Origin of the sequence: Aciditerrimonas ferrireducens (assembly GCF_023130475.1) — a bacterium.
GTDB lineage: Bacteria > Actinomycetota > Acidimicrobiia > Acidimicrobiales > UBA8190 > Aciditerrimonas > Aciditerrimonas ferrireducens.
In genome coordinates this window covers 1-42,727 of the sequence record NZ_JAKHEX010000020.1, presented here as the reverse complement: position 1 = coordinate 42,727, position 42,727 = coordinate 1, and the positions used below count along the sequence as shown (strand labels likewise).

Sequence of the window (42,727 nt, the reverse complement as noted above, 5' to 3'; positions counted from 1 at the left end):
CTCGCCTACCAGCGCTTCCTCCGCACCTTCAGCGGGCCCCGCTGGGCCGCACTGGCGGCCCGTGGCGCCACGGTCCAGCGGCCCCTGTGGGCCTCGACCTCCACCAAGAACCCGGCCTACCCCGACCTCCTCTACGTCGACCAGCTCATCGGGCCCGACACCGTCAACACCATGCCCGACGAGACCCTGGCGGCGTTCCTCGACCACGGGACCCCGGCCCGCACCGTCGATCGGGATCCCCAGGCAGCCGAGACGGCCCTCGAGACCGTCGGGGAGCTCGGCATCGACCTGGCCGACGTGGCGCGGGTCCTCGAGGCCCAGGGGGTGGCCGCATTCGGGGCCTCCTTCGACGATCTCCTTGCCGAGCTCCGCCGCAAGGCGGCCGCCCTCGCCCCCGGTCGCCAGTCCTAGGGAACGGACGCTCGGACGCTCGGAGGCTCGGAGGCTCGGAGGCTCGGACCGGCTCGGGAGTGCTGACACCTCCCGCCGGTGCCACGACCGATGCCTCCGTGGGCGTTGTGGAGTTTGTGTGACATGTTGTGATTCGGGGTGACGCTGGCACGGATCCCCCTCGCCCAGGGGCCCACCACTAAGGTGGCGCCATGGCCGTCGTCGACCCCTCCGAGCTGCTCAGCCGCCCGCTCGCCGACCTTCTGGAGGCCGCCGCCAGCGTCCGGGACCAGGCGCACGGGCGACGGGTCACGTACTCCCCGAAGGTCTTCATCCCCCTGACCCAGCTCTGCCGGGACCGCTGCGGCTACTGCACCTTCTCCCAGCCGCCGGCCCGCCTGCCGGCCCCCTTCCTCGAACCTGAGGAGGTCCTGGCCATCGCCCGAGCCGGCCAGGAAGCCGGCTGCTCCGAAGCGCTCTTCACCCTCGGCGAGGCCCCCGAGGAGCGCTACCCGGTCGCCGCCCGCTGGCTGGCCGAGCGGGGGTACGACTCGACGGTGGACTACCTGGTCGCCATGTGTGCCCTGGTCCGGGACGAGACCGGCCTGCTGCCCCACACGAACGCCGGGGCGCTCAGCGACGGGGACCTTGCACGGCTCCGCCCGGTGAGCGCCAGCCAGGGCATGATGATCGAGACCTTGGCTGCGCTTCCCTGCCACGCGCAGGCCCCGGACAAGGTGCCCGCTCGTCGCCTGGCCACGCTGGAGGCCGCCGGTCGCCTGGCGGTGCCCTTCACGAGCGGCATCCTCGTCGGGATCGGGGAGACCCGGGCCGACCGGGTCGAGGCCCTGGCGGCGCTGGCGGAGGTCCACGCCCGACACGGGCATCTCCAGGAGGTCATCGTCCAGCCCTTCTTGCCGAAGCCGGGCACGGCCATGCACCGGCACCCAGCGTGTCCGCCGGAAGAACTGTGGTGGTCGGTGGCCGTTGCTCGGCTGGTGCTGCCCCCCGAGGTGCACGTCCAGGCCCCGCCGAACCTGGCCGACGACCTCGGGGCCCTGCTGGCAGCAGGCATCGACGACTGGGGCGGGGTGTCGCCGGTGACCGCGGACCACGTGAACCCCGAGCGGGCCTGGCCGGCGCTCGGGGTGCTGCGCCGGGCGACCGAGGCCGCCGGGTTCACGCTGGCCCCCCGCCTCCCGATCTACCCCAGCTTCGCCGCCGAGCCCGAGCGCTGGCTGGCCCCCGAGATGCGCTTCTTCGTGCTGGAGCGTGCCGACGCCGAGGGCCTGGCCCGGGACCACCCTTGGGTGGCCGGGGGCGAGCTGGCCCCGCCCCAGCTGCTTCCGACCCTCGAGCCGGGGGCCGCCGGAGCACGGTCCCGCCCGGCCCCGTGGCCCCAGCCGAGCACGAAGAGCCCCGTCGGGGAGGTCCTCGCCGCCCTGGCCGGCGGGGAGGAGCCCGACGAGGACGCCATCGTCACCCTCTTCGGGGCCCGGGGGCCGGAGGTGCGGGCGGTGTGCGAGCAGGCCGACGACCTGCGTGCCCGGCTGGTCGGGGACGCCGTGACCTTCGTGGCGAACCGCAACATCAACTACACGAACATCTGCACCTTCCGCTGCCGCTTCTGCGCCTTCTCGAAGGGGCCCCTCTCGTTGAACCTGCGGGGCACCCCGTACCTGCTCAGCCTGGAGGAGATCGCCGCACGGGTCCAAGAGGCCGCGGCGGCCGGGGCGACCGAGGTCTGCCTGCAAGGCGGTATCCACCCGAGCTTCGACGGCGAGTACTACCTGCAGGTGATCAAGGCAGTGAAAGAAGCCGTCCCAGGGATCCACGTGCACGGCTTCACCGCCCTCGAGGTCTACGAGGGGGCACGCCGCCTCGGCGAGCCCCTGGCCGACTATCTCACCCGGCTGAAGGAGGCCGGCCTGCGGACCCTGCCGGGCACCGCAGCGGAGATCCTCGACGACGAGGTCCGAGCGGTGCTCTGCCCGGACAAGATCACCACCGACCAGTGGCTCGAGGTCCACCGCACCGCTCACGAGGTCGGCCTGCGCTCGAACGTGACCATCATGTTCGGCGCAATCGAGCATCCCCGCTCGTGGGCTCGCCACCTGGTCCGGACCCGGGACCTCCAGCACCGGACCGGGGGGTTCACCGAGTTCGTCCCCCTGCCCTTCGTCCACATGGGTGCCCCCATCTACCTGCAGCGCCGGGCCCGCCGCGGCCCGACCTTCCGAGAGGCCCTCCTCATGCACGCCGTCGGCCGCCTGGCCTACGGCGCCGTCATCCCGAACGTCCAGGCGTCCTGGGTCAAGCTCGGTCCCGAAGGCGTCCAACAGGCCCTGCGGGCCGGGGCGAACGACCTGGGCGGCACCTTGATGGACGAGAACATCTCCCGGGCGGCGGGGGCCAGCCACGGCCAGCGGATGACCCCCGAGGAGCTCGCCGCGCTCGTCGAACCCCTCGGACGCACCCTTCGGCAGCGCACCACGCTCTACCAGCTGGTTCCCCAGGCGGCGTGAGACCCGGCGAGGACCACGGCGGCCTGGACCCGGCCGTCCAGGCGGCTGCCGGCCGGGCCGGGGAGGCCGTCTTGCCGCTCCTGCCCCCCGAGCGGGGCACCCGTCCCCTCCTCCAGGGGATCCTCGACACGGTCGCCCAGCTGGCCGCCCAGGATCCTGAGCCGCTGGACCTCAAGATCGCCAGCGCTGCCCTGGCCGAGATGACCGAGGCGTTCCGGGTCTTCCGACCCTACCGGGGCGTCCCGAAGGCGACCTTCTTCGGCTCGGCCCGCACCCGGCCCGACGATCCCCTCTACCGCCAGGCGAAACAGCTGGCGGGCCGGTTGGCCGAGCGGGAGTGGATGGTGGTCACCGGGGCCGGGCCGGGCATCATGGCGGCGGCCATGGAAGGGGCCGGGCGGGAGCGGTCGCTCGGGGTGAACATCCGCCTGCCCTTCGAGCAGGGAGCCAACCCGTTCATCGCCCAGGACCCGAAGCTGGTGGAGATGCGCTACTTCTTCACCCGGAAGCTGATGCTCATCAAGGAGTCCTCGGCCTACGTGGTCCTGCCCGGGGGCTTCGGCACCCTCGACGAGGCCTTCGAGCTCCTCACCCTCCTCCAGACCGGCAAGGCCCTGCCCGCTCCGCTCGTCCTCCTCGACGTGCCGGGGGGCACCTACTGGGAGGGCTGGCGCCGCTTCCTCGACGAGCAGGTGGCCCGTGGGGGCCTGATCGACCCGCACGACCACCAGCTCTACCGCATCACGGCCGACGTCCCGACCGCCCTCGACGAGATCCTCGGCTTCTACCGCAACTACCACTCGCTGCGCTTCGTCGGGGATCTCCTGGTCGTCCGGGTCCGGCACCTCCCCAGTCGTCGGGAGCTCGCCGAGCTGAGCCGACGCTTCGCCGACATCCTCGTCGAGGGGCCGATCCGGCCCACCCGACCCCTGCCCCCGGAACGGGCCGACCAGGACCACGTCGAGCTGCCCCGGCTCTGCCTGCGCTTCGACCGTTTCCACTACGGCCGGCTCCGGCAGCTCATCGACGAGCTGAACCGCCTGGTCCCCGCCGAGCCCTGAACCGGCGGGGCCAGCCGGTCCGGGCCCCGAGCGACGCTGCACAACACCGAAAACGCTGCGTCGGGACGTTCGCTACCATCAGCGGTCGTGACCAGGGTGGCGGAGCCCCGGCAGCGGCGGAGCCGGCAGCGGCGGGCGCAGCTCCTCGAGGCTGCCCTTGCGCTGCTCGCCGAAGGTGGCGTCCGGGCCGTCACCCACCGGGCCGTGGCCCGGCGAGCCGGTCTCCCGGCCGCCGCCACCACCTACTACTTCAGCTCCATCCACGAGCTGGTCAGGGAAGCCCTCGAGCTGAACCTCGAGCAGCGCCTGACCGAGCTGCGGGCGGTGCTCGAGACCGCCGTGGCCCAGGAGCCGGATCCCCGGCGGGCGGTGGACCGCTTCGCCCAGACCCTCCTCGCCAGCCAGCCTCGGCGGGCCGTCACCCAGCTCGAGCTCTACCTCCAGGCCACCCGGGACCCCGAGCTGCGCTCCTCGGTGCGAGAGAGCCTGGCCGCCTTCGAGGACCTGGCCGCTGAGACCCTGGGCCGGGGCGGCCTCGGTGCGCCGAGCGCAGCCCGAACCCTCGTGGCCGTGGTCGACGGGGTCGTGCTGCACGAGCTGGCCACCCGGGAACCTGACGAGGAGGGACGGGCGGCAGCGGCCGAACGCTTGGCCGAGGCCCTCTGGGCGGTCCTCGGTCCTCTCCTGGCGGCCCGAGGCCCGACGGAGGCGCCGCCGGTCAGTCCGCCGGCTCGCCCCGCAAGAGTGCTGCCGCTCGGGCCACCGCTCGGCGGGCCCGGGTGAGGCGGCGTTCTTCGGCGAGCCAGTGGTCCCGCTCGTCCCGTGCCGCTGCCGCCTCGGCCTCGGCGGCCTGCCGGAGATGGTCGAGGGCCAGCTCGGCCAGGCGCTCCTCGAGCGCCTCCAGGGCGGTGCGAACCTCCTCGATCCCGTCCGTGGCCATCGTGGCCTCGGCCCGCCGCGTCCGGCTCCTGCGGCGTCTCGCTCAGCGGCCGGCGGTCTCGGCCCGCTCCGGGAGCGGCACGTCGACGATGGTCAGCTCGCCGGCCAGGGCCTTGGCCCGGAGGACCTTCTTGTCGAACTTGCCGACCGAGGTCTTCGGCACCTCGGGCACCGCCGCCCAGCGCTCCGGCAGCCACCAGCGGGCCACCCGGTCCTGGAGGAAGGCCAGCACCTCGGCCGGGTCGACCTGGTGCCCGGGGGCCGGCACGTAGCAGACCAGGGGCCGTTCCCCCCACTTGGGGTCCGGCACCCCGACGACCGCCGCCTCGAAGACCGCCGGGTGGGCCATGACTTGGTTCTCCAGGTCCACCGAGGAGATCCACTCGCCGCCCGACTTGATGACGTCCTTGGTCCGGTCCGAGATGACCATGACGTTGTGCTCGTCCAAGGTCCCCACGTCGCCGGTCCGAAGCCAGCCGTCGTGGAAGCGGTCGCTGGAGGGGTCCTTGTAGTAGGCGCCGGTGATCCAGGGTCCTCGGACCTCGAACTCCCCGACCGAACGGCCGTCGTTGGGCAGGACCGTGCCGTCCTCGGCCACCACCCGGACCTCGACCCCGGCCACCACCCGGCCGGTCTTCGCCCGCCAGGTCAGCTCCTCCTCGGCTGGCACGCCCCGGGGCGGCCAGCTCACGGCGCAGACCGGGCTGGTCTCGGTCATCCCCCAGCCCTGCAGCAGGGTCACCCCGAAACGCTCCTGGTAGGCGGCCATGAGCGAGCGGGGCACGGCCGACCCCCCGCCGACCAGCAGCCGGACCGAGGACAGGTCGACGGGGTGCTCCTCGGCGTAGCGCAGCAGGTCGTTCCAGATGGTCGGCACCCCGAGGGAGAGTGTGGGCCGCTGGGTGGCGAAGATCTCGGCCAAGGGGGCGGCCTGGAGGAACCGCTCGGGCATCACCAGGTCGGCCCCGGCCAGGAACGCCGTGTAGGGCGCGCCCCAGGCGTTCACGTGGAACATCGGGACCACCACCAGCACCCGGTCGTTCTGGCCCATGCCGGTGGTGTTCGCCGTCATCCCCGAGAAGGCGTGGAGCCACATGGAGCGGTGGCTGTAGACCACCCCCTTGGGGTCGCCGGTCGTGCCGCTCGTGTAGCACATCGAAGCGGCCTGCCGCTCGTCGAGCTCCGGCCAGGCGAAGCCCGGCCGCTGGCTGGCCAGGAGCTCCTCGTAGTCGATGGTCTCGCCCAGGCCCTCGACGCTCTCCCCGGCAGGGTGGTCCACCACGACGATCCGCTCCACCGTGGTCAGCCGGTCCCGGACCCGGGCGAGCAGGGGCGCCACGGAGGCGTCGACCAGCAGCACCCGGTCCTCGGCGTGGTTGATCACGAAGGCCAGCTGCTCGGGGAAGAGCCGAATGTTCACCGTGTGCAGGACGGCCCCCATGGACGGCACTGCGAGGTAGGCCTCGAGGTGCTCCTGGGTGTTCCACATGAAGGTCCCGACCCGGTCGTCGGGCCCCACCCCCAGGGCGGCCAGGGCCCCGGCCAGCCGGTCGGCTCGTTCGGCGACCTCGGCGAAGCTGGCCTGTCGGTAGCCGTCGGGACGACGGGTCACGCAGACGCTGTCCCCGTAGGTGGCGACCCCGTGCCGCATGATCCCCTGGACGGTGAGCGGCACGTCCTGCATCGTGCTCTGCATGCCTGGAGCCTACCGATTCCCCCCTCGCCCCGGCCGGGTCGACACGGGAGGGACAGCGCCCGGGGACGTCGCGAGACGGTCGGCGCAGTAGGGTCCGAGCATGGCTCTCCAGCGCCTCCCTGAGCCCGACCCCCTGGCCTTTGCCGCCACCCATCACCGGGGCGTCCTCTACACCCAGCGGCACGACGGGGGTCCCCAGCTCTCGCCCGTGGTCGCCGCGCCCCTCGACGGCGTGCTCGTGGTCAGCAGTCGGGAGCAGGCGGTGAAGACCCGCAACGTCCGGCGCACCGGCCGGGCGGCCATCTGCCTTTTCGAGGACGGGTTCTTCGGCCGCTGGTGCCAGGCCGAGGGCCCCTGCGACGTCCTCTCCCTGCCGGAGGCCCTCGAACCCCTCGTCGCCTACTACCGGGCGGTCGCCGGCGAGCACCCCGACTGGGACGCCTATCGGGCAGCCATGGTGGCCGAGCAGCGGGTCCTCCTGCGCCTTCGCGTCGAGCGTGCCGGCCCGCGCCTTGCTGGCTGAGGGACCGGCGACCGTTCGAGCCGGCCCAGGACCGCCAGCCCCGACCCTTGACCGAGGCGCCCCTGACCGAGGCCCCCTGACCGAGGCCCCCTGACCGAGGCCCCCTGACCGAGGCGCCCCCGACCGAGGCGCCGGCGCGGCAGGCCCTTGACAGGTCCGTCGCCGGCTGCTGCAGTTGACGCTCGGCCCCGTGCCCTCGGTCCGCCGGCTCGCCGGAGCGGACCCCACAGCACCAGCGGGCGGGAGCGCCCCAGTCCCGCTGCTGTCTTCCGGAGGGGCTGGTGGCCCGTTCCCGTCGTCCCCGCCTCGCTGCGGCGGGCTGCGCCTGGGCCGGTGGGCTCGGGCTCGCTTCGGTGGTCCTCGTGGCCTTGACGGCGCTCGTCGCCCTTGTGTCGCTGCCGGGGATCGGGAGCGCTGCCGACCCCGGTTCGGCGCTGACCGGTGATCCACCCGACCTGGTCGCCGGTGCCCACGCTGCCGCCGGCCCGCCCCCGGCGCTGCCGTCGGCCATGGCCGCGCTCTACCGGGCGGCTGCCGGTTCCTGTCCGGGCCTCCCCTGGCAGGTCCTGGCGGCGGTCGGCACGGTGGAGTCCGACAACGGGCAGAGCACCCTCCCCGGGGTCCACCAGGGCGCGAACCCCGCCGGAGCCGAGGGGCCCATGCAGTTCGAGCCGGCCACCTTCGCCGAGTACGCCCGGCCCGTGCCCCCGGGCGGGGTCGTCCCCCCCTCGCCCTACGACCCGGTCGACGCCGTCTGGGCCGCGGCCCGCCTGCTGTGCGCCAACGGCGCCCGGGGCGGCCAGGACCTCCCGGGGGCCCTATGGGCCTACAACCATGCCACCAGCTACGTCGTCGAGGTCCTCGAGGTGGCGTCCTCGCTCGGCTGGCGGCCTGGCCCCATGCAGCTGCGGTCCTGACTCGGCCCCTGGCCGCCGCCCAGGAGGTGCGACGCCAGGAACGCCTCGGCCCCGTCGAGCTCCTCGGCCGGGACCGCCCCGTGCGCCCCCGGGTGGGCGTGCAGCCGCTTGTCGGGCGTGCCGAGAGCGGCGAAGAGCGCGAAGGCGCTGTCCCGGGGGAACAGCTCGTCGTCCCACTGCACCACGAAGAGGGTCGGCACGGTGACGCGCGGGGCGTCGGCCGCCAGGCGGTCCCTGGTCGGGCCGGTCAGACCGCAGAGCCCGAGCACCGCCGCCCGCATGCGGGGTTCGGCGGCCACCAGGGGCAAGCCGAGGATGGTCCCCATCGACAGCCCCCAGTAGCCGAGGCGCTCGGGGTCGAACTCGCCCAGCTCGGCCAGGGCGTTCAGGACGGCCCGCCAGTCGGCCACCATCTGGTCCGTCATCGCCTCTCCCTCGGCCGCCCAGCGCTGGGCGAACTCCAAGAAGACCACCTGGGGCACCGGGTGGGCTTCGCCCCGCCGCTCACCGTGCACCGGCCCGTCGATGGCCAGCGCCGCCATGCCGTGGTGCCGGACCAGCCGGCGGGCCAGGGCCACGACCACGTCCTGGCCCTTGTCCCGCGAGGCCCCGTGACCCAGAGCCACGAGCGGCACGGGACCCTTGGGTGCGGCCGGTGTCCACAGCAGGCCGGGCACCGCCCGACCCTCGACGCTGAGGCGCAGGTGCCGGGTCCGGACGCCTCGTTCCTGACCCAGCTCGACCAGCTCCATCGGTCCCGAGGGTACCGAGCGGTCAGAAGGCAGCGCCCGGCACCGCGCCCCTCAGCGCAGGGCCAGCTGGCCGGGGACCAGAGGCGCCGGCAAGGCGGTCTCGCCCATGAGAGCCCGGTCGACCGCCGCGGCGCACGAGCGCCCCTCGGCGATGGCCCAGACGATCAGGCTCTGCCCCCGGGCCATGTCCCCGCAGGCGAAGACCCCAGGCCGGCTGGTCTGCCAGTCGGGTCCGATCGCCACCGTGCCCCGAGGGTCGAGGACCAGGCCCAGTTCGCCGACCACCCCGCTGCGCTCGGCGCCCACGAACCCCATGGCCAGGAGGACCAGCTGGCAGGGCACCTCCCGCTCGCTGCCCGGCACCGGGTCGAAGGTCACCCGGCCGTCCACCACCCGCCGGGCCACCTCCTGGAGGACCAGCCCCCGGACCCGACCGTCCTCGTCCCCCAGGAAGGCCGTGGCGGTCACCGCGTAGCGCCGCTCGCCCCCCTCCTCGTGGGCCGAGGAGATCCGCAGGATGGTCGGCCAGGTCGGCCAGGGGTCCTCGGGGGACCGCTCCCGGGGTGGCTCGGGCAGGATCTCGAGCTGGAGCACCGAGGAGGCCCCTTGGCGGTGGGCGGTGCCCAGGCAGTCCGCCCCGGTGTCGCCCCCGCCGACGATGACCACGTCCCGGCCGGCCGCCGAGATCGGCGACTCTGCCAGGGCCCCTTCCCGGACGAGGTTCGCCGGCTTCAAGTACTCCATGGCGAAGTGGATGCCGGCCAGCTCCCGACCCGGGACCGCCAGGTCCCGGGGGACGGTGGACCCCCCCGCCAGGACCAGGGCGTCGAACTCCTCCAGCAGGGCGGCCGCCGGCACCACCTCCACCCCCGGGGCGGCCGCCGCCCCGACGCCCCGGGCCAGGCCCGGCTCGACCGGTGCCACCCCGGAGCCGTCGGCGGGGCCGGTCCCGACCTGGACCCCGCACCGGAACACCACGCCCTCGGCCCGCAGCTGGGCCAGGCGCCGCTCGAGGACCGCCTTCTCCATCTTGAACTCGGGGATCCCGTAGCGCAGCAGCCCGCCGGGTCGCTCGGCCCGCTCGAAGACCGTCACCGCGTGGCCGGCCCGGGCCAGCTGCTGGGCGCAGGCCAGGCCGGCCGGGCCCGAGCCGACGACGGCCACCGCCTTGCCGGTCGGTGCGCTGGCCCGCACCGGCCGGACCCAGCCCTCGGCGAAGGCCCGCTCGGCGATCTCGTACTCGGTCCGCTCGATGCTGACCGGCGGCTGGTTGATGCCGAGCACGCAGGCCGCCTCGCAGGGCGCAGGGCAGAGCCGCCCGGTGAACTCCGGGAAGTTGTTCGTGGCGTGGAGCCGCTCCGCCGCCTCGGACCAGTTCCCGCGGTAGACCAGGTCGTTCCATTCGGGGATGAGGTTCCCGAGAGGGCAGCCCTCGTGGCAGAAGGGGATCCCGCAGTCCATGCAGCGGGCCGCCTGCCGGCGGGCCTCGTCCTCGGGGAAGGGCTCGTAGACCTCCCGCCAGTCCCGGACCCGGACCGCCACCGGCCGCCGGGCCGGCAGCTTCCGCTCGTACTCCAAGAACCCCGTGACCTTGCCCATCGCCGTCCTCGCCCTCGTTGCTCAGGCCCGCACCAGGGCCATGACCGCCTCGGCGGGGTCCTGGCCCTTGGCCTCGGCCTCCCGGGTGGCCTCCAGGACCCGGCGGTAGTCCCGGGGCATGACCTTCACGAACCGGCCCCAGACCCCCGGGGCCTTCTCGAGCAGCCGCGCCGCCAGCGGCGACCCGGTCTCCTCCTGGTGCCGGCGGACCACGGTGGCCAGGAAGGCCTCGTCCTCCTCGTCCAGGGGTTCCAGGTCGACCAGTTCGGGGTTCAGCCGCTCGGCCAGCGTCGCCTCGGGGTCGTGGACGTACGCGATCCCCCCGGACATGCCGGCGGCGAAGTTCCGACCGACCGGGCCGAGCACCACCACCCGGCCCCCGGTCATGTACTCGCAGCCGTGGTCCCCCACCCCCTCGACCACCGCCAGGGCCCCCGAGTTCCGCACGCAGAACCGCTCCCCGGCCAGGCCCGAGACGAAGACCTCGCCCCCGGTCGCCCCGTAGAGGACCACGTTGCCCACGATGACCTGCTCCTCGGGGGCGAACGGCGAGCCCTCGGGGGGCCGGACCACGATCCGACCTCCCGAGAGGCCCTTCGCCAGGTAGTCGTTGGCGTCCCCTTCGAGCCGGAACGTCACGCCCCGCGGCAGGAACGCCCCGAAGCTCTGGCCGGCCGAGCCCCGGAACGTGATGCTGATGGTCCCCTCGGGCAGGCCGGCGCCGCCGTGGCGACGGGCGATCTCCGACGCCAGCAGGGTCCCGACCGTTCGGTCGACGTTCCGCACCGGCAGCGCCAGGCTGACCGGCTGGCCGTCCTCGATGGCTGGCCGGCAGGCCGCCAGGAACTGCTGGTCCAGGGCCCGCTCCAGGCCGTGGTCCTGGGGACGCCGCCAGCGGCGCTCCGTCGGCGGGCCCGGCTCGGGTTCGGCCAGGACCGGGGAGAGGTCCAGGCCCTTGGCCTTCCAGTGGTCGATGGCGGCCACCGTGTCCAGCAGGTCAACCCGGCCCACCGCCTCGTCCAGGGAACGCAGCCCCAAGGAGGCCAGCAGCTCCCGGACCTCCTCGGCCACGAACTCGAAGAAGTGCTCCACGAACTCCGGCCGGCCGCTGAATCGCTTGCGCAGCTCGGGGTTCTGGGTGGCGATGCCCACCGGGCAGGTGTCCAGGTGGCAGACCCGCATCATCACGCAGCCCGACACGACCAGCGGGGCGGTGGCGAAGCCGAACTCCTCGGCCCCGAGGAGGGCCGCCACCACGACGTCCCGCCCGGTCTTCATCTGGCCGTCCACCTGCACCACGATCCGGTCCCGCAGGCCGTTTCGGACCAGGGTCTGCTGGGTCTCGGCCAGGCCCAGCTCCCAGGGAATGCCGGCGTGCTTGATGGAGGTCAGGGGACTGGCCCCCGTGCCACCGTCGTGGCCCGAGATCAGCACCACGTCGGCCTTCGCCTTGGCCACCCCGGCGGCCACCGTGCCCACCCCCACCTCGGCCACCAGCTTCACGTGCACCCGGGCCCGAGGGTTCGCCGACTTCAGGTCGTGGATCAGCTGGGCGATGTCCTCGATGGAGTAGATGTCGTGGTGCGGCGGCGGCGAGATCAGCCCCACGCCCGGGGTCGAGTACCGGGTCCGAGCGATCCAGGGGTAGACCTTGTGGCCCGGCAGCTGGCCGCCCTCCCCGGGCTTGGCCCCCTGGGCGATCTTGATCTGGATGTCGTCGGCGTTCACCAGGTACTCGATGGTGACGCCGAAGCGCCCCGAGGCCACCTGCTTGATGGCGCTGCGCCGCGAGTCCCCGTTCGGGTCGGGCACGAACCGCTCGGGGTCCTCGCCCCCCTCCCCGGTGTTCGACTTGCCCCCCAGGCGGTTCATGGCGATGGCCAGGGTCTCGTGGGCCTCGGCCGAGATCGAGCCGTAGGACATGGCACCGGTGGAGAAGCGCTTCACGATCGCCGAGACCGGCTCGACCTCCTCGAGCGGCACCGGCGGCAATACCCCCGTCCGCAGGCCCAGGAGGCCGCGCAGCGTCGCCCCCTTGCGGGAGAGCCCGTCGACCGCGCTCGTGTACTCCTTGAAGATGTCATAGCGCTTCGCCCGGGTGGCGTGCTGGAGCTTGAAGACCGTCCGGGGGTTGAAGAGGTGCAGCTCCCCCTCCCGGCGCCACTGGTACTCCCCGCCGACCTCCAGCTCCCGGTGCGCCCGGGACTCGGGCCGCCTCGGGTGGGCGGCCCGGTGCCGGGCGGCCACCTCCTCGGCCAGCACGTCCAGGCCCACCCCGCCGATCCGGCTGACCGTCCCGGTGAAGTACTCGTCCACCACCGCCCGGTCCAGGCCCACCGCCTCGAAGATCTGGGCGCCGGTGTAGGAGGCCACCGTCGAGACCCCCATCTTCGACATGACCTTCACGATGCCCTTCACCACCGCCTTCACGTAGTTCCGCCGGGCCTGGCGGGGCGTGACCCCGGTGAGCTGGCCGGTGGCGATCAGGTCGTCGATGGTCTCGAAGGCCAGGTAGGGGTTGACCGCCGAGGCCCCGTAGCCCAGCAAGAGGGCCATGTGGTGCACCTCCCGGGCGTCCCCCGCCTCCACCACCAGCCCGACCCGGGTCCTGGACTTCTCCCGCACCAGGTGCTCGTGGACCGCGGCGCACAGCAGCAGGGACGGGATGGGGGCCAGCTCGGCGTCCGAGTTGCGGTCCGAGAGGATGATGACGTTGGCCCCCTCGGCGATCGCCTCGCTGACCCGCCGCCGGACGTCCTCGATCGCCTGGGCCATGGCCGGCCCGCCCCCGGCCACCGGGTAGAGGCCGTCCACGGCGAAGGCCGAGAACCCCGGCACGTCCCCGTCCTCGTTCACGTAGCGCAGCTTCGCCAGCTCGTCGTTGTCGATGACCGGGCTCGGCAGGATGATCTGCCGGCAGGAGGCCGGCGTGGGCTCGAGCAGGTTCCCCTCCGGGCCCAGCTTCGAGCGGGTGGCGGTGACCAGCTCCTCCCGGATGGCGTCGAGCGCCGGGTTCGTCACCTGGGCGAAGAGCTGCGTGAAGTAGTCGTAGAGCAGCCGAGGCCGTTCCGAGAGGACCGCCAGGGCGGCGTCGTGGCCCATCGAGCCCACCGGCTCCGCGCCGGTCTGGGCCATGGGAGCGAGGATGACCCGCAGCTCCTCGGTCGTGTACCCGAAGAGCCGCTGGTGCCGGACCACCGACGCGTGCTGGGGGGTCAGCATGAGCCGGGGCGGCAGGTCCTCGAGGTCCACCTGCTGCTCCTCCAGCCACTGCCCGTAGGGTCGCTCGGCGGCCAGCTGCGCCTTGATCTCGTCGTCGTCGACGATCCGCCCCGCCGCCGTGTCCACCAGGAACATCCGCCCGGGCTGCAGCCGGCCCTTGCGCACGATCGTCCGCGGGTCGAGGTCCAGGACCCCGACCTCTGAGGCCAGCACCACCAAGCCGTCCTCGGTCACCCAGTAGCGGGCCGGCCGCAGGCCGTTGCGGTCCAGGACCCCGCCGGCCACCGTCCCGTCGGTGAAGACCACCGCCGCCGGGCCGTCCCAGGGCTCCATGAGGGAGGCGTGGAACCGGTAGAAGGCCCGCCGGTCCGGGTCCATGGTCGGGTGCCGCTCCCAGGCCTCGGGGATCATCATGAGCACGGCGTGGGGCAGCGACCGGCCACCGAGGTGCAGCAGCTCGAGCACCTCGTCGAAGGAGGCCGAGTCCGAGCCCTCCGGGTCGCAGATCGGGAAGAGCCGCTCCAGATCGCCCGGGATCAGGTCGCTGCGCAGCAGGGCTTCCCGGGCCCGCATCCAGTTCCGGTTGCCCCGCACCGTGTTGATCTCCCCGTTGTGGGCCACGTAGCGGTAGGGGTGGGCCAGGGGCCACGACGGGAAGGTGTTGGTCGAGAAGCGCGAGTGGACCAGGGCGATGGCCGAGACCAGCCGCTCGTCGGCCAGGTCCGGGTAGAAGGCCTCGAGCTGCTCGGGGGTCAGCATGCCCTTGTAGACGAAGGTCCGGGCCGACAGCGAGGGCAGGTGGACCCCCAGCTCGTGCTCGGCCCGCTTGCGCAGGCAGAACGCCAGCCGGTCGACCGCCAGGGCGTCGGGCCGCCCCGCGGCGCCCCGGGGCACCTCCTCGGTCGGGGCCACCCAGACCTGGCCGATCCGGGGCATGGCCCGTCGGGCGCCCTCCCCCAAGGGGGCCGGCTCCACCGGGACCTCCCGCCACGCCAGGACCTCGAGGTCCTCCTCGGCAGCGAGATCCTCGAAGCGCTGCTTGGCCTTGGCCGCGTCGTCGGCCTCCACCGGCAAGAACACCAGCCCCGAGGCGTAGGCCCCGGCCTCGGGCAAGGGAACCGGACAGACCTCGCGCCACAGGGCGTCGGGCTGCTGCACCAGGATGCCGGCCCCGTCCCCCGTCGCCGGCTCGGCCCCGGTCGCCCCTCGGTGCGCCAGGGCCCGCAGGGCGTCGAGGGCCTGGGCCACCAGGCGCCGACTCTTGCGCCCCTGCAGGTCGGCAAGCAGGGCGATCCCGCACGCGTCGTGCTCGAAGGCGGGGTCGTAGAGGCCGGCCCGACCCTCCTGGCCGCGCCGAGCGGTCGTCTGCCTGCTGGCCTGTCTGCTCGTCACCTGGGGGCTCCTCGGTCGAAGGACAACGGCTGCGACGGAGAACCTGCGACCCGGGACGACGCTGGCCCAGCTGCAGGACCCTTACGATACACGGCGATGCCCTCGTCCCCGACGCGGTCCGCCGTGACCCCGTCGGCGCCGCCCCTCGATCTCCTCGGCCCACCCCTCGACCCCGTGGGCTCGCTCCGCCGCACCGACGTCGTGGTCCTGGGGGGCGGGATCATCGGGCTGGCCGCGGCCTGGTCCCTGGCCGAGCAGGACCACCAGGTGGTCCTCGTCGACCCGGCTCCCCTGAGCGGTGCCTCCTGGGTGGCAGCCGGCATGCTCGCCCCGGTCAGCGAGCTCCACGCCGCCGAGGCCCCCTTGGTGGGCCTGGGCCTGGCCGCACTCGAGCACTGGCCGGCCTTTGCCCAGGCCCTCACCGAGGCCAGCGGCCTCGACCTGGGCCTGCGCACCGAGGGCACCGTCCTCGTGGCCGCCACCCCCGACGACCATCGCGCCCTCCTCGAGCTCCTCGACCTCCATCGGCGCCTCGGCCTGGCCAGCCAGCCTCTCACCCGTCGAGAGGCCCGGCAGCTCGAACCCGGCCTCGCCCCGGGCCTGGCCGGCGCGCTCTTGATCCCCGGGGACCACCACGTCGACCCCCGGCTCGTCGCCCGGGCCCTGGCCCTCGCCGCCCGCCGGGCCGGCGTCCGCTGGGTGGCCGCCGCGGGCAGCGCCCTGCGGTGCCGCCGGGGTGCCGTCGAGGGGCTGGTCCTCGACTCGGGGGTCCACCTCGACGCGCCCGCGGTGGTCCTGGCGGCCGGGTGGCGCAGCGCCGCGGTGGATGGCCTGCCGCCGACCCTTCGCCTGCCCCTCCGCCCGGTGAAAGGCCAGATCCTGCGGCTGGCGACCCGGACCGGCACCGTCGAGGGACCCCGGCACTGCATCCGGGCCCTCGTCGAGGGCGCGCCGGTCTACCTCGTGCCCCGCCGCTCCGGAGAAGTCGTCCTCGGCGCCACGAGCGAGGAGCAGGGAGCGGACCCGACGCCCACCGCCGGCGCCCTCTACGAGCTGCTCCGGGACGCCGTGGCCGTGGTGCCCGGGGTCCGGGAGCTCGAGCTCACCGAGGTCGGGGTCGGTCACCGACCGGCCACCCCTGATCACGGCCCCCTCGTCGGCCCCCTCCCCGCCGGCTCGGGCGCCGACGGCCTCGTGCTGGCCGTCGGACACCACCGCAACGGCGTCCTGCTCTGCCCCATCACCGCCGAGGCCGTCCGGGCGGCCGTCGAGGGCGATCCCCTGCCCGACGCCCTCGGCCCCTTCGGGCCGACCCGGTTCAGCCCCGACCTGGGGGGTGCCACACTGGAGGCATGGACGCCCCTCCCCGAGGGCCCAGCACCCCGGTGACGGCCAGCGTGAACGGCCAGCGCCGGGAGCTGCCCGCCGGGACCACCCTGGGTGCCCTGGTGGACCAGCTGGCCGGCCGGCGGGCCGGCGTCGCCGTGGCCCTGAACCGCCAGGTCGTGCCCCGAGCTGCCTGGGACGTCACCCTGGTCGGCCCGGACGACCAGGTGGAGCTGCTCAGCGCGGTGGCCGGCGGGTGAGCGGGTCCGACGCGCTCGCGCCCCTCGCCCTGGCCGGCCGCCAGTTCCGGTCCCGCCTGCTGCTCGGCACCGGCGGGATCCCCAACCTCGCCGTCTTGGAGCGGGTCCTCGAAGCGTCAGGAGCCGAGGTGGCCACCGTGGCCCTCCGGCGGGTCGATCCCGAGGCCCGGGGGTCCATCCTCGACGTCCTGGCCCGCCACCGGGTCGAGGTCCTGCCGAACACCGCCGGCTGCTACACCGCGGCCGAGGCGGTCCTCACCGCCCAGCTGGCCCGGGAAGCCCTCGGCACCGACTGGGTGAAGCTCGAGGTCGTCGCGGACGACCGGACCCTCCTGCCCGACCCCCTCGAGCTGCTCGAGGCCGCCGAGCAGCTCTGCGCGCTCGGCTTCCTCGTCCTGCCCTACACCACCGACGACCCCGTCCTGGCCCGCCACCTCGAGCAGGTCGGCTGCGCAGCGGTCATGCCCCTCGGGGCCCCCATCGGCAGCGGGCTCGGCATCCGCAACCCCCACAACATCGAGCTCATCGTGGAGCAGGCCCGGGTCCCCGTGGTGCTCGACGCCGGCATCGGCACCGCCTCCGACGCCGCCCTCGCCCTCGAGCTCGGCTGCGACGCGGTCCTCGTCGCCTCGGCCATCACCCGAGCCGAGGACCCCCCGGCCATGGCCGCCGCCATGCGCCGGGCGGTCGAGGCCGGCTACCTGGCCCGCCGGGCCGGCCGCATCCCGCCCCGGACCCTCGCCCGGGCCTCCTCCCCCCGAACCGGCCTGGCCCGGCTCGCCTGAACGGTGCCCGGCAACCCACCGCCCGTGGCGCTCACCATCGCCGGTTCGGACTCCGGCGGCGGCGCGGGCCTCCAAGCCGACCTGGCGGCCTTCGGGGCCTTCGGGGTCCACGGCACTACGGTCGTCACCGCCGTCACCGCGCAGCACACCCGGGGGGTCGAGGGGGTCTGGCCCCTGCCCCCCGAAGCGGTGGCGGCCCAGCTCGACGCCGTCCTCCGGGACCTGCCGGTGCGGGCCGCGAAGACCGGCATGCTCGGCGACCCGGCGGTCGTCGCCGTCGTGGCCGAGCGCTGCGCGGCAGGCGCCCTGCCCCGGCTCGTCGTGGACCCCGTCCTGGTCGCCACCAGCGGGGACGCCCTGGCCGAGGACCCGAGCACCCTCGCCAAGGCCATTCGGGACCAGCTCCTGCCCCACGCCACCGTCGTCACCCCCAACCTCCCCGAGGCGGCTGTCCTCTGCGACTTCCTCGTCCCCGAGACCCTCGACCGGCCGGCAGACGCCATCGAGGCCATGGCCGAGGCCGGCCGCCAGCTCGTGGCCGCCGGCGCCACCATGGCGGTGGTCAAGGGCGGCCACCTCCAGGGCCCAAGCGCCCCCGACGTGGTCGTCTCGGACACCCAGGTCCTCGTCCTCGACGGCCCCCGGGTCCCGACCAGCAACGACCACGGGACCGGGTGCACCCTTTCGGCAGCCATCGCCGCCGGCCTCGCCCAGGGGATGCCGGCCCTGGCGGCCGTCCAGCGGGCCAAGGCCTACGTGGCTGCCGCCCTCGAATCGGCCAAGGACTGGCGCCTCGGCGCCGGCCGCGGCCCGGTCGACCACCGCGTCTGGGGCTGAGCCGCGTCAACGAAGCGGGAGCAGCGGCGGCGGCCCCCCGGTGAACGCCGCCGCCTGCTCGACCGCCCCGCCGTCTCCCCCGAGACGGCGGTGGAGCTGGCCCGGCCGCACCCGGGATGCGGCCCGACCACGGTTCCCCCTCCTCGCAGTCGCCCCGGTGCGCTGCGTACCGGCACCGTATCCCGATCCCAACGGGTCGTCAACGTCCGGGCCGACTGCCGACCGGCAACCCCGGCACCGTGCCCGTTACGCTGGGGTCGTGGATGCTCCTGCTCCTGCCCGGGACCTCAGCCTGGTCCGGCCGTGAGCCGCACCGACCTCTCCGCGCCCGCCCCGCCCCACGGTGGTGGCGGCGTCCACCCGCCCGAGCCCGACGGCCAGCGCCCCGTCCGGCCGGCGGGCCCGAGCACGAAGTGGGCGGCGCTGGTCCTCGGCATCGTGGGGGTCATCTTCGTCGGCGGCCTGATCCTCCTCGGGATCGAACCGAACCAGGCCCCGACCTCGGCCCCCACGAGCATCACGACCGCCCCCGGCGCCCCCTTGCGGGCCGAGGTCTCGAGCAGCCTGCTCCGGCCCATGGTCCAAGGCGGCCAGCCCCCGGCCGACATCCTCCGGGCACTGGCCCTGCCGGCCGGCTCGACGGTCGTGCCCCACTCGCTCAAGGACCACGGCGTCGAGCTCTACGACTACTCCCTCGGCCTCACCGTGCCGGCCAGCCAGAGCCAGGTGGTCGCCTTCTTCAAGGACCAGCTGCGGGCGGACGGCTGGACCCAGATGAGCAGCGGCCACGTCTACCGCGGCTCGGGCATCGAGGTCCTCGGGCAACACGCCTCGGTGACCGGCACCATCTGGCAGCTCGGCATCGTCGTCGACCCCACCAGGCCGGCCACCACCTCGGGGCCGACCCGGGCCTTCGTCACCCCGTACACCGTCGAGCTCTACGTCCAGTCCCTCACGGACTAGCCGTCGGACGAGCCGTCGACGAGGGGGTCGGGGCCCCGGTCGTCTCGTCGACCCGGAGGACGGCCTCGGCGGCCGCCACCACCGAGCGGCCCTCGTCCGCCCGATGCTCCTCCCGCAGCAGCCAGGCCCAGACGAAGAAGTCGACCGGGTAGAGGGCGTAGCCGATCCGGGTGGCCGGGGCCAGGACGATGGCCACGAGCATGGCCCAGGCCAGCAGGCCGGTCAGCTGGTAGGGCGTGCGAGGGGTCCGGCGCACCAGGAGCCACAGGAGGACCACCCCGCCGACGAAGACCAGGGCGGCGGTCAGCACCCGGTGCAGCTTCGGGAAGGCCGTCACCAGCACGTGGCCGAGCAGCGGGGTGGCCGCCGGCGAGGTGATCCCGGCGAGACCAAGGGGGAACCGGACGACGTTCTCGAAGAACGCCGGCGGGTTCGCCACGATCGAGGGCAGGACGCTGGGGACCACCACCGCCAGGACCCCGCCCGCGACCCACCAACGCGCCCGCCGGTGGTCCCCCTGGCGGTCCAGGGCGACGAGCGGGGCGAGGAGCGCCAGGGGCCAGGCGGTCAGCTTCATCCCTGCGGCAACCCCCAGGGCCAGGCCGCCGAGCAGGGGTCGTCGTCGCTGGAGCAGGACCAGCCCGAGGAGCAGCAGCGCCACCACCGGGAGGTCGTCGCCCCCGGTGGCCAAGGGGAGGGCGGCCGTGGGCAGCACCGTCATGGCCTGGAGGGTCAAGACCTTCGGCCCGGTCGGCCCTCGGCACAGGGCCAGGGCCACCACCACCAAGAGGACCGTCAGGACCGAGAAGGCCACCCGGGCGTCGGTCAGACGGGGCGGCGCGTCGGTGCTGCGGGCCAGCCCGAAGATCGACATGAGCGGCAGGTAGGGGTCGAAGGCGTCGTAGGCCGGCTGGCCCTTCGGCACCGGCGGCAGGTGGTGGGGGTTCAGCAGCCGGTAGGGGTCCCGACCCTGGGCCACCCGCATCCCGGCCGCCTCGATGACCTCCACCTCGGGCTGCACATGAGCCGTCGAGGTCCGCACCCCCTCGTTCCGCCAGAGCACCTCCATCGACAGTGGACCCAAGGTGGCCCCCACCAGCACCACCCCGAAGACCACCAGGCGCGCCGCGGTCCAGTGCCCCCGGGGCGCCACCCGGCCGGCTCGGCGCCGACGGGCCACCCGCCAGGCAAGGAAGCCGGAGGCCAAGGTGCCGGCAAGGTAGGGGCCGAGCGCCAGCTCGGCCCACTGCCGGTAGAGGGCGATCCCCGAGGAGGCCCAGACCACCCCGGCGAAGATGGCCGAGGCGCCGTAGAGCAACGCGTCCCGGACGTCGGGCTCCAGGCCGGTCCAGGCGGTCGCCAGCCGACGCCCCGCCTTCCGCACCATGGCCGCCATCCTACGGGCAGCACGGCCCTGCGGCGGGGCACCGTCCCCGGCGGCGACGCCCGGGGCCCCCTAGGGCTCCTCGCCCCCGGCGTCGCCCGTCGGGCAGAGGCGCAGCACCCGCCGAAGGAACCGTTCCTCGGCGGCCATGGCTGCCTCGATGCTGGCGGCGGCCCGGAAGCCGTGGCCCTCCCCCGGGAGGAACCGCAGCTCGAAGCGTCCCCCGGCTCGGGCCATGGCCTCGGCCATGGCCACCGCCTGGCTGGGGGGCACGATCGGGTCCTCGGTGCCCTGGAGCAGCAGCACCGCGGCCCGCAGCCGCTCGGGGTGCCGAGCCGGCGACCGGGCCTCGTCGAGGGCCGCGGCCCCCGGCAGCGGCCCGACCAGCCGGTCCAGGTAGTGGGCCTCGAACCGGTGCGTGTCCTGGCGCAGGGCCGCCAGGTCCGTCACCCCGTAGGCGACCACTGCGGCGTGGAACAGCCCGCTCGTGGCCGCTTCCAGCGCGGTCAGGCCCCCGGCGCTCGCCCCGCGCACCGCCAGCCGATCCGGGTCGACGGCCCCGGCCTCCACCAGCTGGCGGGCCGCGGCCACCACGTCGGCGGCGTCGGCCTCCCCCCAGCGACCCGCGAGGGCCTGCTGATAGGCCCGACCGAAGCCGCTCGAGCCCCGGTAGTCGACCGCGCAGACCAGGAAGCCTCGGCTCGTCCAGAACTGGACCATCGGGTCGAAGCTCGCCTCAGCCGCCCCGGTCGGTCCCCCGTGGCAGAGGACCAGCAGCGGGGGCCGACCACCGGCCGGTCCCCTGGCCAGGTCCGACGCGGGCCGGAAGACCAGCAGGTGCCCGACGAAGCCGTCCTCGGCCTCGAAGGTGCCCGGTTCGGCCACCGAGAGGGCCGTCGTCGGCCAGCGGCTGCCCGCGCCGCCGTCCTCCCGACACCAGCGGGCCTCGCCGTGCCGCAGGAGCACCACCCCGGCGGGCTCCCTCGCCCCGGCCCCGATGGCCACCACGCCCCCTCCTCCCCAGGGGGCGACCTCGGCCACCTGCACCAGGGGTTGGGCCAGCCACTCGGCCTGGCCGGCCTCGGGGTCCAGCACCGCCAGCTGGTCCCCCCGTTCGGTCCGCACCGTCGTCAGCACCCGACCGTCCCCGAGGGCCGCCAGGGTCCGCTGCCCGAGGGACCAGGCCGGCCCCTGGCAGTCCGCCCGCAGCGGGACCGGCAGCTCCGGCTGCTCCTCCCCGGCCCGCAGACGCCACGGCTCGGCGAAGCCGGAGCGGTCGGAGATAAACCAGAGGTCCTCCCCGACCCACAGCGGCTGGCCCACCGCCTCCCCTGGGCCCCCGGCCACCCGGCGACCCGGCCCGCTCACCGCCCCCCCGGCCTCCAGGGCCAGCGGCCAGAGCCACAGTTCGCTCTCGTCCCATGGCATGGCCGGCGGGTCCCAGCAGACCAGGGCGAGCCACGCCCCGTCCGGCGAGGGTCGGGGCGCGCCGTAGAAGGCTCGGCCACGCACCGCCACGACCGGCTCGCCCCCCTCGATCGGGATGGCCACCACCTCGTCCGACCCTGCCGAGGGGTCGTCGAGGGCTACCCGCTCCCGGACGGCGACCAGCCAGCGACCCCCGGGCACCACCGCCAGGTCCCCGTGCGACCACCGCTCCCCGGCCGGTGCCGGGGGGGTCAGCCACCGGACCTCCTCCCCCCGCGGCCCGCCGAGGAGGGCCACCCGGCCACTCGACCGTTCCACCACGGCCAGGCCCCCCGGCCAGGCGCACAGCGCCCCGCCCCCGTAGCCGTGGACCCCCGAACGGCAGTCCAGGTCCGGCGGCCCGAGCCGCCCCACCGCGCTGTCCCGGCCCTCGGCGAACGCCGCCAGGTCCAGTCGACGGACCCCTTGGACCCCACCGGCCGAAGGATCCGAGGCCAGCCAGAACGCCTGGTTCCCGACGACCTGCAGGCCTGCCCGGCTCACCCGGGTGGCGCCGACCGACGCCGGGCCGACGGGCGAGGGCCAACAGCCGTAGGGGTGGACCGCCGGGCCCTTCTCGTCCCCCTCGACCGGCCCGCTGCTGCCCGCCCCCACGGCCCCGTAGGGTAGCGGCCATGGCCTCTTCGCACCCTGAGATCCCTCGCGCCGAGACCACCCCCACGCCGACCTCGGCTCCGCTCCCCCCCGAGACCCCCGTGGCCTGCTACCTGGTGACCCAAGCAGACGGCCAGCTCACCCAGGGCCCAACCACCCTGCCCCTCTCGGAGCTCGGACCCGGCGAGGTGCTCGTCGAGGTGGCCTGGTCGTCGGTCAACTACAAAGACGCCATGGTCACCCAGCCCGGGAACCGGGTGGCCCGGCGTTCCCCCCTCGTCCCCGGGGTCGACCTCGCCGGCAGGGTCCTTCAGAGCGACGACCCCGGCATCACCCCGGGCACCGCCGTCGTGGTCCACGGCTACGACCTCGGGGTGGCCCACCACGGGGGCTTCGCCGCCCTGGCGCGGGTGCCCGCTTCCTGGGTGGTGGCCTTGCCGGCGGGTCTCGACCCGCGGGCCGCCATGGTGGTCGGCACCGCGGGATTCACCGCCGCCATGTCGGTCGACGCCCTCGAACGGGTCGGCCTCGAACCGGCTCGGGGCCCCGTGCTGGTCACCGGGGCCTCGGGCGGCGTCGGGTCCATGGCCGTCGCCATGCTCGCCCGGCGCGGCTACCGCGTGGTGGCCTCCAGCGGCAAGACCCAGGAGCGGACCTGGCTCGAAGCCCTGGGGGCCAGCGAGGTGATCGGCCGGGACGACCTCGAGCCCAACCCTGGACGGGTGCTCGGCCCGGGCCGCTTTGCCGCCGCCGTGGACTGCGTGGGGGGCAGGACCCTCGCGCTCGTGCTCCGGGACCTCGCCTACGGGGGCGCCGTGGCCGCCAGCGGCCTGACCGGCGGGGCCGAGCTGGTCACCACCGTCTACCCCTTCATCACCCGCGGGGTCAGCCTGCTCGGCATCGACACCGTCGCCACCGACCGGACCCGCCGTCAGCAGGTCTGGGCCCGGATCGCCGACCCTGCCGACCTGCGGCCCGGGGACCTCGAACGCTTCGTCGACCGCGAGGTCGGCCTCGGCGGGCTCGGCGAGGCCCTCCAGGACGTCCTCGCCGCCCGGGTCCGGGGCCGGGTGCTCGTCCAGCCCTCCCGCTGAGGCCGGCCTCAGCTGCCAGGCACGGCGGTGGCGGCCGCCGGCGAGCCCGGGGAGAACAGGGCCGAGACGTGGACCGAGCCGCTGCTGCAGACCTGGAGGTCGCTCGGGATGCTCAGGGCCGCCACGTCACCGGGCGGCTCGACGCGCAGCGCTGTGGCCGTCGGGCAGGTGCTCGCCCCCGGCGCCGGGCTGTCGGGCAGCCCGATGTTGAACTCGACGCTCGCCCCCGGGGCGAGCACGAGGGCCGTGGGGGTCGGCGCCTCGAAGGGCACGCTCCCGCCTGGCACGACCGTCGCCGACAGGACGTTCTGGTCGCTGCCGAGGAACTGCACGCCCGGGTAGCCCTCCAGCCCGCAGGGCTGCCCCCCGGTGTTCGACAGCGCCACCGTCGCTTCCAGCAGGCCGCCGCCGCCCTGGACGCCCACCAGGTGGCCCGCCAGCTCGGCGGTCGGGCACGTCGGGGTCCCGCCGCCGGCGCTGGCCCCGACCGAGCCCAGGGCGCTCGGCACCCCGGCCGACCCGCTGGTGCCGCCCCGGCCGCCTCCCGCCGAGGACCCGCCCGCCCCGGTCGTCGAGCCACTGCTCCTGCTGGTCGAGCCCGCGGCGCCCTGTCCCGACGGGGCCTTCGCGCCCCGAGCCGTGGCCTCCCGCGACCGATGGACGCCGTGCGGGGCCGAGGAGCCGCAGGCCGCCAGCACGAGGGCCGCCAGCACCACGCCGGCTGGACCGCCCACCCAGCCCGTGCGGCGACCCCGCGACGCTCGACCCGCCACCCGCCGGGGCGCCGCCCGCTGGGGCGCTGGCGCCCCGTTCACGACGAGAAGTCCTCGGGGCGCACCTGGTCCAGGAACTGTCGGAACTGGCCCACGAGCTCCTCGGGGCTCAGGTCCTCCTCCTCGTCCTCGTCCTCCGTGGGCAGCACGATGGCCTCGGCGTCCATCAGCTCGTCGGCCACGAACAAGGGACTCCCCGTCCGGACCGCCAGGGCCACGGCGTCCGAGGGGCGGCTCGAGACGTGGACCGTCGTCCCGTTGCTGACCAGGTGCAGCTCGGCGTAGTAGGTGGCCGAGCGCAGCTCGGTGATCACCACCCGCTCCAGGCGCACCCCGAGCTCCTCGAGCACGTCCCGGAACAGGTCGTGCGTCATCGGCCGGGGGGTCGCCACTCCCTGGACGGCGAAGGCGATGGCCGTGGCCTCGGGGGCGCCGATGAAGATGGGAAGAGACCTCCCGGCGCCGCTGGTCTCGGTGAGCAGGAGGACCGGCGTGTTCGACTGCAGGTCGACCTTCACGGCGCTCAGCCGCACCTCCACCATGCCGCGAACTTACCGCCCCGCCCGGGCAGCCGTCTCGGCATCGCCGGCCAGCTCAGCGGAGGAGATCGCCGAGGGCTTCGGCCACCAGGGCCTGGTGGAGGGCCTGGCCCAAGGTGACCAGCTCCTCGGCCACGGCCCGGGCCCGCTGGCGGGCCTCGGGGTTCCGTTGCCGCAGCAAGGGCAGCACCACCTGCTCCACGAACCCGGCCTCCCGCTCGGCGGCGTGCTTGTAGCTCCGCAGATGCCGGGCCTCGAGGCCGAACCGAGCGAAGCCCGCCGCTGCCCTGGCCACCGCCAGGCCCGTCTCGTCGTAGACCGGTTCCCCGGCCACCCGCCGGGCTGGCCGCAGCAAGCCGTAGGCCTCGAGGGCCTCCACGGTCCCCGGCTCCAAGCCGCTCAGGGTCACCAGTTCGGCCGCGCTGTACCCCGCCTCGGAGAGGCCCGGGTCCTTGTGCCGAGGCGTCCCGGCCTCCCGGGCGGCCCCGTTCGTCCCCGCTCGTCCACGAATGCCTGCTCGTCCCGCCTCGCCGACCGGCGGGGGGAAGCCGGGGAGGACCCCGGGGTCAGCCGGCCCGACCGCAGGCGCATCCTCGCCGCCCGCCGGCTCGGCCGGCTGCCCGAGCGGCGCGTCCTCCTCGGCCAGCTCGGGCGGCCTCCCCCCGGCGGCCTCGAGGCGGCCCTTGATGACCTTGAGCGGGAGGAAGTGCTCCCGCTGCTGCCGCAGGATCCACCGGAGCCGGGCGACGTCCTCGTCGTAGAACTTCCGGTAGCCCGACGGGGTCCGCTCCGGGCTCACCAGGCCCTGGCTCTCGAGGAACCGGATCTTCGAGATCGTGACGTCGGGGAACTCTTCCTGCAGCAGGCTCAGCACGTCGCCGATCGACAGGTAGCTCCGGCCGCTCACCCTCGTCGACCCCCTTGCGCCCCCTCCGTGCTCATGCCTCGGGGCCGGCCACGAAGAGCAGCTTGAACTTGCCGATCTGGACCTCGTCCCCGCTTCGGAGCTTCGCCTCCTCGATCCGCTCGTGGTTCACGTAGGTCCCGTTCAAGGACCCGAGGTCCCGGATCCGGTAGCCGTCCTCGCCCCGGGCGATCTCGGCGTGGCGCCGCGAGACGGTGATGTCGTCGAGGAAGATGTCGCTCTCGGGGTGCCGGCCCACGGCGGTCGTCGGGGCGACCAGCACGAAACGAGTCCCGGCGCTCGGGCCGTGCCGCACCACCAGGACCCCGGTGTCCGAGGGGACCGGCAGCTCGAGCGCAGCCTCCTCTCCCCCCTGGTCGGCCAGGGCGTCCTCTAGCCGGATGGTCACCGTCGTGGTGTCCGCCCAAGCCGTCACCAAGGCCGCGCCGCACGAGGCGCAGAAGTTGGCGTCGGGGGGGTTCCGGTGCCCGCAGTTGGTGCAGAACGCCACGGGCCTACGCTAGCCGCTCGGCCCTTCCCGACCCCGAGGCGCGCGTCACCCACGGGCGAGGCGCGCCTCGGGTCAGCGCTCGACCAGCCGCCGGTAGGCGGCGGCGTCCAGCAGCTGCTCCAGCGCGCCCCGCTCGGCCGGCTCCACCTCGCAGAGCCAGCCCTCGCCGTAGGGGTCCTGGTTGATCCGCTCCGGGGCGTCGACCAGGGCCTCGTTCACCGCCACCACCCGTCCGGCCACGGGGGCGTAGACCTCCGAGACGGACTTCGTCGACTCCACCTCCCCCAGCACCCCCCCGGCCTCGACCTCGGTGCCAACGGCCGGCAGTTGCACGTAGACCACGTCACCCAGGGCGTCCTGGGCGTAGTCGGTGATGCCGATCCGGACCCGCTCGCCCCCCGCCGCCACCCACTCGTGCTCCTCCGTGTAGCGCAGCTCCTCGGGGACCCGCATGCCCTGGACCCTAGCCACTCGCCCGCCGCCCGGCCAGGTCGACGGCCCGGACCGCAGGGCCCCCGGCTGCCGGGCAGCCAGACCCGGTCAGACCAGCAGTTGGCGCACCCGAGCGGCCTGCTCCTCCACCCGGGCCCGGGCCGCCTCCTCGCTGGCCGCCTCGACCCAGACGTGGGTGACCGGCTCCTCGGGGTCGGGCACCACGAGGGTCCAGCCCTCCGCGTCGAGCACCTTGACCCCGTCGACCAGGACCAGGTCCCGGCCGGCAAGGCGCTCCACGAGGCTCCGCATCACCGTGCCCTTCTGCTCCCAGGGGGTCACCACCTCCTCGTGGGCGGTCCAGATCCGGGGGACCCGGGAGGACCAGCGCGAGAGCCGGTGCGTGCCCCCATCAGGCTCGGCCAGCAGGTCCAGGAGGTGGGCGACGGTGGCCACGGCGTCGAAGGCCGGCAGGAAGCGCGGGAAGATGAAGCCGCCTTCCAGGCTCCCGGCGAAGTCCGTCTCCCGGTCGCTGGCCACTTCCATGAGGTGCGCCGGGGCGGTCCGCTCGGCAGCCGACGGGGCGGCCACAGGCAACGCGACCCGGCGGGCCCGGCCCCGGCTGGTCACCAGGTCGACCAGCAGCACCAGGGCCTCGTGGTCGGCCAGGACCCGGCCCTCGTCGTCCACCAGGGTCAGGTGCTCCCCCCCCGGGTCGATGACCGCCCCGAGGTCGGCCCCCGAGGACCGCACCAGGTCGGCCACCCGGGCGGCCGCACCCTGGCGGTCCCCCCCGATCGAGCGGGCCGTGGCCGCGTAGGGATTGACGGCCAGGACGTCGGCCCCCAGCTTGGCCAGGACGTTGGGCATGACGAAGCTGGCCGTGCCGTAGGAGTAGTCCAGGACCAGCTTGAAGCCCGCCTTGGCCACTCGGTCGACGTCGATCCGGTCCATGAGGGCCGCCGTGTAGTACTCGAGGGTCCGGGCCGGGTAGCGCAGGTCGCCGATGTCCGAGGCGAAGGTCCGTCGGAACTCTTCCCGGGCGTAGAGCCGCTCGATCTTCCGCTGGGCCGCCTCGTCCAGGTCGATGCCGTCCCGGTCGAAGAACCGGATGACCACCGACTGGGTGTCCTGCTCGTCCAGGCGGACCGTGATCCCCCCCTGGCTCGGTCCCGAGCGGACCTGGAACCGGGTGACCGGCACCGTGGCCACCTCCAGGTCCTCCACGTCCACCCCGGCGGCGTTGCAGCCCACCATGATCGCCCGCTTCAGGACCCGGGCCGCCCGGCTCGTGTCCCTCGACGCGGTGACCGTCGAGCCCTTCTCCAGGGTCGAGGCCCAGGCCATGGCCAGCCGCAGAGCCAGCTCGGGACCGACGTCGACGTTCGCCAGGCCGGTCACGCCCTGGCGGCCGAAGAGGCTCCTGGCCCCCCGGGACTCCAGGACGATGGAGGTGTTGACCGTCGCCCCCATCTCCACCGTCTTGAACGGAAAGACCTTGATGCCGGCCTTCAAGACGGCGGCGGCCCCCACGAAGACCTCGTCGCCGAGCACCACCCCCTCCTCGAGGTGGCAGCCCTGGCGCAGGTCGCAGGCCCGCCCGACCACCGAACCCTCCACCCGCACGCCCGAGGCCAGGTGGCTGCCGTCGTGGACCACGCTCCGCTCGACCGCAGCGTTCTCCCCCACCCGGACGTTCGGTCCGAGGACCGTGTAGGGCCCGATGACCGATCCCGGGCCGACCGTGACGTTGTCGCCGATCAGGGCCGGGCCCCGCACCTCGGCGGCGGGGTCCACCGTGGCCCCCTTCCCCAGCCAGACCCCCTGGCGGAGCTCGAACCCCAGGTCCCCGACGGCCACCTTCCGGTCCAAGACGTCCTGGTGGGCCCGGAGATACGCCTCGAGGGTGCCCACGTCCTCCCAGTACCCCTCGGCCACCCAGCCGTACACCGGTCGGCCGGCGGCCAGGGCAGCGGGGAAGACCTCCCCGGAGAAGTCCACCGGGCGTCCGCTCGGGACCAGGTCGAGGATCTCGGGCTCGAGCACGTAGACCCCGGTGTTGATGGTGTCCGAGAACACCTGTCCCCAACTGGGCTTCTCCAGGAACCGTTCGATGGCCCCGTCGGGCCGAGTGATGACGATGCCGAACTCCAAGGGGTCCTCGACCGCCTTCAGGGCCAAGGTCGCCAGCGCCCCCCGCTCCTCGTGGAAGGCCACCAGGGCACTCAGGTCCAGGTCGGTCAGGACGTCCCCCGAGATGACCAGGAACCGCTCGCCGAGGAGGTCCCGGGCGTTGGCCACCGACCCGGCCGTCCCCAGGGGGGTCTCCTCCGCGGCGTAGCGGATCCGCACCCCGAGCTCCGAGCCGTCCCCGAAGTAGTTCCGGATGGCACTCGCCATGAACGCCACCGTCACCACCACGTCGTCGAAGCCGTGCCGCTTCAGCAACCCCAGGACGTGCTCCATCATCGGCCGGTTGGCCATCGGCAACATGGGCTTGGGCTGGTTCGAGGTCAGGGGGCGCAGCCGTGTCCCCTCGCCTCCGGCCATGATGACCGCCTTCATCGCCCTCCGCCCCGTCCGTGCTGCCTCCAGGGAGCCATCGTCTGGACCCTACCCGCCCGGCCCGCCGACGGCTGGCACCGCCGCTCAGGGCGCCGGGACCGGCTCCTCGTCCCCGAAGGGATCGGCCGCAGCTGAGCCGGGCCAGTCGATCACCGAGCCGCCCGCCCCGCTCGCCCGGCGACAAGAGCAGCCCGAGCCTCCGGCAGGTAGCGACCAGCCGCCACCCAGGCCAGGCACAGACCGCCAAGGCCGATCACCCAGGCCGCCGACCGGAGGTCGCCCTGCCAGGTAGCCGAGCCGTGGGCCAGCAAGAAGGCAGGGTACGCGGCCATGAGGGCGAAGGTGCCGGCCTTGCCGATGAAGAGCACGTCGATCCGTTTTGCCCCGAGGGCCGCAAGCAGGAGCACTGCGCCCGAAACGAGTGCTTCGCGAGCCACGGTCAGAGCAGCGAACCAGGGCGGCACCGCCCCGACGATCACCGTGCAGAGGACGGCCGTAGCCACCAGCAGCCGGTCGGCGGTGGGGTCCAGGACCTTGCCGAGGGTCGAGACCTGGTGAAAGTGTCGCGCCACGGTCCCGTCCACCCAGTCCGTCGCCCCTAGGCCGGCCAGCAACCCCGCAGCGGCACTCTGTTGGTGCGCACCGAAGAGCAACCACACGAACAGCGGCACACAGGCCAGCCGAACCGCCGTCACCAGGTTCGGGACGGTCAGTATCCGATCCTCCGTGCCTGCCGACGCCAGTTCCTGGGCGAGTGCCGGGCCATCGGCGTGCTGGGGAGCGGGAGCCGCCTGGACCATCACCTCAGTCTACGGAGCCGGCCTCACGCTGGACGTCGCCGCTTCGGCACCGACCAGCCCCCGCAGTCCGCTCGCCCCTGCGGCGACGCGCCTGTCGACTGCTTTGCGCCAACGCCATCGAGCACACCGGGGAGGCGACAACCACCAATAATCATCTTCGCGATTATGATTGTGGGCGGTTCGCGCCTGCGGACCATTGCGGGAAGAGGAGAGCGTTCAGAACCATGGGTGAGCGACGGGGACGTTCGGCGACCACGACCAAGAAGGCCGTCGGGACCCGCGACAGAGTCGTGGCCTGGCTCGCGACGGCTGGCCCGGTCGTCGACGCCTCGGGCATGGCGAGCACGGCACTTGCGAGTGCCGTGGAGTATCCGGGCAGCAGCATCGCCTTCGCCCAGCTCCTCTCGGGCATGGAGCGGGCCGGTCTCATTCGTCGGGAGATCCGGGGGAAGCGGACCTACCGCATCGAGCTCACCGACGAGGGCCAGGCTCGTGCCGGGCAGGCCCGCCGGGACCCCGATCCGGTGCCGGAGACGTCCGAGGCGCCACCCGCCCACAGGCCCGTCGCTCGAACCGCTCGGCGGGAACAGGTCTCGCGTGTCGCGGCGCCATTCGTCGGATCCCCGGACGGCGTCGACTACGACGAGCTCGCTCGCCGCTTGCTCGCCCAGGTTGCCGAGATCCTTGGTCGGCACGAGTCCCCGTCCGACACCGCGAGGAGTGCGGGCGAGGGTCGGACCTGGCTGAACCGGCGTCTGGTCGGCCTCGAACGCCAGGTCGGTGAGCTGCAACGGGAGCTTGCTCGGGTCCGCGCCGCTCGGGAAGCCCTCGAAGAGGAGAACGAGACGCTTCGCCAGCAACTCGAACGCACCCAACAGAACCTCGAAGCAGTGGAGGCTCGTCTCCGGGCCCCCCGTCGGCCGACGCCCGATGCCAGGGCAGCCGAGCTCGACGACGGTGAGCTGGCGCTCCTCCAACGTATGCTCGACCGGCCACGGGGCCGCCGGGCCGCGACCCGGGTGACCCGGATCAGCTGACCACCCGGAGCCCTCAGGCATCCTCGCCTGGGAAGCGGCTCGTGCCGCGCTCCTCTGGGCTCGGGAACACCGCGCCTCAGGGTGCTCCGAGCCCACCGGCCCGGCCCTCGGCCCGGCCCGGTACCCTGGCCCTCGGTGTCCGAACCCGGACGCCAGCCCTGCAAGCCCTGCCATGGCGACCCCTGCCCCGAGCCGTTCGACGACCACCCAGCCGGCGCGCGCCCCTCGCCGAAGGACGAGGGCCGACGGGCGCGCCGATGGTGGTCTGCGCCGAGCGACGGTGCTCACCATGGCGCTGGCCACCGGGGCGGCGGTGGCGAACAACTACTTCGCCCAGCCCCTCCTGCCGGTCATCGGCCGGGACCTCCACCTCTCGGCGGGTACCGCTGGCCTCATCGTGACCGTCGCCCAGTTGGCCTACGCCGCGTCCTTGTTCTTCGTGCTCCCCCTCGGCGACCTCCTGGAGCGCCGCCGCCTGGTGGTCACCTTGAGCCTGGCGACCGCCGTCGGCCTCGTCTGGTTCGGGCTGTCCCCCCGGGGGCCCCTGATCCTCGCAGCGGCAGCCGCCGTCGGGGGCACCACGGTCATGGCCCAGGTGCTCGTGCCCTTCGCTGCCTCCCTCGCCTCCGACGGGGAACGGGGCCGGGTGGTGGGGACGGTCATGAGCGGCCTGCTCGTCGGCGTGCTCCTGGCCCGCACCGTGGCCGGGGCCCTCGCGCAGCTCGGCACCTGGCGGACCGTCTACCTCGCCTCGGCCGGCGTCATGCTCCTCCAGGCCCTGGTGCTCAACCGGGCCCTGCCCCGCTGGCGGAACACCGAGCGCCTCCCCTACGGGCGCACCCTGGCCTCGACGCTGCGCCTGGCGCTCGAGGAGCCCCTGCTGCGCCTCCGGGCCGCCTACGGGTTCCTCTCCTTCGCCACCTTCTCGGTGCTCTGGACCTCCATGGCGTTCCTCCTCGCCCACCGCTACCACCTCGGCCCGGCCCTCATCGGCCTCTTCGGCCTGGCCGGGGCGGCCGGGGCCCTCACCGCCACCCGGGCCGGCCGCCGCTCGGACCGCGGGCTGCTGCGGTCGACCACCCTGGCCACCAGCGGGCTGCTGGTCCTGGCCTGGGCGCCCCTCTGGCTCGGCAGTCGCAGCCTCTGGCCCTTCGTCGTCGGCATCGTCCTGCTCGACATCGGGGCCCAGGGCCTCCACATCTCGAACCAGGGCGCCATCTACCTCATCCGGCCGGAGGCCCGCAGCCGCGTGACCAGCGTCTACATGGTGACCTACTTCTGCGGCGGGGCGCTGGGCTCAGCCCTCTCCACCCGGGTTTACGCCTCGGCCGGCTGGAACGGGGTCAGCCTCCTCGGCGCCGGCTTCGGCGCGGCCGCGGCCCTCCTCGCCCTGGTGGCAACCACCGTGCCGCGGCTCCGCCGGGTCGAAGACCCCGCCGCCGTGCCGGTGGTGCACGGCGCAGCGGCTGACACCTGAGGGGCCCAGCAGGAGGTCTCCGGCACGATCGGCACCGGCCCGGCACCGGGGGCGGCGTGCCCCTCGACCGTCGCCGCCCGGTGCCGGTCGACACCGGGGGTATCGGTCGAGCCGGACGATCCCTTGACCCGCGCCGGCCGGGGCATCGCCCGACCCGCCACTCAATGTGCGGGCCCCGGGACCTCCCACGTGCCGCCCGAGGCCAAGAGGGCAGCCAGGTCCCCGGGTCCCCGGCGCTCCTGGGCCTCGAGCAGCTGCCGGGTCATGGCCTCCCCGTACTCGGGTCGCTCCACGTCCCGGAACACCCCGATGGGGGTCGGCTCAAAGGGGCCGCGGGCCAGACGGGACAGGGCGAAAGCCAGGCCAGGGTCGTCGCGGTGCTCGTCGTGCACGAGGACCCGCTCCACCCCCACCTCGGCGACCGGGGCGATCCGCAGCTGCCCGTCCTCCCCCATGACCACGCCGTACTGGCCCTCGGCGCCGAAGACGATCGGCTGGCCGTGCACCAGCGGGATCAGCATGTCGGCCCGCTGGTCCCGGCCGGTGATCCGCTCGAAGGCACCGTCGTTGAAGACGTTGCAGTTCTGGTAGATCTCGACGAAGGCCGCCCCCCGGTGCTCGTGGGCCCGGCGGAAGGTCTCCTGCATGTGCTTGCGGTCCATGTCGTGGGTGCGGGCCACGAAGGTGGCCTCGGCACCAAGGGCCAGGCTGATCGGGTTGAAGGGGGTGTCCAAGGAGCCAAAGGGCGTGGACTTCGTGACCTTGCCCACCTCCGAGGTCGGCGAGTACTGGCCCTTGGTCAACCCGTAGATCTGGTTGTTGAACAACAGGATGGTGATGTTCACGTTCCGCCGAAGGGCGTGGATGAGGTGGTTGCCCCCGATGGAGAGGGCGTCCCCGTCCCCGGTCACCACCCACACGTCGAGGTCCGGCCGGGTGACCGCCAGGCCGGTGGCGATCGCCGGGGCCCGGCCGTGGATGGTGTGCATGCCGTAGGTCTGCATGTAGTAGGGGAACCGGGCCGCGCAGCCGATCCCCGAGACGAACACGGTGTTCTCCCGACGCACCCCCAGCTCGGGCAGGAGCATCTGGAGGGCGGCCAGGATCGAGTAGTCCCCGCACCCCGGGCACCAGCGGACCTCCTGGTCCGAGGCCCAGTCCTTCCGGGTGGTCGTCGGCACGGCCAGATCGGTCATTCCTGCTCCTCGCTCGTCGCGCTCCCAGCCGCCACCCCGAGGGTGTCGAGGACTGCTTCCTCGATCTCCCGGGCCCGGAACGGCTGGCCCTGCACCTTGGTGAGCGGCTGGGCGTCGACCAGGAACTCGGCCCGCACCAGCTTCACCAGCTGCCCCAGGTTCACCTCCGGCACCAGGACCTTCGGGTAGGCCCGCAGGACCTCGCCGAGGTTCGACGGGAAGGGGTTCAGGTGCACCAGGTGGGCGTGGGCGACCTTGAGGCCCCGGGCCCGGACCCGGCGGACCCCGGCGGCGATGGCCCCGTAGGTGGAGCCCCAGCCGAGCACCAGGACCGGCGCGCTCCCCAGGCCGTCGGGGTCGTCGACGGCGACCGGGGGGATGCTGGCCGCGACGGCCGCCAGCTTGGCCGCCCGCTCGTGGACCATCCGCTCGTGGTTCTCCCCGTCGTAGGAGACGTTGCCGCTCCCCGCCTGCTTCTCCAGGCCGCCGATGCGGTGCTCGAGCCCGGGCGTGCCCGGCACGGCCCAGGGCCGAGCCAGGGTCACCGGGTCCCGCAGGTACGGCCAGAACTCGGCCGTGCCGTCGGCCCGCTCGTGGTTCGGCTGGGTGGCGAAGTTCGCCTCGATGGTCGGCAGGTCCTCGACCGCCGGCAGCCGCCAGGGCTCCGCCCCGTTGGCCAGGTAGCCGTCGGAGAGCAGGATGACCGGGGTCCGGTACGTCACGGCGATCCGGGCCGCCTCGATGGCCACGTCGAAGCAGTGCGAGGGGGTCATGGCCGCCACCACCGGCACCGGCGCCTCCCCGTGCCGACCGTAGAGCGCCTGGAGCAGGTCGCCCTGCTCGGTCTTCGTCGGCATCCCCGTCGACGGCCCGGCCCGCTGGATGTCCACCACCACCAGCGGCAGCTCCAGGTTCACCGCCAGGCCCACGGCCTCGGCCTTGAGGTCCATGCCGGGCCCCGAGGTGGTCGTCACCCCGAGCGCACCGCCGAAGGCCGCCCCGATGGCCGCCCCGATCCCGGCGATCTCGTCCTCGGCCTGGAGGGTCCGCACCCCGAAGTGCTTCTGCTTCGACAGCTCGTGGAGGATGTCGGAGGCCGGCGTGATGGGGTAGGAGCCGAGGAACAGCGGCAGCTTCGCCTGCCGGGCCGCAGCGATGAGGCCCCAGGCCAAGGCGGTGTTGCCGGTCACGTTCGTGTAGGTCCCCGGCTCCACCGGCGCCGGCCGGACCTGGTAGTTCGACTCGAACAGCTCGGCGGTCTCCCCGAAGTGGTAGCCGGCCTTGAAGGCCCGGGTGTTCACCTCGGCGACCTCCGGCCGCCCGCCGAAGCGCTCGGCGATCCAGGCCAAGGTCGGCTCCACCGGGCGGCTGTAGAGCCAGCTCACCAGGCCCAAGGCGAAGAAGTTCTTCGACCGCTCGGCGTCCCGGGGCTTCACGCCGGCCTCCTTGCCGACCTGCATGGTCAGGGAGGTCATGGGCACCTCGTAGACCGTGAAGGCGGCCAGGGACCCATCGCTGAGCGGGTTGGCCTGGTAGCCGGCCTTCTCGAGGGACCGCTGGTCGAAGGCGTCGACGTTCACGATGATCGTGCCGCCGGGGGCCATGAGCCCCAGGTTCGCCCGCAGCGCCGCGGGGTTCATGGCCACGAGCACGTTCGGGGCGTCCCCCGGGGTCAAGATGTCGTGGTCCGAGATGTGGACCTGGAACGCCGACACCCCGGCCAGGGTCCCCGCCGGCGCCCGGATCTCCGCCGGGAAGTCCGGCAGCGTGGCCGTGTCGTTCCCAAGCAGCGAGCTGACGGTGGTGAACCGGCTCCCGGTCAGCTGCATCCCGTCCCCCGAGTCGCCGGCGAAGCGCACGACGACTCGGTCGAGTTCCTTGGTCTTGCGAGGCACCACAGTGGACACAGCCCCTCCCGGTCCGGGCGACGACGAGCCGGGCCGGACCGGTCACGGCCCCGAGGGGTCCGGGCCGGTGGGCCCGCCGACCCGAGCCTACCAGCGCGCCGACCCAGCTCAGGCGATGGTCACCGACGGGTCGAGGAAGACGTCCTGGACGGCGTGGAGCAGCGCCACCCCCTCGGCCATGGGGCGCTGGAAGGCCTTGCGGCCCACGATGAGGCCCGTCCCGCCGGCCCGCTTGTTGATGACCGCCGTCCGCACCGCCTGGGCCAGGTCCCCGGCCCCCCGGGACTCCCCGCCGGAGTTGATGAGCCCGATCCGCCCGGCGTAGCAGTTCAGGACCTGCCAGCGGGTCAGGTCGATCGGGTTGGCGGTGGTCAGCTGGTCGTAGACCAGGGGATCGGTCCGGCCGAAGCCGAGGGCCACGTAGCCCCCGTTGTTCTCCGGCTGCTTCTGCTTGATGAGGTCGGCCTCCAAGGTGACCCCGATGTGGTTCGCCTGGCCGGTCAGGTCCGCGGCCACGTGGTAGTCGGCGTCCTTCGTCTTGAAGGCCGGGTTCCGCAGGTAGCACCACAGGACGGTGAACAAGCCCCGCCGATGGGCCTCGGCGAAGGCCGCCGAGACCTCCTGGAGCTGGCGGTCGCTCTGCTCGGAGCCGAAGTAGATGGTGGCCCCCACCCCGATCGCCCCCAGGTCAGCCGCCTGGGCCACCTGGGCGAACATGACCTGGTCGTAGGTGTTCGGGTAGTGCAGGAAGTCGTTGTGGTTCAGCTTCACGATGAAGGGGATCTTGTGGGCGTAGCGACGGGCCACCACCCCGAGGCCCCCGAGGGTCGTCGCGATGGCCGAGCACCCGGCCTCGATGGCCAGCTCGCAGAGGTTCGCCGGGTCGAAGTAGGCCGGGTTCTTGGCGAAGCTGGCCGCCCCCGAGTGCTCGATCCCTTGGTCGACCGGCAGGATCGACAGGTAGCCGGTCCCGCCCAGTCGGCCCGTGCCGTAGAGGGTTGCCAGGCTCCGCAGCACCGGCACGGGCCGGTCGCTGTCCCGGAACACCCGGTCCACGATGTCGGGCCCCGGCAGGACCAGCTCGTCGCGGGGCACGCCCTTGCACTCGTGGGTCAACAGCTCCTCGGCCTCGTCACCGAGCAGCCCTGCGATGTCCGTTGCCACCGCCACGCCTCCTTCGCTCTCGGCTCCCCACCGGGGCGTCGACGGCCAGCCGAACACCCCCGAGGGGACCGCGTCGGATGCTAGCGCTGCCCACCCCGGGCCCCCGGGCCGCTCCTGGCAGCTTGTCCAAGGGCCCGGAGGGCCCGCTCGATGCCCTCGTCGTCCACGTCGTGGTGGGTCACCAGTCGGAGGACTCCCGGGCCGACGCTCGAGGCGAGCACGCCCTCCTCCTGAAGGGTCCGAAGGACAGCCTCGGGGTCGGGGGGTTCGAAGAGCACCATGTTCGTCGGGGCGGCCGCCAGCTCCCCGGTCGGGTCGCCGAAGCACTCGGCCGCCGCCGCGGCCAGCCGGCGGGCCCGCCGGTGGTCCTCGGCGAGGCGCTCGACCATCTGCTCCAGGGCCACGAGCCCAGCGGCCGCCAGCACCCCCACCTGCCGCATGCCGCCCCCCATGCGGTGCCGCAGCTCCCGGGCCTCGGCCACGAGGTCGGCCGGGCCGGCCAGGAGCGACCCGGCCGGGGCGCAGAGCCCCTTGGAGAGGCAGGTGGCCACCGTCGTGGCCACCGCTGCCAGCTCCGCCGCCGACACCCCGCTTGCCACCTGGGCGTTCCAGAGGCGGGCGCCGTCGAGGTGGATCGGCACCCCCCGGCACACGGCCCCCAGACGCGCCAGGTCGCCCGGGTCCCAGATGGCCCCACACGCCGCGGCGTGACTGTTCTCCACGGCCACCAGGGCCACCGGCGGCCAGTGGTGGAGCTCGGCGGCCAGGGCCCAGGCCAGCTCCCCGGGGTCGAGGATCCCGTGAGGATCGGCGACCGGGTGCAGCTGCAGGCCCCACCAGGCGGCCGCCCCACCGGCCTCATGGGCCAGGACGTGCTGCCGACCGCCCAGGACCACCCGTGCACCCGGACGCCCGAGCACCCCGAGGGCCAGCTGGTTCGCCATCGTCCCCGAGGGCACGAAGAGCGCGGCCTCCTTGCCGAGCAGCTCGGCGACCCGCTCCTCCAGGCGCCGGACCGTGGGGTCCTCGCCCCAGCCGTCGTCGCCCACCTCGGCCTCGGCCATGGCCCGCCGCATGGCCGGGGTGGGTTTCGTCACCGTGTCGCTCCGGAGGTCCACCAGCCCGTCTGCCACGGACCCAGGCTAGGGGCCGGACCCGCCTCGGGGATCGACCGGTCGACGCCGCCGCCTGCGGGCCGCTCGGACCCAGGGCGTGCTCGGGGACGACGGGCCCTCAGGGGCGACGGGCCAGGTCGCCCAGGGTGCGGTCCTCGGCCGGTCGTCGTCCTCGGCGCGTCCGGACCGTGCCCGGGGGCCCGCCCAGGGCTTCGAGGCGGGCCGCGGCGTCGGCCAGCTCGGGGTCGGCGGCGACCACCCGGGCGAAGAGCTCCCGGGCGCCGGCCAGGTCCCCGCTGCGCTCCAGGAGGTCGCCCAGCAGGTACCACTGCCGTAGGTGGCGGGCCGCCGGGTTCGCCCGCCGCCGCATGGCCCCTGCCTCGACCAGGAGCGCGACCGCCCCCTGCAGGTCCCCCTGGTCGGCCAGGTCCCCGGCGAGCACCAAGCGGCCTTCGGCCAGCAGGTCGGCGTCCGGGGACGCCCGCCGGAGCTCCTCGAACCGGGCCGCCACCTCCCGGTGCTGGCCCAGCGCCCGATGGCAGTCCATCACGACCGGCAGCTGGCTCACGTCGCCGCCGGTCAGCTCGGCGGCTGCCTGCAGGTGACCGAGGGCCTGGCGCCAGCGGCCCAGCCGGTAGCAGGCGAGCCCGTGCAGCTCCCGGACGGCCGCCGACCCGGGGGCGACGCGGACCAAGCGGCTCGTGATGCGCAGGGCGTCGAGATAGCGGTCGGCGGCGTAGGCCTCGGCCGCCCGGGTCAGCTCGGCGACCAACCGGCCGGCTCGGGGGCCGCCGGCGTCCTCCAGCTCCCGCACCACCTCCCCGTCCAGCTCGACCGGGGCCGGCGGACGGGCGGGCCGGCCACCTCGAGGTCCCTGGCTCGGGCTCGGGCCCTTGGGCACCCGCTCGACGCGCTGAGCCCTTCGCTCGACGACCTCCGAGCTGCCAGGGGCCGGTCCTGGCGGCGACCCCGCCCCGCGGCCCACCGACCGGGCCGGTCGCCCTCCCTGACGCACCCCCTGGCGGGCCACCGCACCCCAGGCCCGCGCCCGCCCGGTCGGCTCGCCTGCTCCCTGGCGAGACACCCCCGCCCGGCGCCCGGAACGACCGCCCTGGGCGGCGCCGGCGCGCCGATCGGGGGAGGCAGGGTGCCGGGGAGCCACCGTGGCAGGCTAGCGCCCCCCGAACGGGACCCGACGCGCCAAGGGGATCCTGCTCGCGGGCCAAGTTCGGTCCCAACACGTGCAACAGGGCTCGCGTTGGGTTACGGTTCGGCAAGCGTTCCGTGACGATCAGGTGACGGAAGCGGGGGTAGGCACCGGTGAGCCGACCATCGGCACCGGTCCGTGACGAGGAGGGAGGGTCCATGCGAACCATCCGTGGCGGCACCCCGAGCCGCCGAATGCGTCGAGCACTGGGGGGCGTCGGCGTGCTCTGCGTGGGCGCGCTCACCCTGGCCTCGTGCTCGTCGTCCTCGAGCAGCGCAGCGGCGCCGACGAAGGCCTCCGCGATCCCCTCCGGGGGCACGAAGCTGACCGGGGGCACGGTGGTCTGGGCGGAGCCGCCCTCGGCCACGCCGAACTACATCTTCCCCTTCGACACGTCCCAGTACTCGACGGTCGACAACATCTCGCAGTTCCAGTACCTGCTCTACCGGCCCCTCTACATGTTCGGGTCGCCGCAGAGCACGAGCCCGACGGTCGACCCAGCGCTCTCGCTGGCCGACCTGCCGGTGTTCTCGAAGAACGACAGCGTGGCCACCATCACCCTGAAGCACTACATGTGGTCGAACGGGGAGCAGGTCACCGCCAACGACGTGCTGTTCTGGATGAACATGCTGCACGCCGAGAAGAACAACTGGTACGACTACGTGCCGGGGTACTTCCCGGACAACGTCACCAGCGTCACGGTGGACAGCCCCACCCAGCTGACCATCACCTTCAACCGGTCCTACAACCCGACCTGGTTGCTCTACAACGAGCTGTCCCAGATCACCCCCATGCCGAAGGCCTGGGACGTGACCTCCCTCGGTGGGGCGCCGGGCTCGGGCGGCTGCTCGACCGGGACCTACGGGGCGGCCTCGACCGACTCGGCGTGCACCGCGGTCTACAACTTCCTGGCCAACCAGGCCAAGAACCTGGCCGGCTACGCCTCGAGCCCGATCTGGTCGGTGGTCGACGGGCCGTTCAAGCTGGCGTCGTTCAGCACCTCGGGCCAGGTGGTCATGGTCCCGAACCCCGACTACTCCGGTCCCCAGAAGCCGATCATCTCGAAGTTCGAGGAGGTGCCCTTCACCACCGAGGACGCCGAGTACAACGCCCTGCTGGGCGGTGACCTGACGGTCGGCTACCTCCCGACCACGGACCTGACGGCCAGCACGTCGAACCCGCTCGAGCCCGGTCCGAACAACCCGCGGCTGGCGGGCAAGTACTACATGGATCCGTGGGTGCTCTTCGGGTTCAACTATGCCGTCTTGAAGTTCGAGTCCACCGGTGACCACGGGGCGGCCGGCGCGATCTTCAAGCAGCTCTACATCCGCCAGGCCATGCAGTCCCTGGTGGACCAGACGGCGATGATCTCGAAGCTGCTGAAGGGCTACGGCGTGCCGAGCTACGGCCCGGTGCCGGTCCTGCCGCCGAACTCGTTCGTGGACAGCTACGAGAAGTCCAACCCCTACCCCTACGACCCGGCGAAGGCCAAGGCCCTTTTGGCCGACCACGGCTGGAAGGTCGTGCCGAACGGGACCGACACCTGCGTGAAGCCTGGCACCGGATCCGGTGAGTGCGGAGCCGGCATCCCCGCCGGCACCCCGCTCAGCTTCACCTTCGCCTACGCCACGGGGGTGACCTGGATCCAGCAGACCGCCACCATCGAGCAGTCGGCCTGGAAGTCGGTGGGCATCAACGTCACCCTGGCACCAGGCACCTTCAACACCGTGGTCGGCGACTACTCGCCCCCGTGCACGAGCCCGTCGAGCTGCAGCCTGGAGATGGGCTGGTGGGGCGGTGGCTGGGAGTACAGCCCCGACTACTACCCCTCGGGTGAGACCCTGTTCCTCACCGGCGCGGGCTCCAACTCGGGCAACTACTCGAGCCCGGAGGCCGACAAGCTCATCGAGCAGACCGTGCAGACCACGACGAACCTGGACCAGTACCAGAACTACCTGGCCCAGCAGCTGCCGGTCATCTACGAGCCGAACGCCGACTACTCGCTGACCGAGGTGGCCGAGAACCTCCGTGGCGTGGTGCCGCAGAACCCGTTCTCGAACCTCTTCCCCGAGTACTGGTACTTCGTGAAGAAGTGACCGGCGAGCTCGTCCTTCCCCGCCGGCCAGCCCCGCTGGCCGCAGGTGGGCCGAGCCGAGGAGCGACCGAGCGGCCGGGGGCGACCCCGGCCGCTCGGCGCGACCGGCCCGCCTGCTCCCGTCCGACCTGCTCCGCCCGGCCGCGCCGCCGGGCCGTGGCTAGCATCCGGCCGTGATCGGGTTCCTCGTCCGGCGGCTCGGCCAGGCCATCGTCGTGGTCCTGGCGGTCATCGCCGCCATGTTCCTCCTCATCCACGTCATCCCCGGCGGCGAGGCCCGCGCGGTGCTCGGCCCACGAGCCACGGCCATCGCCATCGCCCAGTTCAAGCGGCAGAACGGCCTGGACCTGCCGCTGTGGGACCAGTTCCTCCACTACGTCTGGAACCTGGCCCGCTTCCAGCTGGGCCGGTCCCCGAAGTACAACCAGCCGGTCCTCACCCTCATCGGGACCCGCCTGCCCAAGACCCTGATCCTCGTCGGGTTGGCCACCATCCTGGCCCTGGTGGTGGCCATCCCCCTCGGCATCTTCCAGGTGGTCCGCCGGAACCGGCTGGAGGACTACGTGCTGACCGGGCTGGCGTTCATCTTCTACGCCATGCCCTCGTTCCTGCTCGGCACGCTCCTCATCCTCTTCTTCGCCGTGGACCTCAAGTGGTTCCCGGTCGAGGCCCCCCAGGCCCAGAGCGTCGGGGGGATCCTCAGCGATCCCCGGGGCCTGGTCCTGCCGGTGGTGACCCTGGCGGCCATCACCATCGCCTCCTTCAGCCGGTACATGCGCTCGTCGATGATGGAGACCCTGACCCAGGACTACATCCGGACCGCCCGGGCCAAGGGGGTCGGACCCCGCCGGGTCCTCTGGGCCCACGCCCTGCGCAACGCCCTCATCCCGATCGTGACCCTGCTCGGCCTCTCCGTGCCGGCCATCGTGAGCGGCGCGGTCATCACCGAGGACGTCTTCAACTACCCGGGCATGGGCAAACTGGCGGTGGACGCCGCCTTGAACGTGGACATCCCGACCCTGCTCGGGGTGACCTTCGTCATCACCGTGGCCACGGTCGCCGGGAACCTGCTGGCCGACATCCTCTACGCCGTGGTGGATCCGCGGATCCGCTACGCCGCTGCCTGAGCGGAGGGACCGTCATGAGCCTGGTACCCGAACCCGACCTGCTGGACCTGGCCTCCGAGACGACCACCGGGGCACCCGGCGCCCCCGAGCCCGCTGGCGGCGAGGTGGCGGACCTCGGTGGCCTGCTGCGC

35 protein-coding genes are annotated in these 42,727 nt (G+C 73.8%); 16 read left to right on the top strand and 19 right to left on the bottom strand.

The features are described 5' to 3' along the window. From Acit_RS10485 to Acit_RS10470, 4 genes are all read left to right on the top strand, one after another. Nucleotides 1–411 (top strand): transaldolase family protein (locus Acit_RS10485; protein ID WP_282436775.1); only part of this gene is annotated, 411 nt, incomplete at its 5' end. Between the two features lie 191 nt (nucleotides 412–602). After that, the gene (gene cofH / locus Acit_RS10480; RefSeq protein ID WP_248108844.1) at nucleotides 603–2,915 is read left to right on the top strand and encodes a 5-amino-6-(D-ribitylamino)uracil--L-tyrosine 4-hydroxyphenyl transferase CofH; all 2,313 of its coding nucleotides are present in this window, start codon (nucleotides 603–605) and stop codon (nucleotides 2,913–2,915) included. Then, on the top strand, nucleotides 2,912–3,976 hold the full coding sequence (locus Acit_RS10475) for an LOG family protein (RefSeq protein ID WP_248108841.1): 1,065 nt from the start codon (nucleotides 2,912–2,914) through the stop codon (nucleotides 3,974–3,976). The genes cofH and Acit_RS10475 overlap by 4 nt, the downstream gene beginning before the upstream one ends. Nucleotides 3,977–4,063: 87 nt before the next feature. Further along, nucleotides 4,064–4,759, top strand: a complete 696-nt coding sequence (locus Acit_RS10470; protein ID WP_248108838.1) for a TetR/AcrR family transcriptional regulator — start codon at nucleotides 4,064–4,066, stop codon at nucleotides 4,757–4,759. On the opposite strand, the gene Acit_RS10465 is transcribed toward Acit_RS10470, so the two are convergent. Both Acit_RS10465 and Acit_RS10460 read right to left on the bottom strand, forming a co-directional pair. Next, nucleotides 4,695–4,916: a hypothetical protein gene (locus Acit_RS10465; RefSeq protein WP_248108835.1), complete on the bottom strand. Its 222-nt coding sequence runs from the start codon at nucleotides 4,914–4,916 to the stop codon at nucleotides 4,695–4,697. The genes Acit_RS10470 and Acit_RS10465 overlap by 65 nt on opposite strands. 42 nt (nucleotides 4,917–4,958) lie before the next feature. After that, nucleotides 4,959–6,611, bottom strand: a complete 1,653-nt coding sequence (locus Acit_RS10460; protein ID WP_248108833.1) for a long-chain fatty acid--CoA ligase — start codon at nucleotides 6,609–6,611, stop codon at nucleotides 4,959–4,961. A 100-nt stretch (nucleotides 6,612–6,711) separates the two neighbouring features. Here Acit_RS10460 and Acit_RS10455 point away from each other — a divergent pair, with 100 nt between their 5' ends. Together Acit_RS10455 and Acit_RS13685 are read left to right on the top strand one after the other, a co-directional pair. Beyond that, nucleotides 6,712–7,134: a PPOX class F420-dependent oxidoreductase gene (locus Acit_RS10455; RefSeq protein ID WP_248108831.1), complete on the top strand. Its 423-nt coding sequence runs from the start codon at nucleotides 6,712–6,714 to the stop codon at nucleotides 7,132–7,134. Between the two features lie 281 nt (nucleotides 7,135–7,415). Continuing rightward, the gene (locus tag Acit_RS13685; protein WP_248108829.1) at nucleotides 7,416–8,051 is read left to right on the top strand and encodes a lytic transglycosylase domain-containing protein; all 636 of its coding nucleotides are present in this window, start codon (nucleotides 7,416–7,418) and stop codon (nucleotides 8,049–8,051) included. On the opposite strand, the gene Acit_RS10445 is transcribed toward Acit_RS13685, so the two are convergent. The 3 genes from Acit_RS10445 to gltB are packed head-to-tail and all read right to left on the bottom strand — an operon-like array spanning nucleotide 7,979 to nucleotide 15,016. Then, nucleotides 7,979–8,803, bottom strand: coding sequence for a dienelactone hydrolase family protein (locus Acit_RS10445; RefSeq protein ID WP_248108827.1), 825 nt, complete (start codon nucleotides 8,801–8,803; stop codon nucleotides 7,979–7,981). The genes Acit_RS13685 and Acit_RS10445 overlap by 73 nt on opposite strands. A gap of 51 nt (nucleotides 8,804–8,854) precedes the next feature. Next, nucleotides 8,855–10,402: a glutamate synthase subunit beta gene (locus Acit_RS10440; protein ID WP_248108825.1), complete on the bottom strand. Its 1,548-nt coding sequence runs from the start codon at nucleotides 10,400–10,402 to the stop codon at nucleotides 8,855–8,857. Nucleotides 10,403–10,423: 21 nt separating this feature from the next. Further along, a complete protein-coding gene (gltB, locus tag Acit_RS10435) occupies nucleotides 10,424–15,016 on the bottom strand; it encodes a glutamate synthase large subunit (RefSeq protein ID WP_248108823.1) in 4,593 nt (1,530 codons plus the stop codon). Between the two features lie 96 nt (nucleotides 15,017–15,112). On the opposite strand from gltB, the gene thiO reads away from it, so the two are divergent. The 5 genes from thiO to Acit_RS10410 all read left to right on the top strand — a co-directional run bounded on the left by thiO (nucleotide 15,113) and on the right by Acit_RS10410 (nucleotide 19,187). Then, nucleotides 15,113–16,405, top strand: a complete 1,293-nt coding sequence (gene thiO, locus Acit_RS10430) for a glycine oxidase ThiO (RefSeq protein WP_248108821.1) — start codon at nucleotides 15,113–15,115, stop codon at nucleotides 16,403–16,405. After that, nucleotides 16,369–16,602 (top strand): sulfur carrier protein ThiS, encoded by a 234-nt coding sequence (gene thiS / locus Acit_RS10425; RefSeq protein ID WP_248108819.1) that lies wholly within the window; start codon nucleotides 16,369–16,371, stop codon nucleotides 16,600–16,602. Before thiO ends, thiS begins: the two co-directional genes overlap by 37 nt. Beyond that, nucleotides 16,599–17,387, top strand: a complete 789-nt coding sequence (locus Acit_RS10420; protein ID WP_312710490.1) for a thiazole synthase — start codon at nucleotides 16,599–16,601, stop codon at nucleotides 17,385–17,387. The genes thiS and Acit_RS10420 overlap by 4 nt, the downstream gene beginning before the upstream one ends. 3 nt (nucleotides 17,388–17,390) lie before the next feature. Next, nucleotides 17,391–18,224, top strand: a complete 834-nt coding sequence (gene thiD / locus Acit_RS10415) for a bifunctional hydroxymethylpyrimidine kinase/phosphomethylpyrimidine kinase (RefSeq protein ID WP_248108817.1) — start codon at nucleotides 17,391–17,393, stop codon at nucleotides 18,222–18,224. A 303-nt stretch (nucleotides 18,225–18,527) separates the two neighbouring features. Next, nucleotides 18,528–19,187: a hypothetical protein gene (locus Acit_RS10410; protein ID WP_248108815.1), complete on the top strand. Its 660-nt coding sequence runs from the start codon at nucleotides 18,528–18,530 to the stop codon at nucleotides 19,185–19,187. On the opposite strand, the gene Acit_RS10405 is transcribed toward Acit_RS10410, so the two are convergent. Then, nucleotides 19,177–20,574, bottom strand: a complete 1,398-nt coding sequence (locus tag Acit_RS10405) for a glycosyltransferase 87 family protein (protein ID WP_248108813.1) — start codon at nucleotides 20,572–20,574, stop codon at nucleotides 19,177–19,179. The genes Acit_RS10410 and Acit_RS10405 overlap by 11 nt on opposite strands. A 69-nt stretch (nucleotides 20,575–20,643) precedes the next feature. After that, nucleotides 20,644–22,653, bottom strand: coding sequence for a S9 family peptidase (locus Acit_RS13680; protein WP_248108811.1), 2,010 nt, complete (start codon nucleotides 22,651–22,653; stop codon nucleotides 20,644–20,646). Nucleotides 22,654–22,673: 20 nt separating this feature from the next. Here Acit_RS13680 and Acit_RS10395 point away from each other — a divergent pair, with 20 nt between their 5' ends. Further along, nucleotides 22,674–23,747: an acrylyl-CoA reductase family protein gene (locus Acit_RS10395; RefSeq protein ID WP_248108809.1), complete on the top strand. Its 1,074-nt coding sequence runs from the start codon at nucleotides 22,674–22,676 to the stop codon at nucleotides 23,745–23,747. A gap of 8 nt (nucleotides 23,748–23,755) precedes the next feature. Here Acit_RS10395 and Acit_RS10390 read toward each other — a convergent pair whose 3' ends face one another. The 7 genes from Acit_RS10390 to Acit_RS10360 form a co-directional block, all read right to left on the bottom strand. After that, nucleotides 23,756–24,481 (bottom strand): DUF4232 domain-containing protein, encoded by a 726-nt coding sequence (locus Acit_RS10390; protein ID WP_312710488.1) that lies wholly within the window; start codon nucleotides 24,479–24,481, stop codon nucleotides 23,756–23,758. 77 nt (nucleotides 24,482–24,558) lie between these two features. Next, a complete protein-coding gene (locus Acit_RS10385) occupies nucleotides 24,559–25,062 on the bottom strand; it encodes a bifunctional nuclease family protein (protein WP_248108807.1) in 504 nt (167 codons plus the stop codon). Between the two features lie 52 nt (nucleotides 25,063–25,114). Then, nucleotides 25,115–25,966, bottom strand: coding sequence for a MerR family transcriptional regulator (locus Acit_RS10380; RefSeq protein ID WP_248108805.1), 852 nt, complete (start codon nucleotides 25,964–25,966; stop codon nucleotides 25,115–25,117). A 31-nt stretch (nucleotides 25,967–25,997) separates the two neighbouring features. Further along, nucleotides 25,998–26,474 (bottom strand): FHA domain-containing protein, encoded by a 477-nt coding sequence (locus tag Acit_RS10375; RefSeq protein ID WP_248108803.1) that lies wholly within the window; start codon nucleotides 26,472–26,474, stop codon nucleotides 25,998–26,000. A gap of 72 nt (nucleotides 26,475–26,546) precedes the next feature. Further along, nucleotides 26,547–26,927: a glycine cleavage system protein GcvH gene (gene gcvH, locus Acit_RS10370; RefSeq protein ID WP_248108801.1), complete on the bottom strand. Its 381-nt coding sequence runs from the start codon at nucleotides 26,925–26,927 to the stop codon at nucleotides 26,547–26,549. Between the two features lie 87 nt (nucleotides 26,928–27,014). Beyond that, on the bottom strand, nucleotides 27,015–29,456 hold the full coding sequence (locus Acit_RS10365) for a sugar phosphate nucleotidyltransferase (protein ID WP_248108799.1): 2,442 nt from the start codon (nucleotides 29,454–29,456) through the stop codon (nucleotides 27,015–27,017). A gap of 164 nt (nucleotides 29,457–29,620) precedes the next feature. After that, complete coding sequence (locus tag Acit_RS10360; protein ID WP_248108797.1) at nucleotides 29,621–30,271, bottom strand: CDP-alcohol phosphatidyltransferase family protein; 651 nt, start codon at nucleotides 30,269–30,271, stop codon at nucleotides 29,621–29,623. Between the two features lie 335 nt (nucleotides 30,272–30,606). Between Acit_RS10360 and Acit_RS10355 the strand changes: the two genes are divergently transcribed. Both Acit_RS10355 and Acit_RS10350 read left to right on the top strand, forming a co-directional pair. Then, the gene (locus Acit_RS10355; RefSeq protein ID WP_248108795.1) at nucleotides 30,607–31,308 is read left to right on the top strand and encodes a cell division protein ZapB; all 702 of its coding nucleotides are present in this window, start codon (nucleotides 30,607–30,609) and stop codon (nucleotides 31,306–31,308) included. 289 nt (nucleotides 31,309–31,597) lie between these two features. Next, nucleotides 31,598–32,785 (top strand): MFS transporter, encoded by a 1,188-nt coding sequence (locus tag Acit_RS10350; protein ID WP_248108792.1) that lies wholly within the window; start codon nucleotides 31,598–31,600, stop codon nucleotides 32,783–32,785. A gap of 161 nt (nucleotides 32,786–32,946) precedes the next feature. Here Acit_RS10350 and Acit_RS10345 read toward each other — a convergent pair whose 3' ends face one another. The 5 genes from Acit_RS10345 to Acit_RS13195 form a co-directional block, all read right to left on the bottom strand. Further along, nucleotides 32,947–33,981 carry a 2-oxoacid:ferredoxin oxidoreductase subunit beta gene (locus tag Acit_RS10345; RefSeq protein ID WP_248108790.1) on the bottom strand — a complete coding sequence of 345 codons (1,035 nt, stop codon included), beginning with the start codon at nucleotides 33,979–33,981 and terminating at the stop codon, nucleotides 32,947–32,949. Next, nucleotides 33,978–35,888, bottom strand: coding sequence for a 2-oxoacid:acceptor oxidoreductase subunit alpha (locus Acit_RS10340; protein WP_248108788.1), 1,911 nt, complete (start codon nucleotides 35,886–35,888; stop codon nucleotides 33,978–33,980). Before Acit_RS10340 ends, Acit_RS10345 begins: the two co-directional genes overlap by 4 nt. Nucleotides 35,889–35,996: 108 nt before the next feature. Then, nucleotides 35,997–37,052, bottom strand: coding sequence for a class I fructose-bisphosphate aldolase (locus Acit_RS10335; RefSeq protein ID WP_248108787.1), 1,056 nt, complete (start codon nucleotides 37,050–37,052; stop codon nucleotides 35,997–35,999). 80 nt (nucleotides 37,053–37,132) lie between these two features. Then, complete coding sequence (locus Acit_RS10330) at nucleotides 37,133–38,185, bottom strand: threonine aldolase family protein (protein WP_248108785.1); 1,053 nt, start codon at nucleotides 38,183–38,185, stop codon at nucleotides 37,133–37,135. 100 nt (nucleotides 38,186–38,285) lie between these two features. Beyond that, complete coding sequence (locus tag Acit_RS13195) at nucleotides 38,286–38,981, bottom strand: tetratricopeptide repeat protein (RefSeq protein WP_282436774.1); 696 nt, start codon at nucleotides 38,979–38,981, stop codon at nucleotides 38,286–38,288. Nucleotides 38,982–39,532: 551 nt separating this feature from the next. Here Acit_RS13195 and Acit_RS10320 point away from each other — a divergent pair. Both Acit_RS10320 and Acit_RS10315 read left to right on the top strand, forming a co-directional pair. Next, on the top strand, nucleotides 39,533–41,470 hold the full coding sequence (locus Acit_RS10320; RefSeq protein WP_248108783.1) for an ABC transporter substrate-binding protein: 1,938 nt from the start codon (nucleotides 39,533–39,535) through the stop codon (nucleotides 41,468–41,470). A gap of 172 nt (nucleotides 41,471–41,642) precedes the next feature. Next, a complete protein-coding gene (locus tag Acit_RS10315) occupies nucleotides 41,643–42,596 on the top strand; it encodes an ABC transporter permease (RefSeq protein ID WP_248108781.1) in 954 nt (317 codons plus the stop codon). Nucleotides 42,597–42,727 lie beyond the last annotated feature (131 nt).

Bases quoted from the DNA above. Each gene is read 5' to 3' on its own strand.
- cofH (WP_248108844.1), top strand. From the start codon at position 603: ATGGCCGTCGTCGACCCCTCCGAGCTGCTCAGCCGCCCGCTCGCCGAC.
- Acit_RS10465 (WP_248108835.1), bottom strand. From the start codon at position 4,916: ATGGCCACGGACGGGATCGAGGAGGTTCGCACCGCCCTGGAGGCGCTC.
- Acit_RS10460 (WP_248108833.1), bottom strand. From the start codon at position 6,611: ATGCAGAGCACGATGCAGGACGTGCCGCTCACCGTCCAGGGGATCATG.
- Acit_RS10455 (WP_248108831.1), top strand. From the start codon at position 6,712: ATGGCTCTCCAGCGCCTCCCTGAGCCCGACCCCCTGGCCTTTGCCGCC.
- Acit_RS10445 (WP_248108827.1), bottom strand. From the start codon at position 8,803: ATGGAGCTGGTCGAGCTGGGTCAGGAACGAGGCGTCCGGACCCGGCAC.
- Acit_RS10440 (WP_248108825.1), bottom strand. From the start codon at position 10,402: ATGGGCAAGGTCACGGGGTTCTTGGAGTACGAGCGGAAGCTGCCGGCC.
- thiO (WP_248108821.1), top strand. From the start codon at position 15,113: ATGCCCTCGTCCCCGACGCGGTCCGCCGTGACCCCGTCGGCGCCGCCC.
- thiS (WP_248108819.1), top strand. From the start codon at position 16,369: ATGGACGCCCCTCCCCGAGGGCCCAGCACCCCGGTGACGGCCAGCGTG.
- Acit_RS10405 (WP_248108813.1), bottom strand. From the start codon at position 20,574: ATGGTGCGGAAGGCGGGGCGTCGGCTGGCGACCGCCTGGACCGGCCTG.
- Acit_RS10395 (WP_248108809.1), top strand. From the start codon at position 22,674: ATGGCCTCTTCGCACCCTGAGATCCCTCGCGCCGAGACCACCCCCACG.
- Acit_RS10385 (WP_248108807.1), bottom strand. From the start codon at position 25,062: ATGGTGGAGGTGCGGCTGAGCGCCGTGAAGGTCGACCTGCAGTCGAAC.
- gcvH (WP_248108801.1), bottom strand. From the start codon at position 26,927: ATGCGGGTCCCCGAGGAGCTGCGCTACACGGAGGAGCACGAGTGGGTG.
- Acit_RS10365 (WP_248108799.1), bottom strand. From the start codon at position 29,456: ATGGCCGGAGGCGAGGGGACACGGCTGCGCCCCCTGACCTCGAACCAG.
- Acit_RS10360 (WP_248108797.1), bottom strand. From the start codon at position 30,271: ATGGTCCAGGCGGCTCCCGCTCCCCAGCACGCCGATGGCCCGGCACTC.
- Acit_RS10355 (WP_248108795.1), top strand. From the start codon at position 30,607: ATGGCGAGCACGGCACTTGCGAGTGCCGTGGAGTATCCGGGCAGCAGC.
- Acit_RS10350 (WP_248108792.1), top strand. From the start codon at position 31,598: ATGGCGCTGGCCACCGGGGCGGCGGTGGCGAACAACTACTTCGCCCAG.
- Acit_RS10345 (WP_248108790.1), bottom strand. From the start codon at position 33,981: ATGACCGATCTGGCCGTGCCGACGACCACCCGGAAGGACTGGGCCTCG.
- Acit_RS10320 (WP_248108783.1), top strand. From the start codon at position 39,533: ATGCGAACCATCCGTGGCGGCACCCCGAGCCGCCGAATGCGTCGAGCA.